This is a genomic window from Saccharopolyspora sp. NPDC002578, assembly GCF_053592695.1.
The window spans coordinates 1-54,926 of the sequence record NZ_JBSFWJ010000045.1 but is presented as its reverse complement, the minus strand read 5'-3'; the positions used below and the strand labels follow the sequence as shown (position 1 = coordinate 54,926).

At 71.1% G+C, this 54,926-nt stretch carries 47 protein-coding genes; 19 read left to right on the top strand and 28 right to left on the bottom strand.

The window, feature by feature from the left end:
* Positions 1-135: 135 nt before the first annotated feature.
* From ACWD38_RS20705 to ACWD38_RS20695, 3 genes are all read right to left on the bottom strand, one after another.
* The gene (locus ACWD38_RS20705) at positions 136-984 is read right to left on the bottom strand and encodes a VOC family protein (protein ID WP_184478272.1); all 849 of its coding nucleotides are present in this window, start codon (positions 982-984) and stop codon (positions 136-138) included.
* A 243-nt stretch (positions 985-1,227) separates the two neighbouring features.
* Complete coding sequence (locus ACWD38_RS20700; RefSeq protein WP_266093183.1) at positions 1,228-1,491, bottom strand: phosphoribosyl-ATP diphosphatase; 264 nt, start codon at positions 1,489-1,491, stop codon at positions 1,228-1,230.
* Positions 1,492-1,546: 55 nt separating this feature from the next.
* The gene (locus tag ACWD38_RS20695; protein ID WP_184478270.1) at positions 1,547-2,227 is read right to left on the bottom strand and encodes an HAD family hydrolase; all 681 of its coding nucleotides are present in this window, start codon (positions 2,225-2,227) and stop codon (positions 1,547-1,549) included.
* Positions 2,228-2,491: 264 nt separating this feature from the next.
* On the opposite strand from ACWD38_RS20695, the gene ACWD38_RS20690 reads away from it, so the two are divergent.
* Positions 2,492-3,331: a PAC2 family protein gene (locus ACWD38_RS20690; protein WP_343071700.1), complete on the top strand. Its 840-nt coding sequence runs from the start codon at positions 2,492-2,494 to the stop codon at positions 3,329-3,331.
* 74 nt (positions 3,332-3,405) lie between these two features.
* Here ACWD38_RS20690 and mshC read toward each other — a convergent pair whose 3' ends face one another.
* Complete coding sequence (mshC, locus tag ACWD38_RS20685) at positions 3,406-4,641, bottom strand: cysteine--1-D-myo-inosityl 2-amino-2-deoxy-alpha-D-glucopyranoside ligase (RefSeq protein WP_450124706.1); 1,236 nt, start codon at positions 4,639-4,641, stop codon at positions 3,406-3,408.
* Positions 4,642-5,029: 388 nt separating this feature from the next.
* Here mshC and ACWD38_RS20680 point away from each other — a divergent pair, with 388 nt between their 5' ends.
* From ACWD38_RS20680 to ACWD38_RS20660, 5 genes are all read left to right on the top strand, one after another.
* Positions 5,030-6,064: a quaternary amine ABC transporter ATP-binding protein gene (locus ACWD38_RS20680; protein ID WP_221315749.1), complete on the top strand. Its 1,035-nt coding sequence runs from the start codon at positions 5,030-5,032 to the stop codon at positions 6,062-6,064.
* Positions 6,057-6,926, top strand: coding sequence for an ABC transporter permease (locus tag ACWD38_RS20675; protein WP_184478268.1), 870 nt, complete (start codon positions 6,057-6,059; stop codon positions 6,924-6,926). The genes ACWD38_RS20680 and ACWD38_RS20675 overlap by 8 nt, the downstream gene beginning before the upstream one ends.
* Before the next feature lie 25 nt (positions 6,927-6,951).
* Positions 6,952-7,842 (top strand): glycine betaine ABC transporter substrate-binding protein, encoded by an 891-nt coding sequence (locus ACWD38_RS20670; RefSeq protein WP_184478267.1) that lies wholly within the window; start codon positions 6,952-6,954, stop codon positions 7,840-7,842.
* Between the two features lie 167 nt (positions 7,843-8,009).
* Positions 8,010-9,602 carry a DUF2637 domain-containing protein gene (locus tag ACWD38_RS20665; RefSeq protein WP_450124705.1) on the top strand — a complete coding sequence of 531 codons (1,593 nt, stop codon included), beginning with the start codon at positions 8,010-8,012 and terminating at the stop codon, positions 9,600-9,602.
* Between the two features lie 431 nt (positions 9,603-10,033).
* Positions 10,034-10,705: an HAD family hydrolase gene (locus ACWD38_RS20660; RefSeq protein WP_450124704.1), complete on the top strand. Its 672-nt coding sequence runs from the start codon at positions 10,034-10,036 to the stop codon at positions 10,703-10,705.
* A gap of 503 nt (positions 10,706-11,208) precedes the next feature.
* On the opposite strand, the gene ACWD38_RS20655 is transcribed toward ACWD38_RS20660, so the two are convergent.
* Together ACWD38_RS20655 and ACWD38_RS20650 are read right to left on the bottom strand one after the other, a co-directional pair.
* The gene (locus ACWD38_RS20655; RefSeq protein ID WP_450124703.1) at positions 11,209-13,170 is read right to left on the bottom strand and encodes a vWA domain-containing protein; all 1,962 of its coding nucleotides are present in this window, start codon (positions 13,168-13,170) and stop codon (positions 11,209-11,211) included.
* A gap of 60 nt (positions 13,171-13,230) precedes the next feature.
* The gene (locus ACWD38_RS20650) at positions 13,231-14,634 is read right to left on the bottom strand and encodes an ATP-binding protein (protein ID WP_184478263.1); all 1,404 of its coding nucleotides are present in this window, start codon (positions 14,632-14,634) and stop codon (positions 13,231-13,233) included.
* Between the two features lie 280 nt (positions 14,635-14,914).
* Between ACWD38_RS20650 and ACWD38_RS20645 the strand changes: the two genes are divergently transcribed.
* Positions 14,915-16,138 carry a serine hydrolase gene (locus ACWD38_RS20645; protein ID WP_184478262.1) on the top strand — a complete coding sequence of 408 codons (1,224 nt, stop codon included), beginning with the start codon at positions 14,915-14,917 and terminating at the stop codon, positions 16,136-16,138.
* 106 nt (positions 16,139-16,244) lie between these two features.
* Here ACWD38_RS20645 and ACWD38_RS20640 read toward each other — a convergent pair whose 3' ends face one another.
* On the bottom strand, positions 16,245-17,255 hold the full coding sequence (locus tag ACWD38_RS20640; RefSeq protein WP_450124702.1) for an aldo/keto reductase: 1,011 nt from the start codon (positions 17,253-17,255) through the stop codon (positions 16,245-16,247).
* Between the two features lie 108 nt (positions 17,256-17,363).
* On the opposite strand from ACWD38_RS20640, the gene ACWD38_RS20635 reads away from it, so the two are divergent.
* A complete protein-coding gene (locus ACWD38_RS20635) occupies positions 17,364-18,407 on the top strand; it encodes an AraC family transcriptional regulator (protein WP_450124701.1) in 1,044 nt (347 codons plus the stop codon).
* 160 nt (positions 18,408-18,567) lie between these two features.
* Here ACWD38_RS20635 and ACWD38_RS20630 read toward each other — a convergent pair whose 3' ends face one another.
* From ACWD38_RS20630 to ACWD38_RS20620, 3 genes are read right to left on the bottom strand one after another with little or no spacing between them, the layout of a single operon-like run.
* Positions 18,568-19,395 carry an SDR family oxidoreductase gene (locus ACWD38_RS20630; protein WP_450124700.1) on the bottom strand — a complete coding sequence of 276 codons (828 nt, stop codon included), beginning with the start codon at positions 19,393-19,395 and terminating at the stop codon, positions 18,568-18,570.
* Between the two features lie 60 nt (positions 19,396-19,455).
* The gene (locus ACWD38_RS20625; RefSeq protein ID WP_450124699.1) at positions 19,456-20,250 is read right to left on the bottom strand and encodes an SCO1664 family protein; all 795 of its coding nucleotides are present in this window, start codon (positions 20,248-20,250) and stop codon (positions 19,456-19,458) included.
* A 6-nt stretch (positions 20,251-20,256) separates the two neighbouring features.
* The gene (locus ACWD38_RS20620) at positions 20,257-20,823 is read right to left on the bottom strand and encodes a DUF3090 domain-containing protein (RefSeq protein ID WP_184478257.1); all 567 of its coding nucleotides are present in this window, start codon (positions 20,821-20,823) and stop codon (positions 20,257-20,259) included.
* Positions 20,824-21,087: 264 nt separating this feature from the next.
* Here ACWD38_RS20620 and ACWD38_RS20615 point away from each other — a divergent pair, with 264 nt between their 5' ends.
* Both ACWD38_RS20615 and ACWD38_RS20610 read left to right on the top strand, forming a co-directional pair.
* Positions 21,088-22,020: a S66 peptidase family protein gene (locus ACWD38_RS20615; protein WP_184478256.1), complete on the top strand. Its 933-nt coding sequence runs from the start codon at positions 21,088-21,090 to the stop codon at positions 22,018-22,020.
* 457 nt (positions 22,021-22,477) lie between these two features.
* Complete coding sequence (locus ACWD38_RS20610; RefSeq protein ID WP_184478255.1) at positions 22,478-23,107, top strand: nucleoside/nucleotide kinase family protein; 630 nt, start codon at positions 22,478-22,480, stop codon at positions 23,105-23,107.
* A gap of 81 nt (positions 23,108-23,188) precedes the next feature.
* On the opposite strand, the gene ACWD38_RS20605 is transcribed toward ACWD38_RS20610, so the two are convergent.
* The 6 genes from ACWD38_RS20605 to ACWD38_RS20580 all read right to left on the bottom strand — a co-directional run bounded on the left by ACWD38_RS20605 (position 23,189) and on the right by ACWD38_RS20580 (position 30,557).
* A complete protein-coding gene (locus tag ACWD38_RS20605; RefSeq protein ID WP_450124698.1) occupies positions 23,189-24,784 on the bottom strand; it encodes a dipeptide ABC transporter ATP-binding protein in 1,596 nt (531 codons plus the stop codon).
* A complete protein-coding gene (locus tag ACWD38_RS20600) occupies positions 24,781-25,713 on the bottom strand; it encodes an ABC transporter permease (protein ID WP_184478253.1) in 933 nt (310 codons plus the stop codon). The genes ACWD38_RS20605 and ACWD38_RS20600 overlap by 4 nt, the downstream gene beginning before the upstream one ends.
* Entirely contained in the window at positions 25,710-26,741 is a 1,032-nt protein-coding gene (locus ACWD38_RS20595) for an ABC transporter permease (RefSeq protein ID WP_184478252.1), read from the bottom strand. Before ACWD38_RS20595 ends, ACWD38_RS20600 begins: the two co-directional genes overlap by 4 nt.
* 3 nt (positions 26,742-26,744) lie before the next feature.
* A complete protein-coding gene (locus ACWD38_RS20590) occupies positions 26,745-28,526 on the bottom strand; it encodes an ABC transporter substrate-binding protein (RefSeq protein ID WP_450124697.1) in 1,782 nt (593 codons plus the stop codon).
* 425 nt (positions 28,527-28,951) lie between these two features.
* The gene (locus ACWD38_RS20585; RefSeq protein WP_184478250.1) at positions 28,952-29,665 is read right to left on the bottom strand and encodes an Imm1 family immunity protein; all 714 of its coding nucleotides are present in this window, start codon (positions 29,663-29,665) and stop codon (positions 28,952-28,954) included.
* 268 nt (positions 29,666-29,933) lie between these two features.
* On the bottom strand, positions 29,934-30,557 hold the full coding sequence (locus tag ACWD38_RS20580) for a TetR/AcrR family transcriptional regulator (RefSeq protein WP_184478249.1): 624 nt from the start codon (positions 30,555-30,557) through the stop codon (positions 29,934-29,936).
* A gap of 222 nt (positions 30,558-30,779) precedes the next feature.
* Here ACWD38_RS20580 and ACWD38_RS20575 point away from each other — a divergent pair, with 222 nt between their 5' ends.
* Positions 30,780-31,583 carry a sugar isomerase domain-containing protein gene (locus tag ACWD38_RS20575; RefSeq protein WP_184478248.1) on the top strand — a complete coding sequence of 268 codons (804 nt, stop codon included), beginning with the start codon at positions 30,780-30,782 and terminating at the stop codon, positions 31,581-31,583.
* Between the two features lie 68 nt (positions 31,584-31,651).
* On the opposite strand, the gene ACWD38_RS20570 is transcribed toward ACWD38_RS20575, so the two are convergent.
* From ACWD38_RS20570 to ACWD38_RS20555, 4 genes are all read right to left on the bottom strand, one after another.
* Positions 31,652-32,443 carry an enoyl-CoA hydratase/isomerase family protein gene (locus ACWD38_RS20570; RefSeq protein WP_246456719.1) on the bottom strand — a complete coding sequence of 264 codons (792 nt, stop codon included), beginning with the start codon at positions 32,441-32,443 and terminating at the stop codon, positions 31,652-31,654.
* Between the two features lie 114 nt (positions 32,444-32,557).
* The gene (locus ACWD38_RS20565) at positions 32,558-32,767 is read right to left on the bottom strand and encodes a helix-turn-helix domain-containing protein (RefSeq protein WP_009942935.1); all 210 of its coding nucleotides are present in this window, start codon (positions 32,765-32,767) and stop codon (positions 32,558-32,560) included.
* Positions 32,768-33,096: 329 nt separating this feature from the next.
* On the bottom strand, positions 33,097-34,725 hold the full coding sequence (locus tag ACWD38_RS20560) for an ABC-F family ATP-binding cassette domain-containing protein (protein WP_184478247.1): 1,629 nt from the start codon (positions 34,723-34,725) through the stop codon (positions 33,097-33,099).
* Positions 34,726-34,963: 238 nt separating this feature from the next.
* Positions 34,964-35,632, bottom strand: a complete 669-nt coding sequence (locus ACWD38_RS20555) for an acVLRF1 family peptidyl-tRNA hydrolase (RefSeq protein WP_184478246.1) — start codon at positions 35,630-35,632, stop codon at positions 34,964-34,966.
* 161 nt (positions 35,633-35,793) lie between these two features.
* Here ACWD38_RS20555 and ACWD38_RS20550 point away from each other — a divergent pair, with 161 nt between their 5' ends.
* On the top strand, positions 35,794-37,095 hold the full coding sequence (locus ACWD38_RS20550) for an MFS transporter (protein ID WP_450124696.1): 1,302 nt from the start codon (positions 35,794-35,796) through the stop codon (positions 37,093-37,095).
* A gap of 7 nt (positions 37,096-37,102) precedes the next feature.
* On the opposite strand, the gene ACWD38_RS20545 is transcribed toward ACWD38_RS20550, so the two are convergent.
* Positions 37,103-38,677 (bottom strand): deoxyguanosinetriphosphate triphosphohydrolase family protein, encoded by a 1,575-nt coding sequence (locus ACWD38_RS20545; RefSeq protein WP_450124695.1) that lies wholly within the window; start codon positions 38,675-38,677, stop codon positions 37,103-37,105.
* Between the two features lie 68 nt (positions 38,678-38,745).
* Here ACWD38_RS20545 and ACWD38_RS20540 point away from each other — a divergent pair, with 68 nt between their 5' ends.
* Both ACWD38_RS20540 and ACWD38_RS20535 read left to right on the top strand, forming a co-directional pair.
* A complete protein-coding gene (locus ACWD38_RS20540; protein WP_450124694.1) occupies positions 38,746-39,945 on the top strand; it encodes a lycopene cyclase family protein in 1,200 nt (399 codons plus the stop codon).
* Between the two features lie 182 nt (positions 39,946-40,127).
* Positions 40,128-42,011, top strand: coding sequence for an EAL domain-containing protein (locus ACWD38_RS20535; RefSeq protein ID WP_450124693.1), 1,884 nt, complete (start codon positions 40,128-40,130; stop codon positions 42,009-42,011).
* Between the two features lie 291 nt (positions 42,012-42,302).
* Here the strand turns inward: ACWD38_RS20535 and ACWD38_RS20530 are convergent, their stop codons facing one another.
* From ACWD38_RS20530 to ACWD38_RS20500, 7 genes are read right to left on the bottom strand one after another with little or no spacing between them, the layout of a single operon-like run.
* Positions 42,303-42,731 (bottom strand): metal-sulfur cluster assembly factor, encoded by a 429-nt coding sequence (locus ACWD38_RS20530; RefSeq protein ID WP_184478241.1) that lies wholly within the window; start codon positions 42,729-42,731, stop codon positions 42,303-42,305.
* The gene (gene sufU, locus ACWD38_RS20525) at positions 42,728-43,189 is read right to left on the bottom strand and encodes a Fe-S cluster assembly sulfur transfer protein SufU (RefSeq protein WP_184478240.1); all 462 of its coding nucleotides are present in this window, start codon (positions 43,187-43,189) and stop codon (positions 42,728-42,730) included. Before sufU ends, ACWD38_RS20530 begins: the two co-directional genes overlap by 4 nt.
* 18 nt (positions 43,190-43,207) lie before the next feature.
* Entirely contained in the window at positions 43,208-44,509 is a 1,302-nt protein-coding gene (locus ACWD38_RS20520; RefSeq protein ID WP_184478239.1) for a cysteine desulfurase, read from the bottom strand.
* On the bottom strand, positions 44,506-45,279 hold the full coding sequence (gene sufC / locus ACWD38_RS20515) for a Fe-S cluster assembly ATPase SufC (RefSeq protein WP_184478238.1): 774 nt from the start codon (positions 45,277-45,279) through the stop codon (positions 44,506-44,508). The genes ACWD38_RS20520 and sufC overlap by 4 nt, the downstream gene beginning before the upstream one ends.
* 51 nt (positions 45,280-45,330) lie before the next feature.
* Complete coding sequence (gene sufD, locus ACWD38_RS20510) at positions 45,331-46,521, bottom strand: Fe-S cluster assembly protein SufD (protein ID WP_184478237.1); 1,191 nt, start codon at positions 46,519-46,521, stop codon at positions 45,331-45,333.
* Between the two features lies 1 nt (position 46,522).
* Positions 46,523-47,986, bottom strand: a complete 1,464-nt coding sequence (gene sufB / locus ACWD38_RS20505; RefSeq protein WP_184478236.1) for a Fe-S cluster assembly protein SufB — start codon at positions 47,984-47,986, stop codon at positions 46,523-46,525.
* Positions 47,983-48,837 carry a helix-turn-helix domain-containing protein gene (locus ACWD38_RS20500; protein WP_184478235.1) on the bottom strand — a complete coding sequence of 285 codons (855 nt, stop codon included), beginning with the start codon at positions 48,835-48,837 and terminating at the stop codon, positions 47,983-47,985. The genes sufB and ACWD38_RS20500 overlap by 4 nt, the downstream gene beginning before the upstream one ends.
* A gap of 130 nt (positions 48,838-48,967) precedes the next feature.
* Here ACWD38_RS20500 and mptB point away from each other — a divergent pair, with 130 nt between their 5' ends.
* From mptB to ACWD38_RS20475, 5 genes are all read left to right on the top strand, one after another.
* On the top strand, positions 48,968-50,686 hold the full coding sequence (gene mptB, locus ACWD38_RS20495) for a polyprenol phosphomannose-dependent alpha 1,6 mannosyltransferase MptB (protein ID WP_450124692.1): 1,719 nt from the start codon (positions 48,968-48,970) through the stop codon (positions 50,684-50,686).
* Positions 50,687-50,760: 74 nt separating this feature from the next.
* On the top strand, positions 50,761-51,666 hold the full coding sequence (locus ACWD38_RS20490) for an ABC transporter ATP-binding protein (RefSeq protein WP_425503600.1): 906 nt from the start codon (positions 50,761-50,763) through the stop codon (positions 51,664-51,666).
* The gene (locus tag ACWD38_RS20485; protein ID WP_343071304.1) at positions 51,663-52,508 is read left to right on the top strand and encodes an ABC transporter permease; all 846 of its coding nucleotides are present in this window, start codon (positions 51,663-51,665) and stop codon (positions 52,506-52,508) included. The genes ACWD38_RS20490 and ACWD38_RS20485 overlap by 4 nt, the downstream gene beginning before the upstream one ends.
* Before the next feature lie 182 nt (positions 52,509-52,690).
* Positions 52,691-53,581, top strand: a complete 891-nt coding sequence (locus ACWD38_RS20480) for an SCO6745 family protein (RefSeq protein ID WP_221315745.1) — start codon at positions 52,691-52,693, stop codon at positions 53,579-53,581.
* A 55-nt stretch (positions 53,582-53,636) separates the two neighbouring features.
* Entirely contained in the window at positions 53,637-54,602 is a 966-nt protein-coding gene (locus tag ACWD38_RS20475) for a COX15/CtaA family protein (RefSeq protein WP_184478232.1), read from the top strand.
* Positions 54,603-54,926: the final 324 nt, after the last annotated feature.

Here is a 54,926-nt window from a genome sequence, read left to right as displayed (position 1 = left end):
ACCACCTGCGGGTTCTCAGTCGGTCTCTCGCGAGGACAGCTTTTTCCCTCGTGGCGGAGCCACTCGGGAAAAAGATCCCGCAGCGAGAGGCTCACTGAGGTTCCGCCACCCGACCACCCAAGCAAAACGAGCCCATCAATCATCGTAAGGATCGAAGTTCGCTGCGCTGTCGAACCAGTCTGTGGCTTGGGTGTCGTCGACGACGGCGAACCGAGCCCCCGTGGGGTCTCGCAGCACGGCGACTCGTCCGATGCTGGAGCCGTATGGGTCGACGCGGACGCGGGCGCCGAGCCCGATGGCCCGGTGGACGAGTCCGTCGATGCCTTCGTCGGCGTCGGCGCCGAGGTAGAGCAGCCAGTGCGGCCGGGTGTCGGGGGTGATGTAGTCGCGGATCATGCTGACCCTGGCGAGCACTGATTCGCCCGCGAGGTACCAGACGGCGTAGTTGGAGCGGTTCTCCGCGCCGAACTGTTCAGCGGTGTAGCCGAAGATGCCTTGGAAGAAGTTGTCGGCGGTCTGCGCTTTGATGGTGACCAGTTCGGCCCACATGAGGGTGCCGGGCAGCCCCACGTCGAACTGCCAGGATTCGGCGGGCGAGAGCAGCCCGAATTCGGCGTCGGAGGGGCCTACGAGCACGGTTTTGCGACCGAGTCCGGGCACGTCGGCGGGCGGCACGGTGATCTGGGCGCCGTCTTCGACGGCTTGGGCGCTGGCGGAGTCGACGTCCTGGGTGGCGAGGAACAGCCGCCACGAGGAGTGGTCTCCGGCGGCGCGGCGGATGCTGGCGACGGGGAATCCGTCCCGCGAGGCGACGATGTGCTCGCCGGCTTCGTCGTCCTGGTGCGTCTGGTATTCCCACCCGAACAGTTCGGCGTAGAACCCGCAGGCTTGTTCCACGTCGGTGGTCGCCAGCTCGATCCAGCACGGCATGCCGGCCAGCAGTTCCCACCGAGGAGCGGCCTCTCCCGGCTGCACGACGGCCATGTCCCTCACCCCCACCTCATCGCTTCAAGATCACTCCCATTATGACCGAGTGATCGCCGGACCCAATCCCTCCGAACGCGGATTCACCCGTCGGACCACGTCGAAAAAACGGGCAAATCACCCACAATGGACGGCGCGTGCGCAATCAGCGGACGCGTTGTGGCGATACCGGGCAACGGCGGCGATGTCGCGCCGCACGGGAACCGAAGCGGACGAGCGCGATCCTCAGGACGCCCCACGGGCTCAGAGGTAGCGGTACACGTCCTCGGGGTTCAGGCCGCGGGCGAGCATGATCACCTGGAGCCGGTACAGCAGCTGGGAGATCTCCTCGGCCAGCGCCTCGTCCGACTCGTGCTCGGCGGCCAGCCACACCTCGCCGGCCTCTTCGATGACCTTCTTGCCCTGGGCGTGCACGCCGGCGTCGAGCGCGGCCACGGTCGCGGACCCTTCGGGCCGGGTTCGGGCGCGTTCCTGGAGCTCGCTGAACAGCTCGTCGAAGGTCTTCACGGGGTTCGATCCTTGCATCCGGCGGACCGGGACCCGACGGGGGTCCCGGCGCGGTTCACGCGAGCGCTCCGGGCAGCAACGAGCCGAGCGAGCGCACGTCGAGCTCGTCGAGGCTCTCCAGCAGCACGCGCCGCTCCCCCGGTTCGAGCGGGACTTCGCAGGGGACCGCGACCACGGTGCAGCCCGCGGCGACGGCGGCGGCCACCCCGGTCGGCGAGTCCTCCACGGCGACGCACCGCCGCGGGTCGACGTCGAGCAGCCGGGCCGCCCGCAGGTACGGCTCGGGGTCGGGCTTGTTGCGGCCGTCCACCTCGTCGCCGCAGACGGTGACGTCGAAGGAATCCCGGCCGAGGGTGTCGAGCGCGATCTCGGCCAGCGACCGGATCGTCGAGGTGACCAGGGCCGCCGGGATGCCCAGCGAACGCACGCCGGCCAGCGCCTCGCGGGCGCCGGGCCGCCAGGGCAGGCCCTGCCGGAACAGTTCGGTGCTGCGCGCCTCCACCCAGTCGGCGGCTTCGGCGACGGCCCCCGCGTCCGCGACGAGGTCCAGGTCGGCCAGCAGCATCCGCATGCTGGTGCTCATGTTGGAGCCGACCATGGCTTCGCGGGTGGCGATGCTGAGCTCACCGCCGCGGTGCGTCGCGTAGTCGCTCAGCGAGATCGTCCACAGCTTTTCGGAATCGACCAGCGTGCCGTCCATGTCGAACAGGACGGCGGCAGGGCGGGCGTCAGTCATCGCGCCCCGGTCTCGGCATGTTCCTCTGTCCCACGCCTCCCAGTACAGCAAAGGGGCACGGGCCGGTCACAGCGAACGTGGCCGATCCCTCCCCTGCGGGTTCGGATCCCTTCCGGGATGTCGGGCGCTCACGTCGCCCATAGGTCGTAGGCTGACGCGGTGAACGATCGCGAACCACGCTCCGCAGACCAGGTGGACCGGACCGAGGGGAATCCGACCGAACGGACATCGACCGAAGGGAAACCCGCCGGGCCGACCGCTCCGATCGCCGTGATCGGTTTCGAAGGTTGGAACGATGCGGGTGACGCCGCAAGCTCCGCGATCGAGCACCTCGAACTCACCTGGGACGCCTCTCCGCTGGCTGAGATCGACCCGGATCCGTACTACGACTTCCAGGTCTCGCGTCCCACCGTGAAGCTGGTGGACGGCGTGACCCGCAAGGTGAGCTGGCCGACGACGCGCCTGTCGGTGTGCCGCCCGCCGGGTGCCGAGCACGACGTGGTGCTGGTGCACGGAATAGAGCCGAACATGCGGTGGAACGCGTTCTGCGCGGAACTGCTCGAACACCTGAACCAGGCCGGGGTGCGCACCGTGGTGTCGCTGGGCGCGCTGCTGGCGGACTCGCCGCACACCCGCCCGGTCCCGGTGACCGGAACGGCCTACGACGAGGACTCCGCGACCCGCTACGGGCTGGAGCGGTCCACCTACGAGGGACCGACGGGCATCGTGGGCATCTTCCAGGACTCGTGCGTGCGCTCGGGCATCCCGGCGATCTCGTTCTGGGCCGCCGTACCGCACTACGTGTCGCAGCCCCCGTCGCCGAAGGCCACGCTGGCGCTGCTGCACCGGGTGGAGGACGCGCTGGACCTGGAGGTGCCGCTGGGCAACCTGCCGGACCAGGCCGAGGAGTGGGAGACCACGGTCAGCGAGATGGCCGAGGAGGACGAGGACGTCCGCAACTACGTGCGTGCGCTGGAGGAACGCGGCGACGCCGAGGTGACGCTCACCGAGACCAGCGGTGACGCGATCGCCGCGGAGTTCGAGCGCTACCTGCGCCGCCGCGGTCCGGGCGGCAAGGGCCCGCTGGGCCCGGGGCCGGGCTGAAGAGTCCTCCCTGACGCGAGAACGCCCTCCGAGCCGAGCGCTCGGAGGGCGTTTCCACGTTCGGCCTCAGCCGGTCACAGCTGCACGCCCAGCAGCGCGTCGACGGCGGCCCGGATCTCGCCGGGAGCCGATTCGTCGGTGCCGCCCTGGCCGAGGGCCTCATCCGCCCAGGCGTCCACGGCGCGCAGGGCTCCCTGGCTGTCGAGGTCGTCGGCGAGCCGGTCGCGGAGCCCGGCGATCGCCGTCGCCGCCGCGGGGCCCGAGGTGAGGGCGGCGGCTTCGCGCCAGCGCGCCAGCCGGGCCGTTCCGGCGGTGAGCGCCTCCGCCGTCCAGGAGCGGTCGGTGCGGTAGTGCGCGTCGAGCAGCGCGAGCCGCACCGCCATCGAGTCCACCCGGTCGCCGCGCAGCCGCGACACGAACACCAGGTTTCCCTTGGACTTGGACATCTTCTCGCCGTCGAGGCCGACCATGCCCGCGTGGCAGTAGTGCCGCGCGAAGGGGGTCTCGCCGGTCAGCGCCTCGGCGTGCGCGGCGCTGTACTCGTGGTGCGGGAAGGCCAGGTCGGAGCCGCCGCCCTGCACGTCGAAGGTCATCCGCAGCCGGTTGAGCGCGATCACCGAACATTCGAGGTGCCAGCCGGGCCTGCCGGGCCCGAGCTCGGACTCCCAGGACGGTTCGCCGGGCCGGGCCACTCGCCACAGCAGCGCGTCCAGCGGGTGCTCCTTGCCCGCGCGGTCGGGGTCACCGCCGCGTTCGGCGAAGAAGTGCAGCATGTCCTCGGCGCCGTAGTTCGACTCGTAGCCGAACCGGCCGGTGGTGCCGTGCCGGTAGTAGATGTCGGGGTACTCGTCGTCGACCCGGTAGGCCGCGCCGGAGGCGAGCAGCTTGCCGACTGCCTCGACGATCTCCGGCATCGCTTCGACGGCGCCGATGAAGTCCTGCGGCGGCAGCACGCGCAGCGCGGTCATGTCCTCGCGGAACAGCGCGGTCTCGCGCATGCCCAGGACCATCCAGTCCTCGTTGTCCCGGTCGGCGCGTTCGAGCAGCGGGTCGTCGATGTCGGTGACGTTCTGCACGTAGTGCACTTCGTGCCCGTTGTCGAGCCACAGGCGGTGCACCAGGTCGAACGCCAGGTAGGTGGCGGCGTGACCGAGGTGCGTCGCGTCGTACGGGGTGATGCCGCAGACGTACATCCGCGCCACCGGACCGGGAGCGGTGGGCCGAACCTCACCGGTGGCGTTGTCGAAGAGCCGGAGGGGACGGGGTGTGCCCGGCACCTGGGGCACGGGGACCGACGACCAGGTTTGCATGCACTCGACCTTAAACGTCCCGTCCGACACGATGCCGCCCTGTTACACATCGTGAGAAGCGGCGCGGACCGGGCTGCCGGGGACACCGAGAACCGCACGGCCGCGACGCGGACGGCGGGAATTCTGATTCCGGCGATCAGCGGTGGGTTCTCGCGCATTCCTTCCGGCTTTCGCCGCATCGCGCACCGGCTTTTCCGATCGAATCGTCATCGCACGTCACAGACCGTCCGGATCGTCCGACCAGGACCTTTGACAATGGCGAGAACGGTCCGCGCCGGACGTATGCTCGGGCGCACGGGAACATTCCGCCTCGGCGTACGCCCGAGGGCCGCGCGGCTTTCCACCGACCCATCCGGACGCGCCGGGCCTGCGCACGGGGGGCGAGGCGTTGACATCGGTACGAGTGGACGGGCTCTGCAAGGTCTTCGGAGCGCACCCGGCGGACGCGCTGCGCCGGTCGCGGGCGGGCGTCGAAGGGGACCGGCTGCGCGCCGAGGGAGCCACGGTCGCCGTGCTGGACGCCTCGTTCACCGTCGAGCCCGGTGAGATCTTCGTGGTGATGGGCCTGTCCGGTTCCGGCAAGTCGACGCTGATCCGGATGCTCAACGGCCTGCTCGCCCCCACCGAGGGCCGGGTGTACGTCGACGAGGAGGACGTCACCGCGCTCACCGGCAGGGCGCTGCGCGAGCTGCGGCAGCGCACGATGAGCATGGTGTTCCAGCACTTCGCGCTGCTGCCGCACCGCACCGTGCGGGACAACGTCGAGTACGGCCCCCGCATCCAGGGCGCCGCACCGGCGCGAGCCCGGGAGCGGGCCGACGAGGCGTTGCGGATGGTGGGCCTGACCGGGTGGGAGCAGCGGTTCCCGCAGCAGCTCTCCGGCGGCATGCGCCAGCGGGTGGGCCTGGCCAGGGCGCTCGCGGCGGGCACCGACGTGCTGCTGATGGACGAGGCGTTCAGCGCGCTGGACCCGCTGATCAAGCGGGACATGCAGGACCAGCTGGTGCAGCTGCAGGCCGAGCTGGGCAAGACGATCGTGTTCATCACCCACGACCTCAACGAGGCGATGCGGCTGGGCGACCGGATCGCGGTGATGCGCGCGGGCCGCATCGTGCAGCTCGGCACCGCATCGGAGATCTTGCGCCGCCCCGCCGACTCCTACGTGGCGCGGTTCGTGCGCGACGTGGACCGCGGCCGGGTGCTGACGGCGGGAGCCATCGCCGAGCGCTCAGCGGATCCGGACCGGCAGGCCGCCGACGCCGTTCCCGCGCAGACCCCGCTGCACGAGTTGTTCGGCCGCGTCGCCGAGACCGCCGGACTGCCGGTGGTCGACGCGGAGGGACGGGTGATCGGGACGGTGGGGCCGTCGGCGGTGCTGCGCGCGCTGGGCGACGGCGGACGGACGGAGGCCGGTGATGGCTGAGTTCCCGCGCATCCCGCTCGGCGACTGGTTCCAGGCGCTGGTGAACTGGCTCAACGACACCATCGGCCCGTTCTTCGACTTCGTGGACCTGGTGGTGCGCTCGGCGGTGGACGGGCTGACGGCGGTGCTGCTGTGGCCGCCGTCGTGGGCGCTGGTGCTGGTGCTGACCGCGTTCGCCTGGTGGCTGCGGGGATGGCGCTTCGCGCTGTTCACGATCATCGGGTTCGGCCTGGTGGTGAGCATGCGGGAGTTCCCGCCCGCGATGCAGACCTTGTCGCTGGTGCTGGTGGCCAGCGTCATCGCGATCGCGGCGGCGGTCCCGCTGGGAATCCTGGCCGCCCGGAACCGCACGGTGAGCAGGGTGGTGCGCCCGGTGCTGGACCTGATGCAGACGATGCCCGCGTTCGTGTACCTGATCCCGGTCATCTTCTTCTTCAACATCGGCGCGGTGCCGGGCGTGATCGCCACGGTGATCTTCGCGCTGCCGCCGGGGGTGCGGCTCACCGAGCTCGGCATCCGCCAGGTCGACGGCGAGGTGGTGGAGGCCGGTGCCGCGTTCGGGGCGCCGCCGCGGCGCATCCTCACCGGCATCCAGCTGCCGCTGGCCCTGCCGTCGATCATGGCCGGGATCAACCAGGTGATCATGCTGTCGCTGTCCATGGTGGTCATCGCGGGCATGGTCGGCGCCGAAGGGCTGGGCACCGAGGTCTACACCGCCGTCACCCGCGTGCAGCTGGGCGCGGGCTTCGAAGCCGGGGTGGCCGTGGTGATCCTCGCCGTCTACCTGGATCGCAGCACGGCCGTGCTGGCCGACCGCTCACCCGTGTCCCGCGCGGCGCGCACGACCGCGCCCGCCGGGTGAGGTCCACGCAGGAAGGGGAAGTGCCATGCGGAGATCGCGGTGGGTCGCCTGCGTCGCGCTGCTGGCGGCGCTGGTGCTGCTCGCCGCCGGGTGCGGCGGCAGGCAACCGGAGACCGGGCAGCAGACCAAGAAGATCACCATCGGCTACATCGCGTGGGACGAGGCGATCGCGGTCAGCAACCTCTACAAGGTGCTGCTGCAACGCCAGGGCTACCAGGTCCAGCTCACGGAGCTGGAGGCCGGACCGACCTACGCCGGGCTGGCGCAGGGCAACATCGACCTGTTCATGGACGCGTGGCTGCCGCAGACCCACGCCGATTACTGGGCGCAGTACCACGATCGCCTGGAGGACCTGGGCGTCTGGTACGACCAGGCCACGTTGAACATCGCGGTGCCGACCTACTTGACCGACGTGAACTCGATCGAGGACCTGCGCGGCCGGGCGGCCGAGTTCAACGGCACCATCACCGGCATCGATCCGGGAGCGGGCCTCAGCCGGGTGACGCGCGATCAGATGATCCCGCAGTACGGCTTGACCGGTCAGTACGCGTTGCAGACGTCCTCGACCACGGCGATGCTCGCCTCGCTGGAGCGGTCGATCAACGCGCGCTCGCCGATCGTGGTGACGCTGTGGCATCCGCATTGGGCCTACGCGAAGTATCCGATCAAGGATTTGCAGGATCCGCGGGGCGCGATGGGGCAGGCCGAACAGATCCACGCGGTCGGGCGGAAAGGATTCAGCGCGGACTTCCCCGATGTGACCGGAATGGTGCACGAGTTCCGGCTCGACGATCGGCAGTTGGCGTCGTTGGAGAACGACATCAACAGCGCACCCAAGGGCCAGGAGGAGGCCGCGGCCGCCAGGTGGGCCGATGCCCATCCGGAGGTGATCGCGAGTTTCGCTCCCGGAAGGTGATCACATCGTGCACGGACCGTCGCAATTGGATGGTCGAAATTGCACAATGCATCCATACCGGGCCGGTTCCTAGCACAGAAACACCGGCCGGTCATTCGTCCAGGTGATGGTCAAGTTACTATCCGGCACTGCCGAGCGTGCTGTCACGCGAACCTGGAGGAACCCCCGTGCATGACGCCGCCAAGAGCAGCGAGCGCCCGATCAGCAGCCCGGAAATGAGCGCGGACGGGTATCCCGGCGCATCGAGCGATCGGGGCAGCCGTTCGCTGTCCATCGCCGCGCTGATCTTCGTCGCGATGGCCGCCGTGATGGGCTGGGGCGCGAGCTTCGTCGGCCTGCACGAGTACGGCATGCAATCGATGGCCGGGTTCACCTACTGGTCGGCGTGGCTGGTGCCCGCCACCTTCGACGGCGCCGCGTTCGCGTGCACGCTGATGACCTACCGCTCGTCGATCAACGGCCGCTCCGCGGTGCGCGGCCGGATCCTGATGTGGGCGTTCACCGGCGTCAGCTCCTGGATCAACTGGATCCACCAGCCGAGCCACGAGGCGCAGATCGTCGCGGCCGGGCTGCCCATCGCGGCCGTCGCGGTGTTCGACGTGGTGCTGCTGGAGCTGCGCGCGGACTACGAGGCCAAGCACGGCATGCGCGGCTTCCGGCTGCGGCCGGGCCTGCTGGTGCTGCGCTGGATGGTGGACCGCCGCAGCACGAGCGAGGCGTTCCGCAAGCAGGTCATCGACATCCCCGTCGAGGAGATCGCCGGCCTCGGCACGCTCGCCCCGCCCGGCACCCGCCGCGCCGCCGCGCTCAAGGCCGCTGCCCGCGCCGAGGAGGAGCAGCACGCCAACGAGCGCGCCAACGCGGACCTCGTCATCCCCGCCCCGGCTCGGCCGGAGGCACCGGAGGGCACCGCCGCCGCGAACGGCCCCCGCGCCGAGGACGCGGCGCCGACGGCGGCCGTGTCCCGGCCCGCCGATGGCCCTGAGGTGACCGCTTCCGCCGCCACCGCCGCGGCTCCCGCCGAGGAACCGAAGACCGAGTCCGTCCCGCGTCCCGTGCGCGAGAAGGTCGGAGCCAGCGCCGCCGCCACCGCGACCAGTACCGTGTCCGCCCGAACCGGTGCGTCCACTGAGGACACCGCTGACGCGGACCGCGACGAGACCGCGCGGACCGAGACCGAGTCCGCCGCGACGGCGTCCGAGCCGGACGAACCGGCCACCGCACCGGTCGCCGCGAAGAGCACCGCGAAGGGTTCGGGGGCGAAAGCCGCCAAGGGCGGCAAGAACGCCCGGACCACCGCGCACGGTGCGGACGAGGCGACCGTGACGCTCGAGCTGCCCAAGTTCGCCGCCGACGCGAAGTCCGCTCCGTCCGAGGACGGGACCGCCGCGAAGGCGAACACCTCGTCCGAGCCGGAGGCTCCCGCGAAGGACGAGACCGCGGCGAAGGCCGCGAACTCCCGGACCGGCGGCGAGGCGGACAAGCGCGCCGCCAAGGACGCCGTCAGCGACTCCGAGCAGACGCTGACCCTGGCACCGGTTCCCGACGGCCCGATGAGCGACCGGGAAAAGCGCTCCGCGGCCCGCGCCGACTACCGCAAGTCCGTCGAAGCCGACCAGCCGGTCAAACCCGCCGAGCTCGGCAGGCGCTACGGCCTGTCCGAGAGCTGGGGCCGCCGCCAGATCAACGCGGTCCGCAAGTCCATGGCCCAGGAACAGGCCCAGGACCCGGCCGACCTGGTCGGTGCAGCGAAGAGCTGACCCGTTTCCGCGAGGTGGCCCGGTAGCGGAACCTCTCGCCACGAGACCGATCTCCGGGTGGCTCCGCCGCCGGGCATCGCCATCCTTGCGGGGAACCGCTGAGAACTCGCCGACGGCCGCCACGCTGAGGGGTTCGCCGCGCAGCGATTTCACCGCGGGCAGGACGGTGCCGGGTCGTCGAGCACTGCCTGATTCCCGTTCGCGCGACCGGATTCCTGCCGCTCGCCGGCGTGCTGCGCACTCGCTGTGGCCGTCGGTGCTCTGCTCGGGTGATCTTCGGATCGCAGCCGGATGACACGCCTCGGTCCGAGATCATGACGAGCTCTCGACGGGCAGGGTCGGTGCTGGATCCGAACCGTTCCGCGGCAAGGCGGATGGTCGCTCCCCGCGCGGCGGCTCGGAACCGGTACGACGGTTCGAGGGGAGCGCCGATGGCGGAGTTCAGCGGGCACATCGTGTGGGACTGGAACGGCACGCTGCTCGACGACGGACAGGTCATGATCGATTCCGTCGCGGCGGCCTTCGCCGACGCCGGGCAACGGGTGACCCGCGAGGACCACCAGCGGCACTTCACCCGGCCCATCTCGGCGTTCTGCGACCGGCTCGCGGGCCGCGCCCTCTCCCCCGACGAACTGGCGGCGGTGCTGCGGAAGTTCGACGAGTGCTACGACCTCGCGCTACCGCACGTGCCGCTCGCCGAGGACGCCCGCTTCGCCCTCGCCGCGTGGACGGGCGCGGGCGGCACGCAGTCGCTGCTGTCGATGTGCCCGCACGACGTGCTGCTGCCCGCGGTGCGGAGAGCCGGGATCGAGAGCTCCTTCCGCCACGTCCAGGGACGAACCGAGGCCGCCCCCGACACCAAGGCCGCGCACATCGAACGCCACTTGGCGGCACTGGGCTCCCCCGATCCCCGCGAGGTCGTGCTCATCGGCGACACCGTCGACGACGCCGAGACCGCCGCTGCCGTCGGCGCCCAGTGCGTCATCTACCACTCCGGCCCGACGGCCCTGCACGCCCTGGACCACTTCACCGGCCGGGACGTCCCCATCACCACCACCCTGTCCGCCGCCGTGGAACGCACGAACGCACTGCTGTCCGGATGAACCGTCGTTCCGAATACGAGCGACTCGGTGGCCCAACGCAGGAAAACCTCATCGCGGACCGCTGAGGAAATCGCTCGGAGGGCGGACCGCCGCAACACCCGCACAAGAAACGACGCGACGCTACCGATACGACCCTGATTCGACCGAATGCCTCCACCGGTGGTGGCCGGTTGCTGGTCACCGGGACGCGAAGTCGCCGGTGCCCGCTGCGGGGAATTCCTGCTTCTTCGACAACGTCGCCCCGGCATCGGTTCGCGACGGCTCCGGCATCTTCTTTCAGTTCGAAGGCGCACCGGGATTCATCCACGATCTCTACTTCTCGACCGGCTTCGACAGCTCGAATTCGCCGGGGCCGGAACCGCCCGAAGCCACGGCCCAGAAACGGTGGTCACACGCCCGCGCGAACGGCGGCTGGTTCAGCCGGATCGACATGGCCCCCGGCAACGCGGACCGGATTCCGCGCCCGCCTCGATCCGTCGAAGACCTGGGCTCTCGCCCGGACGTCACCGCCGTCGCTTCGTGCGGAGGTAGTCGCCGACGACTGCGGCGCCGAGGCCGTCGGCGCTGGGGGCGACGACTCGGCCGCCGCCGCGGCGGGCGACGATGTCGACGAACGCCTCCAGGCGCGGATCGTCGCCGAGCATGAACACGCTCAGGGTGGAGCCCAGCCGGTGCAGCGAGTCCACTTCGGACAGCGTGACGCCGAGGGTGCGCGGGGTCGGCGGGTACTGGAACACCGCTTCGCCGTCGGCTTCCAGGTGCGCCGTCGGCTCGCCGTCGGTGACGACGAGCACCACCGGCTGCGCATCCGGGTGCCGCCGCACGTGGCGCCCCGCCAGCAGCAGCGCGTGGTGCAGATTGGTGCCCTGCTCCCAGGTTCCCTCCAGCGCCGCCAGCTCGCCGACGTCCACGGTGGACGCGTGGCGCCCGAAGGTGACCAGCTGCAACGCGTCCGAGCGGTAGCGGGTGGCCACCAGGTGGTGCAGCGCCAGCGCGGTGCGCTTCATCGGTACCCAGCGGCCGTCCTGCACCATCGACCAGGAGGTGTCCACGCACAGCGCCACGGCCGCGCGGGAGCGCTGCTCGGTCTCAGCGACCTCCAGGTCCTCGATGTCCAGCCGGGGCGCCGACGGGCCGCCCGCCGCTCGCCGCAGCACCGCGTTGCGCACCGTGCGGCCCGCGTCCCACGGTTCGGTGTCGCCGTACGCCCAGGGCCGGGTCGTGCCGGTCAGCTCCCCTGCGGCGCCCGCCCGGTCGGTGTCGCGTTCGCCTTTGCGAGAACGCAGCTGGGAGATCACGGACTGCAGCGCGGTCTCCCCCAGCCTGCGCATCGCCCGCGGGCTCAGCTGGAGGTTCCCGTCGGCACCGCGTTGCAGCAGGCCCTGCTGCCGCAGTTGTTTCTCGATGTCGGCGAGCCGCTGCGCGTCCACCACTGCCCGCTCGCCGAGCTGCCGCTCCAACGCCTCCAGGTCGATGTCTTGCAGGCTCGCACCCGGATATGACTGGCCCAGCTGCTCGGCGAGCTGCTCCAGCTCACCGAGCTCGGCCATCGCCTCCGTCGCCTCCGCCAGGCCCATCGGCTGATCACCGCGGAACCGGCCGCGGCCCGACCAGTCCTCGCCGGGCCGCAGCGACCGCAGCTGCTGGTCCATCCGGCTGAGCGCCTCGCCGATGCGGGGGTCGCCGAACGCCTGTTGCGAGAGCTCCGCCAGTTCGGCGCGCTGCTGCTCGCTCATCGAGTTCAGCATCCGCTGCGCGGCGGCCGACCGGGCCGCCAGCGCGTCGATCAACTCGTCGACGTCGCGCGGGTTCTCCGGGAAGAACTCGCCGTGCTCGGCCATGAACTCGTCGAACCGGCGCGGCACGTCCGCGTCGCCGCGGGCGTGCGCGGCCAGCAGCTCGGAGAGGTCGGCGAGCATCGCGCGCACCCGCTCGACGTCCTCCGGAGTGGTCTCGCGCAACGCGTCCTTCATGCCCGCGAAGCGCTGCTCCAGGAGTTCGCCGCCCAGCATCCGCTGGATCTCGTCGAACGTCTCCCGTGCCTCGCCCGACCGCCAGTCGTACTCGGCGAGCTCGCGCACCGAACCGCCCGCGTCCGGGGGCAGCGCGCTCAGCTGCAGCTCGCGGAACCGGGCGTCCTCGCCGTCCTCCGCCGCCAGCGCCTGCCGCTCCTGGTCGAGGGCGCGGTCCAGCAGCCTGCGCACCTCCTGCACCGTGCCGTCCAGGTTGTGCCTGCGCTGCAGCTCGCTGCGGCGCTGCCACAAGCGGCGGGTGAGCTCGTCGAGACCGCTGGTGCCGCGCGTGCCGGTGCGCAGCAGCTCCTCCAAGGCCGAGCGCGGCGAGGCGCCCTCCATCACGTCCCGGCCGATCTGGTCCAGCGCGGAACGCAGGTCCACCGGCGGCTCCAGCGGATCGGAGCCGCCGTGCCAGGCACCGTACTGGTAGCGGCGAGCGCGGCCGGTCATCAGCGTCCTTCCGGGATCATCTGCGCGACGGAGTGGCGGGATCGAGTCCGCAAGCGGTCATCAGCCGTACACCGATCGCTGTTCGTCGGTGTCCTTGGCGAGCTTCTTCGCCAGGTACAGGGATTCCAGCGCCAGCTCCACGGCGCTCGCGATGCGGCCCGGCGGGTCACCGGCGCGCACGTCGAGCCGCTCGGCGACCTGGTGCAGCACCGGCAGTTCCGGCAGCGCGGTGAGCACGTCGGAACCCGCGATGCGCTCGCCCGTCGCGACCTGGTGACCGCCGGTGACGGCGTCGACGAGCGAATGCAGGTCCAGCCCGGCGAACAGGCCGCGCGCCGTGTCGGCGACCGAGCGGCGCAGCAGGTAGCCGAGGACCTCGTCCTCCCTGCCCTCCTCGCCCGCCTCGAACTCCAGCTTGCCGCGCAGCACCGCGGGCACCGCGTCCAGGTCCACCGGTCGCGCCACCGCCGGGTCCTCGCCGGTCAGCGCCGCGCGGTGCACGGCCGCCGCCGACACGGTCTCCGCCGCGGCGATGGCGAACCGCGCCGAGACCCCGGAGCGCTGGTCCACCGCCGAGGACTCCCGCAGGTGCCCCACGAACCTCGCCAGCACCTCCAGCAGGTGATCGCCCACCTCGGCCTCCAGCAGGGCCTCCTGCCGGATCAACGAGATCTCGTCGTCGAGGTCGAACGGGTAGTGCGTGCGGATCTCCGCGCCGAACCGGTCCTTGAGCGGCGTGATGATCCGCCCGCGGTTGGTGTAGTCCTCCGGGTTGGCGGTGGCGACCAGCAGCACGTCCAGCGGCAGCCGCAGGCTGTAGCCGCGGACCTGGACGTCGCGCTCCTCCATCACGTTCAGCAGCGCCACCTGGATCCGCTCGGCCAGGTCGGGCAGCTCGTTGATGGTCACGATGCCGCGGTGCGCCCGCGGCACCAGTCCGAAGTGGATGGTCTCCGGGTCGCCGAGCGACCGGCCCTCGGCCACCTTCACCGGGTCGACGTCGCCGATGAGGTCGCCGACCGCGGTGTCCGGCGTCGCCAGCTTCTCCACGTAGCGGTCGTTGCGGTGCCGCCACGCGACGGGCAGCGCGTCGCCCTCCTCGGCCGCGCGGCGCAGCGAGCTCGGCGTGATCGGTTCCAGCGGGTGTTCGTCCAGTTCGGAGCCGGGGATCACCGGCGTCCACTCGTCGAGCAGCGCGGTCAACCCGCGCAGCAGGCGGGTCTTGCCCTGCCCGCGCTCGCCGAGCAGCACCACGTCGTGGCCGGCGATCAAGGCGCGCTCCAGCTGCGGCAGCACGGTGCGCTCGAAGCCGACGATGCCCGACCACAAGGGATTCCCGGAGCGCAGCGCGGTCAGCAGGTTGCGGCGCACCTCGACCTTCACGCCGTACGGCAGGTATCCGCTGACGCGCAGCTCGCCCGCCGTGCTGGGCAATCCGGGAGGTGGGGTCCGAGAGTTCGTCACCCGTTCGACGCTACTCGCTCCCCACGACCGTCGCGAACACGTCACGGAACGGAAACGCCGCCGTGCCAACGGGTTTCTCCCGGCGGCACCGAATCCCGGTGATCAGCGGCTCGCCGCCCGCGCCGAATCCGCCGAAGATCCCGGTCCACCCCGCGCGTGGCGAGCTCCGGGCCGGTCCGCGCCGCGCGGAACGGCGTTCACCGAACGTGTCGGCCGACACTGGCACACCGCCGGTACCGACGAGTAGAAAGGTGAACGGCCCCGGCAGAGGAGAGAGTCAGTGAGCGCGTCGCAGATCGAGACCGACCCCGTCCGAGCGGGCTTCGACCCGGAACGCCTCAAGCGCCTCGACCGCCACTTCGCCACCTACGTCGCCGACGGCAAGCTCCCCGGCTGGCAGGTGCTCATCGCCCGCCGCGGCCACATCGCGCACCTCAGCGGCCACGGCCACCGCGACGTGGCCACCGCCGCGCCCATCGAGGACGACACGATCTTCCGCATCTACTCGATGACGAAGCCGATCACCTCGGTCGCGGCGATGATGCTCTACGAGGAAGGCGCGTTCGAGCTCACCGACCCGGTCAGCACGCTCATCCCGTCCTTCGCCGACCAGCGCGTCTACACCGGTGGCCCGGCCCGCGCCGCGCAGACCCGGCCCGCGACCGAGCCGGTGCGGATCTGGCACCTGCTGACCCACACCGCCGGGCTCACCTACGGCTTCAACCGGCTCCACCCCGTCGACGAGCTGTACCGGCGCACCGGCTACGACTACGGCACCCCGGACCAGGACCTCGCCGCGGTCTGCGACGACTACGCGGCGATGCCGCTGCTGTTCGAGCCGGGCAGCTCGTGGAACTACGGGGTGTCCACCGACGTGCTCGGACGCGTCATCGAGGTCGCCTCCGGCATGGGCCTCGACGAGTTCTTCCGCACGCGCATCTTCGAACCGCTCGGCATGACCGACACCGCCTTCGCCGTGGCGCCGCAGGACAAAGACCGGCTGGCCTCGCTGTACCTGGCGGACGCCGCGGGCAAGGCCACCGTGCCGCGCAACTCCCCGCCGGACGCCGCGCCGCGGGCGCTGTCCGGCGGCGGCGGGCTCGTGTCCACCGCCTACGACTACCACCGCTTCACCGGCATGCTGCTCGGCGGCGGAGCGCTCGACGGGGTGCGGCTGCTCAGCGACCGCACGCTGCGCTACATGAGCCGCAACCACCTGCCCGGCGGCGCGCACCTCGACGAGATCGCAAACGGCTCGTTCTCCGAGGTCGCCAACGCCGGCAAGGGCTTCGGGCTCGGCTTCGCCGTCGTCGAGGACCCGGTCGCCTCGCACGTCGTGTCCACCCCCGGCGAGCTGTCCTGGGGCGGCATGGCCAGCACCACGTTCTGGGTGGACCCGGCCGAGGACCTGTCCGTGCAGTTCTTCACCCAGCTCATCCCGTCCGGGACCCACCCGATCCGCTCCCAGCTCCACCAGCTCGTCTACCAGGCGCTGGTGGACTGAGGGCTGCTCGCTCCGCGCAGCGGGCCGAGTCCCAGCGCTGTCTTCGTCCTCGCCCCGCGCGGGGGGCGGGAAGCGCAGCCTCAGCGGTCACTGTTCCGGCTGATCCTTACGGCTGGGCGAATCGGTTCTTCTCCACCCGTTCGTTCTCCGGCCACAATTCGTGTGGGTATCCCAGCTGCAGCGCGCTCACCTCATCAAGCCATTCGAGCCGGGGCGTCGCGAGCTCCAGATCACCGGCCGCGAGGTTCGACGTGAGCTGATCTGCGCTCCTCGGCCCGAGGACGGGTATCACCCCCTTGGACATCGCCCATTTGATCGCCACCCGCTCCGGAGTCGTGCCGAGGTCCCGGGAAGCGCTTTCGACGGCATCCAGAACGCGCGCTTTGGCGGGGTCGTCCTCCTTGTGGAGGAATCGGCTGATCGAGCTCTGCGCGCGACCTGTCCCGTCCCGCCGGTACTTTCCGGTGAGAAGACCACCGCCGAGCGGCGAGAACCCGAGGACGCCCAAGCCGAAGGCCTCTGCCATCGGCATCAACTCCCGATCAGCGCTGCGCTCGACGAGGCTGTACTCGACCTGGATCGCCACGAGAGGGGCCCAGTCCCGCTGCTGCGCCAGGGTGACTCCCGTGGCCACGCGCCATGCGGGGAAATTGGAAAGACCGGCGTACAGAATCTTTCCGGCGCGCGTCAGATCGTCGAAGGCTCGCACGATTTCTTCGATGGGCGTGGACGTGTCGGCCACATGCGCCCAGAGCACGTCCACCCGGTCGGTGCCCAGTCGACGCAGGCTCTGCTCCAGCGACTGGACCATCGCTTTCCGGCTGTTCCCGGTCATTTGGAGGCCGCTGGTCGCCGACGTCCCCATGGTGTACTTCGTCGCCAGAACCACGTCCTCGCGGTCCGAGGAGATGATGTCCGAGAGGTGCTCCTCGGCCTCCCCCGACTGGTAGTTGGAAGCCGTGTCGATGAAGTTCCCTCCCGCTTCCCGATAGATGTCGTACATCGCCCGAGCCTCGGTCGCACTCGCCCCGTGCCCCCAGCCCATCCCGAAATTGCCCGTCCCCAGCGACAGTTCCGAAACCCGCAGACCCGATCTTCCGAGAAATCGGTATCGCATACGTCCTCTTGCTCCTCGCGTCGATCCGGCATGAGCAGGCTCCTCACGCCTGACGGCTCTTACCGCCGGAAACCCATCATTCCCACCTCCGGGCGTATGGTCCATAACATGCATTCCAGCGATGTTTATCGATCGTCCAGAACTGAGGTCGCCCTCGACGCGCACGACCCCGTTCGGGAGGCTCTGGCGCTGGCACGCCCCCGGACCGTCGCCCCCGTCCCGCTGCGCGCGACGGCCCCGTGGGGAGCCCAGTTCTCCCCGTTTCCGCACATCAAGCTCGGCGTGGTGGTGGAAGGCCAGTGCTGGCTGTGCGTCGACGGTTCGGACCCCCTCTTCCTGAGCACGGGCGATTTCTACCTGCTCGGAAATCCGCCCCCGTACGGACTCGGGAGCTCGATCGGAGCAGCCCGCGCTCGCGACTCGAACGGACCGCTCCGCCAGGAGATTTCCGGGAGCAGAGCCGAGATTCCCCGCGGATCCGTCACGTACACGTGCAGCGTCGACTTCGAGTTTCAGGATTCCGACGCGTCGACCTTGTTCTCATCGCTGCCCCCGGCCGTGCTCGTCAAAGCAGCCGATGTCGGCGGGAGGTTGCTCTGGAACATCGCCACCCTGCTCGTCCACGAGATCGAGTCGCACGAGGCGGGCCGATCCCTCGTCCTCGAGCATCTGGCCCAGATCCTTCTGGTGCACATGCTGAGGTCGCACGCCGGTTCGTCCCACGAGCCGCTGGGATGGCTCGCGTCGGTCTCCGACGACGGGATCGGGGCAGCGCTACGAGCCATGCATGCTGAACCGGGCCATCGCTGGACGCTCGAAGAGCTCGCCGGAATCGCGATGATGTCGCGGTCCGCTTTCGCCGCGAACTTCAAGAGCAGAGCGGGGAGACCGCCTTTGGATTACCTCATCGAATGGCGAATGCAGCTAGCGCGTGCCGCACTGCGCACGGAGGACTCCCTCACCGCCATAGCGGGAACCATCGGATACCAGTCAGAAAGCGCTTTCAGCACCGCTTTTCGGCGCGTCGTCGGGATGTCACCACGAGAGTTCCGCGCCTCGCTGCACGCGCAGCCGAGGGACCGCGGGCCCGGTGGTCCTGCGCCGGCGGGATCGCCCGAGTTTCACGACCCGGAGTCCGGGAACGACGACTGAGCCGGATCATCTCTGGTCGTGGTGGGACGCTCCGCCAAGCGCTGCCGGGCTTGCGAGCAAGGCTTCGCCGCAAGGCAGGCTCGGATTCACCGCTTCGCCTGCCGCTCGCGGGCGCGCCATTGACGGGACCACTATGTTTCGCGCTCCGCTGCGGCGGCCCTCACCGCTGGCGGTAGCGGGCGAAGCCGCCCTCGGATTCGATCACCTGGCCGGTGATCCAGCGCGCCTCGTCGGTGCACAGCCAGGTGATCAGCCGGGCCGGGTCGTCCGGCTCGCCCCAGCGGCCGAACGGGAACATGTGGCCGATCGCCGCCCAGTCGGCCTCGGTGAGGTACCCGGTCTGCACCGGTCCCGGGTTCACCGTGTTCACCGTGATGCCCGCGTCGGCGAGCTGTTCGGCGATGGTCGCGGTGATCTCGGCGAGCGCGCCCTTCGCCGCCGCGTAGGCGATCTCGCCGGGCATCGGACCGGCGCGCTGCCCCGAGGTCAGGAACACCACCCGCCCACCGGGGGATCCGCTGTGACGAGCGGCGAACTCCTGCGCCAGCAACAACGACGAGCGGGTGTTGACCGCCCAGTGCCCGTCCAGCATCGCCGCGTCCAGTTCGCCCAGCGCACCATCGGATCCGCTGCGGGCGTGGTTGCAGACCAGCACGTCGAGCCGTCCGAACTCGGCCACCGCCCTGCGCACCAGTCGAGCCGGTTCGTCCGGGTCCGCCAAGTCCCCGGCGGCGTCGGCGATCCGCGCCGAGCCGGACAGGTGCCCGGCCACGCCCGCGCGGACCTCGTCGAGGTCATCGGCACCCCACGGCTGCTCGGCGTCGTGCGGCCGGTGGTGGTGCAGGAACACGCTCGCGCCCCAGGCCGCCATCCGGGACGCGATGGCGAACCCGATGCCCTGCCTGCGGCTCACGCCCGTCACCAGCGCGGTCCGGCCGCGCAGCGGGTACGGCTCGCGGGCCAGGGACTGCTCACCGGCTGCGGTCATGCCCGGATGATCGCGCAGCGACGTGCCCGGTGCATCCGATTTTCCGGCCGCCGGGAACGGTCAGAACGCGGGCCAGGGGATCGCGGGCCACTCGCCCGACGGGGCCGGGAACTCCGCCGCGGCCAGCAGCGCGTCGACCCGTTCGGCGACGGCCTGCACTTCCTTCGGCGTGACGTGCTCGGCCAGCCGAGCCGCGAGATCGCCCTCCAGCAGTGCGCGGAACCGGCTCAGCGCGTCGACCGCGTCCTCGGGCAGCCGCTCCCCGATCCAGCCCCACAGGACCGTGCGCAGCTTGTTCTCCGCGTTCAAGCTCACCCCGTGGTCCACGCCGAACACCTCGCCGCGCGGCGAGTGCAGCACGTGGCCGCCCTTGCGGTCCGCGTTGTTGATCACGATGTCGAGCACCGCGAGCCGCCGCAGCGCCTCGTGGTCGGAGTGCGCCAGCACCACCGGCTCGCCGTGGTGGTCGTGCGCGCGCAGCACCGCGCGCCAGCCGTCCGGAACCTCCGACGGCGCGGTCAGGTCGACCAGCTCCGAGTCTTCCTCGGTGTCCACCCACAGCTGCACCATGCCCGGCCCGAACGGTCCGTCGCGCAGCAGCGTCGGCGGAATCAGGTCCCAGCCCAGCGCCTCGGTGATCAGGAACGAGCCGACCTCGCGCCCGGCGAGCGTGCCGTCCGGGAAGTCCCACAGCGGCCGCTCCCCGCGCACCGGCTTGTACACGCACTCGGCGGCGCCGCCGTTGTGCTCGACGGAGCAGAACAACGTGGCGTTCGAGGCTTCCACGAGCCGTCCCTCGACCTCGATGCGGCCGTGTGCCAGGACCTCGCGAACGGCCGGATCATCGGGGTGCACGGGCGGCTAGTCCTCCTCTGAGCGGCGGTAACCGTTCTGCCGGGGGCAGATGTGCCCCTCCGGGTCCAGCGGTTCCCCGCACAGCGGGCAGGGCTTGCGACCGGCGTTGAGGACCCGCTCGGCGCGCTCCGCGAAGGCGCGGGCGTCGGCCGGGCTGAGGAAGACGCGGACCGCGTCCGGGCCTTCCTCGGTGTCGTCGAGCACCACCGACTCGTCGATCTCCTCCTCGGTGACCGCGAGCAGCTCGACGACGACGGCCTCGGTCTCGGCGTCCCAGCCGAGCCCCATCGTGCCGACGCGGAACTCCTCCTCCACCGGCACCGCGAGCGGGTCGGCGTCGACGAGATCCTCCGGCGGGGCCGTGGGCAGTTCCGCGTCGAAGCGCCGCTGCACCTCCTCCAGGAGGGCACCGATCCGTTCGGCGAGGACCGAGACCTGCTGTTTCTCCAGCTGCACGCTGACCGTGCGGACATCCTCGGAGGCCTGCAGGTAGAACGTGCGCTCACCGGGTTCCCCGACGGTCCCTGCTACGAACCGGTCGGGCTGGCGGAAGACGTGGATGACACGAGCCATGGCACCTTCGACAGTAAGCCACTCGGGCCGCGGCCCGCGCAGCCGTCCCCCGTTCCGCCCGGCACACCCTCTCAGCAGCACCATCGGCACCGAACAGGTGCGCGGAAAGCGGTCGAATCGAGCGTTGATCCGTTCGTGGGGCCTGTTCGCCGAACGCGAACACGCCGCGGCGCGGGCTGCGGTCCCGATCACCGGCGGACCGCTACGCTCGGCTCCTGCCGCTTCGCGGCACCCCACGATCCGGACCTCCGGACGGAGCCCTCCATGAGCACCCGTGAACGACGTCGGCCGCGACGGCTGCGGGCCGGCGACACGGTCGCCGTGGTCGCCCCCGCCGGTCCCGTTCCCGCCGACCAGCTCGACGCCGGCTTGGACCTGCTGCGCGACTGGGACCTGCGGGTCGTGCCCGGCAAGCACGTGCGCGAACGCCACCCGAGGCTGCGCTACCTCGCGGGCGGCGACGCCGAGCGCGCCGCCGACCTGCAGCAGGCCTGGTGCGACCCGGAGGTCGACGGCGTCCTGTGCGCCCGCGGCGGCTACGGCAGCATGCGGGTGCTCGACCACCTCGACTGGGCGGCGATGGGAGCCGCCGAGAGCAAGGTGTTCGCGGGATCCAGCGACGTCACGGCCCTGCACGACGCCTTCGGTTCCCGGCTCGGCGTGGCCACCGTGTTCGGCCCGATGATCGCCACCGGCGCCTTCTCCGAGGACGCGCCCGCCCGCGAGCACCTGCGCCGCACCCTGTTCGCCCCGGAATCGGTGACGATCCTGACCAGGCGCGGAGCGGAAGCGCTGGTTCCGGGGCGCGCGACCGGCGTCACCTACGGCGGCAACCTGAGCCTGCTCGCCGCCTCCCTCGGCGCGCCCGACGCGGCGGCTCCGCCCGCCCGGGGCATCGCGCTGCTGGAAGACGTCGGCGAGGACCCGTACCGCCTGGACCGGGCGCTGACCCAGCTGCTGCGCGCCGGGTGGTTCGACCGGGCCAGCGGCATCGCGCTCGGCTCGTGGAGCGAATGCGGGCCGCTGGAGGAGGTGCGGGCCGTGCTGCGCAACCTGCTCGGCGACCTCGGCATCCCGGTGCTGTGGGAGCTCGGCTTCGGCCACTGCGCCGCCCAGCGCACCGTGCCGCTCGGCGTGGCCGCCGAACTCGACACCGCGGCCCAGCGCCTGAGCATCCTCCAGCCGGCCCTGCGCTGAACCGCTCAGCTCCGCGCATCGGAACGAAGGCTGGGCAGCTCGGTGGCCCGCTCGCCGCAGAACCGATTTCCGAAGTCGCTTCGCCGCGTACCTCGCGAGAGGTGGTCAACCTGGCGACGTGGGTTGAACCGCTTCGCGCTCGAGAAGCACGGCTTACGACGGCAAGATCGACCCGGCGACCGACCAGGTGCGACATGGACAACTACTCTCGGTTCCATGTAGCCACGCACAGTGCACGCCGTAGGGGAAGCCTTGCCCGGCCACCGGAGCCGTTCGGACGCGGTCCGCGCGCACAGAGAAGCCCTGCTCGATCAGGCTGCGGCCGACGCCGCACGCCTTGAGGCGGATTCCGACGACCGAGCCGAGATGCGGGCCATCGAACGGTTCATGGGCATGCCGGAGTGATCTCGCGAAGCCGGTGGCGCGGAGCGCCGACGCCGTCCGGTAGAACGGCGGGATGCGGGTTCGGGCGATCACTCCGGAGAAGTTGACGGGCGAGCTCGCCGACGTCATCGACGGGGAGCGGCGGCGGTGGGTCCGGGTCGCGATCGACGGGGCGCCCGCGGCGGGCACGGCCGCCTTCGCCGACGAGCTGGTGCAGCCGCTGCGGGTGCGCGGCCGGGAAGTGGTGCGCGTCGGCATGGACGGCTACGTGCGCCCGGCTTCGCTGCGGTTCGAGCACGGCCGCGACGATCCGGATTCGTTCTACGAGAGCTGGTTCGACCTCGCCGGACTGCGCCGCGAGGTGCTCGATCCGCTCGCCGACGGCGGTACCGGCGAAGTGCTGCCCGCGCTGTGGGACGCGGTGACCGACCGCTCCCCCAGGCTCGACCGGGTGCGGTTGCCGGAGCGCGGCGTGGTGCTGGTGGACGGCCCGCTGCTGCTCGGCGCGGGCCTGCCGTTCGACCGCGCGGTGCACCTCTGGCTGCCAGGGGGTTCGCTCGCGCGGCACACGGCCGAGGCCGACCGGTGGACGCTGCCCGCCTTCGACCGCTACAGCTCCGAAGTCGCCCCGGAACGCCTCGCCGACCACGTCATCCGCGTCGACCGCCCCGGCCACCCGGCCGTCGTGGACGAGCTGGACTGAGCGCCTGAACTCGGTGCGCTCGCCGGGCAGGTGGCGCCTCCCCGCCGCGGGATCGACTTCTCAGGCGGACGCTCCGGCCTCTCAGCCAGCCGGTCGCCGGTCCAAGGACGGCACGGCGGCGAGCAGCGTCTTCGTGTACTCGTGCTGGGGATCGAGCAGGACCTGCTCCACCGTGCCGAGCTCCACGATCTCGCCCTGGTACATCACCGCCACCCGGTCGGCGATGTTCCACGCCAGCCCCAGATCGTGCGTGATGACCAAAGTGGACAGTCCGCGTTCGACGCGCAACCGCAGCAGCAGCGCCAAGATCTCGCCGCGCACCGTCGCGTCCAGCGACGCCACCGGCTCGTCCGCGACGAGGACCTGCGGCGCCAGCACCAGCGCCCCGGCGATCACCACGCGCTGCCGCTGACCACCGGAGAGCTCGTGCGGGAACCGCGACAGGAACTTCGACGCGGGCCGCAGCTCGGCGGCCTCCAGCGCCTCGGTCACCTTCGCGGCCTCGTCGGCGACGTCGCCGTGGATGCGCAGCCCCTCCGCCACCGCCTCGTAGACGGTGTTGCGCGGGTTGAGCGCGCCGGTCGGGTCCTGCAGCACCAGCTGCACCTGCCGCCGGTACTCGCGCAGGCCCGCGCTGGTGGCGGGCAGCACCTTCCCGTCGAAGCGGACCGAACCCGACGTGGGCTGCTGCAGGCCGAGCAGCGTGCGCGCCAGCGTCGTCTTGCCCGAGCCGGACTGACCGACGAGGGCGACGATCTCGTCCGCACCGACCTCCAGGTCCACGCCGCGCACCGCCCGCACCGGCGGTCCGGAGCGGGCCGGGAAGCTCACCGACACGTCCTGCGCCGCCAGCAACGCCTCCCCGGCGCGCTGCGACGGATCGACCAGGCGGAACTTCGGATCGCCGACGGTGGGGAACGCGTCCGCCAGCGCGCGGCTGTGCTCGTGCTCCGGCGAGCCCATGACCTGCCGCGACGGCCCCTGCTCGACGATGCGGCCGTCCTGCATCACCGCGATGCGGGAGCAGCTCGCCGCCAGCACCGACAGGTCGTGGCTGATCATCAGCAGCGCGATGCCCCGCTCCGCGACCAGCCTGCCCAGCAGCGCCAGCACCTGGGCCTGCACGACCACGTCCAGCGCGGTAGTCGGCTCGTCGGCGATGATCAACCGCGGTTCGCAGGCCAGCGCCATCGCGATCATCACGCGCTGCTTCTGACCGCCGGAGAGCTCGTGCGGGTACGCGTCGGCGCGGCTCGCGGGCAGCTCCACCGATTCCAGCAACTCCGCGACCCGGCCGGTCAGGTCACCGGAAGCCGTGCCGTGCAGCCGCATCGGCTCCGCGATCTGGGCACCGACCGTGCGCACCGGGTTCAGCGCGTGCATCGCGCCCTGGAACACCACCGACGCCGTCGCCCACCGGGCCGCGCGCAGCTGCCCGAACGACAGGCTCCGCACGTCCTTCCCGTCGAGCAGCACGTCACCGCCGAGCACCGCCGAACGCGGCAGCAGGCGCAGCACCGACATCGCCAGCGTCGTCTTGCCGCAACCGGACTCCCCGGCGAGGCCGAGGGTGTCCCCCGCCTCCAGCTCCAGGTCCACGTCGCGCACCGCGGGCACCAGCCCGTCGGCGCTGCGGTAGGAGATCGACGTCTCCCGCAAGGTCAGGATCGGGCTCATCGCTTCTCCCGCAGCCTCGGGTTGAACACCGCTTCCATCGCCCTTCCGCACAGCGTGAAGCTCAGCACCACCAGCACGATCCCGATGCCCGGCGGCAGCAGGTACCACCAGGCGCCGCCGGTGACCGCGCCCGTGTCCATGGCCGACTTCAGCATCGAGCCCCACGACACCCGGCTCGGATCGCCGAGGCCGAGGAACGACAGCGTGGACTCCATGATGATCGCGCTGGCCACCGACAACGTGGTGTTCGCGAACACCAGCGGCAGCACCGCGGGCAGCACGTGCCTGCCGATGACGTGGCGATGCCCGCCGCCGAGCACCTTCGCCCGCTCGATGTAGGGCCGCGCCTCCACCGTCAACGTCTGCGCCCGCACCAGCCGGGCCGTCGTCGGCCACGAGGTCACGCCGATCGCGAGCACGATCGTCGGCAGCCCGCGCGCGAGCACCGTGGACAGCGCGATCGCCAGCACCAGCGCGGGCAGCACCAGGAAGAAGTCCGTGAACCGCATCAGCACCGTCGAGGTCCAGCCGCCGAAGTGCGCGGCGAGCACGCCCACGACGGTGCCGATCACCACCGACAGCACCGCCGCGGCCAGCCCGACCAGCAGCGACACCCGCGCGCCCCACCAGGTCAGCAGCAGCACGGAACGTCCCGACTCGTCGGTGCCCAGCCAGTTCGCCGCGCTCGGCGGCTGCAGCCCCTCGCCGGTCACCTTCGTGACGTCCAGCCCCGTCTGGTCGGTCAGCAGCGGCGCCAGCAGCGCCAGCGCGGCGATCAGCACCAGCAGCACCAGGCCGATCGCGCCGCCGCGGTCGGCGCGGAACACCCGCCACGACTCGGCCGCGGCGGCCCGGCGCCGGGCCCGCACGAGCTGCGCCGCCGTCGGCGCGGGCGATTCCTCCGGGGTCACGGGCTCGGTGGCCGTCATGCCGCACGCACCCTGGGGTCCAGGACCCGGTAGAGCAGGTCCGCCACCACGTTCATCACGATCACACTCCCCGCCAGCACGATGAACGTGCCCTGCAGCAGCGGCAGGTCCGGCACGCGCAACGCCTCGAAGGTCAGCAGCCCCAGACCGGGCCACGAGTACACCGTCTCCACCGTGATCGCGCCGCCGACCACCAGCCCCAGGTGCAGGAAGATCAGCGTCACGGTCGGCAGCAGCGCGTTCGGCACCGCGTGCCTGCGCCGCACCAGGTCCTCCCGCAGGCCCTTCGCGCGGGCCGTGGTGAGGTAGTCGGCGCCCATCTCCTCCAGCAGCGAGGAGCGCATCACCATCAGGTACTGCGCGTAGATCACCGCGACCATCGTCAGCGACGGCAGCACCAGGTGCCGCGCCACGTCCAGCACCTGCGGGATCAGCTCCGCCGGGGTGTCCGGCGAGGACATGCCGCCGACCGGGAACAGGCCGGGGATCGGGCCGACCCCGACGCCGAACACCATGAGCACGATCAGCCCGAGCCAGAACGTCGGCACCGACCACAGGGTGAGCGCGATCGACGTCGAGGCCTTGTCGAATCCGCTGCCGTGCCGCCACGCCGCGCGCGTGCCGATCCACAACCCGAGCACGACCGCCAGCACCGTCGCCGTGCCCACCAGCAGCACCGTCGGCCAGAACCGCTCGGCGATCAGCTCCGCCACCGGCCGGCTGTAGGTGTAGGAGGTGCCGAGATCACCGCGCAGCAGTGCGCCGAGGAAGTCCACGAACTGCTTCCACAGCGGCTGGTCCAGCCCGAACCGCTGCCGCAGCTGCTCGAGCTGCTCCGCCGAGACCGGGGCGCCGCGCGTCATGGTGCGCACCGGGTCTCCGGGCAGCACCCGGAACAGGAAGAACCCGAGCACCGCCACGAGGAACACGCTCACCAGCCCGCCACCGAGCTTGCGCGCCAGGTAGCCGGGCCAGCCGCCGCCGGAGCGGACGTGCTCCGCGCGTTCCTCGACCGTCACGTCGGCCATGCGTCACTCCCGTTCGTCGACGGTGGCTCGCCTGCGCCGCACCACCAGCACGATCACCGCACCGGCGACCACGACCACCCCGACCAGCACCAGCGCGGCCGTTCCGTAGTCGGTGTCCTGCGAGTTCATCGCGGCCGGGGTGGGTTGCGCGCCGTAGTAGCCCCAGTAGCCCTGCTGCCCGGTGATGACCCCTTCGGCCGCGGGTTGGGTGGTGAACCCGCTGTAGCGATCGCTGCGGTGGGCCTCCAGCGAGTTCTGGTAGTACAGCACCGATGCGGTCGCCTGGTCGTAGAACCGCTGCTGCGCCCGCTTGACCAGGTCGATCCGCTTCGCGGGGTCGAACTCGCCGAGCTGGCGCGCGTAGAGGTCGTCGTAGACCTGGTCGCACAGGAACGAGTCGGGCGTGCCGCCGCCTTCCGGGCTGGGCCGGGAGCCGCAGGTCTGCAGCCGCAGCACGTAGTCCGGATCCGGGTTCGCCGACCAGCCGGAGATCGCCAGGTCGAAGTCCCCCGCGGTGGTGCGGTCGTTGACCTGGTTGTCGGAAACCGGTTCGAGCTCCACGGCGATGCCGACGTCGGCGAGCCAGCGCTTCACGAACTCGCCGACCTGCGCGTCGGCGGAGGTGCTCGCGTGCAGCATGAACCCGAGGTTCAGCGGTTCACCCTGCGGTGTGCGGCGGATCCCGTCGGGTCCGCGGCGATATCCGGCCTCGTCGAGCTGCGCGTTGGCCGCGGCCGGGTCGAACCGGCGCGGTTGCTGCGGCGCCCAGTGGTAGTCGTCGAAGATCGGCGGCAGGTAGCCGCCGCCGACCTGCCCGTAGCCGGTGAGCACCCGGTCCACCAGGGCCTGCTTGTCGATGGCCTGGTCGATCGCGCGGCGCACCCGCACGTCCCGCAGCGCCGGGTGACCGGTGCCGATGGGGGCGCCCGCGCTGTTGGCCGCGCCCGGGTTGATCAGCATCTCGAAGAACCGGCGCCCCTGGCCCTGGACCTGCGCGACGTCGGGCTCGCCGGCCAGCGCGTCGAACTGCGCGGGGGTGAGCTTCTGCGCGACGTCCACCTCGCCCTTGCGCAGCGCTTGCACCGAGGCGTCGGTGTTCTTGAACTGCACGAACTGCAGCTCGGAGATCTTCGCCGGTCCCCGCCAGAACCGCGGGTTCGCGCGCAGCGTGGCGTACTGCTCCGGTTCGTACTCGGTGAGCTCGAACGGCCCGGAGCCCACCACCGGCATCCGGTCGTTGGCGAATCCGGCCACGTCCTCGACCTGCGACCACACGTGCTCGGGCACGATCGGCGCGTCGATCGCCAGCATCGTCGCCTGCGGCGTCTTGGTGCGGATCACCAAGGTGCTCTCGTCGGGCGCGGCGACCGACTCGAAGTTCTCCACGAAGTTGCCGTTCGCGGTGGCCGCGGCGGGGTCGTGCATCATCCGGTCGTAGGTGTAGGCCGCGTCCCGCGCCGTCACCGGCCGGCCGTCGGTCCACTGCACGCCGGGACGGATGTGGAAGGTCCAGGTCAGCTTGTCCGGCGAGGTCTCCCAGCTCTCGGCCAGCTCCGGGGTGACCGAGAAGTCCTGCGGGCTGTAGGTCGTCAGCGTCGGGTAGATCAGCCGGAACAGGTCGGTGGACGCCTGCAAGTAACCGAGGAACGGGTTGAGCGAGTCGATCTGCTGCGGCACCGCGACGCGCAGCTTCGCCGCACCACCCGTCGCGGGCTGCGCGACGGCGGCGTTCGGCACGAGCAACCCGGCCACGACGACCAGCGCAACGAGGATTCTCCGTCCCACGAAGCACCCACCCTTCTCCAGAAGTGAGGAGAAAGAACCATCCCCGGGTGCGTTTCGTCAATGCTCCACCGGCCGCGCCGCAGGACCGCTCACGGAGTGTGTACCCAACCGTTACGCAACACCGCCCCCAACGGCGCCCACCTGCACGATCAACGCAGTCCTTGATCTTGCCCGACCCCGGTACCGAAACCCACGAAGGGCAAGCGAAGCAAAGCCAGCCTCGCGGCCGAAGGCCGTGCCTGTATGTGCGAAGCACATAGCCCACGTCGAAAAAACGACCACCGGCGGGTTCTCAGGTGGCTTCTCGCGAGGACAGCTTTTTCCCTCGTGGCGGAGCCACTCGGGAAAAAGATCCCGCAGCGAGAAGACAGCTGAGGTTCCGCCACCCGACCACCAAAGCAAAAAGAGCCCAACGACGAGAAACGTCAGTGCTCGCCCCAGCGGGCCTGCTGCCACTGCAGCGCCTCCGGGCGGGCACCGTCGACGACGTACTCCATCAGCCCGGCGCGCAAGGCGCGGAACGGCAGCACGGAGTCCTTCGGGAACAGCAGCGCGCTGCCCGTGTCGAATCGCAGCTTCGGCGCGTCCGGCAGCGGCTCGGCGTTGCGGGTGTGCCAGGAGGTGAGGTCGCCCTCCTCGGACTCCTCGGTGTAGTTGAGCACCCCGGCCTCGGCCTCCGGATCGGTCACGACCCGCAGCTGCTGGTACGGCCCGGCGATCTCGTCGCTCTCGTACGGCCGGTCCCACACGTAGAGGTGCGCGGCCGCGCCCGCTGTCGGCGGCCGCAGCACCTTCTCCACCAGGGCGGCCTTGTCGTCGGAGGTCGTCGCGTAGTGGCGCTCGCCGTCGACGACCGCGGTGGCGACGGTGACGCCGAGCTCGGTGTTGCGCGCCCCCACGGCCTCCGAACGCAGCGCGTCCAGGCATTCCCGCGCTTCGCGCAAGGCCTTGATCGCGGCGCCCTGGTGCAGCACCAGCTCACCCCAGTACGGATGGCCGTGGATCTTGTTGAGCTCGCCGTAGACGGCGTTGGTGGACTCGATCAGCTTGTCCACCTGGTCCAGCGGAACGTCGGTGAGGCGGGCGAACACGACCGCCAGAGGTTCGACCGGGCCGTCTTGCAGAGGCGGATTCGACATGCCTTCGTTGCACCCCACGGGAGTCGATTCTGCTGTTCTCGCATGGACACGCCGCCGGTCATGATGCCAACCCGCTCGGCGCGCGCGGACAGCGGTACCGGGAGAACGAAGACTACCTGTCGTGATCTTGTGATCTCACAGCGCGGCCACTTCCCCGCCGCCGACCGCGAAACCGCAGCTCAGCGCACTCCCGCGAACAGCGGCGCGAGCACGAACGGACCGGCCGTCCCAGTGGGACGAGCGGTCCGTTCACCTGCTCGGCGGAAGGTCAGCTGGCCTGTCCGCGCAACAACCCGTCCGCGGGTTCCGCTTCGGCGGCCATGCCCAGCAACGACCGGCCCAGCGACTCCGGGTCGCCGAAACCGATCCGGCCCACCACGTCGTCGGGCAGGCTCAGCATCGACATCGCGACGCCCATCATCCCCGCCTCCAGCAGCCCGCCGCCGCGAGCCGAGATCGGCTCGCCCACCGCGGCGTGCAAGGTCACCGCCGAGTCCACCCCGGCCAAGGTCATCTCGCCGAGTGCGGCGCGGACCTGCGGGTTGCGCACCCCTTCCAGCTGCAGCTCGAACAGCGCCAGGAACTGCGAGCGGGCCGAGGTCGACATCCGGTGCAGCATCGCCACGTACAGCGTGCGCACGTCCGCGGCGGACACCCCGTCCGGCATCCCCTCGCGCAACCGGCGCATCGCCGCGGTGTGCTGATCGGCCATCCGCCGTGCGACCGCGACGTACAGGGAGTCGCGGCTGGCGTGGTAGTTCTTGGTGGTCCCCTCGGGGAAACCGGCTTCGCGGTCCACCGCCCGATGGGTGAGGCCACGACCCCCTTCCCGCGCCAGCACCTCGATCGCGGCGTCGGCGAGCTGGACCCGACGATTCCTACGCTGCGGCATGCAACCCCTGTGATCCTGCGTCGACACGTCTCTCCCCTGGTGCCGGTCCCGAGCGGCAGCCGCCCTCCAGACTGACACCACAGAGTAATCATTGTAGCGCGAGAGTGATCACCGCCTCGCGATCAACACGACGACGAGCCGCGCGGAAATCGTCGGTTGCCGCCGCACCCGCAACTGGTATAGACCTGCAGAGTTCCGCAGTTCGCACCCAGGAGTCCACGCATGCCCGACAATCCCGACACCGGCCGAACCGACACCGCGGCGCCCGCTGCACCGGCCGCGGCGCCGACACCGGCCGTGACCGGACCGCACCACGCCGAACCGACCCTCGCCCACCTGCGCAAGATCGGCGAGCACAACGCGGCCGCGCTGCGCGACGCCGCGCGAGCGCTGCTCGGCTGCGTGCGCGAGGACGGCCTGGTGTTCACCGCCGGTGCCGGGCACTCGCTCGCCGGGGTCATGGAGTCCTTCTACCGGGCCGGCGGCCTCGCCGCGGTGCGCCCGCTCTACCACCCGGACCTGCTGCCGCTGCACGGAGCGGTGGCCTCGACCGCCACCGAACGCACCAGCGGACTGGCCGCACGAGTGCTCGACGAGGCCGCGTTCCGCGGCGGCCGGGACGCGCTGGTCGTGTTCTCCAACTCCGGGGTGAACCCGTACCCCGTCGAGCTCGCCGCCACCGCCTCGGCCACGGGCTCCGCGGTCATCGCGATCACCTCCCCGCTGGCCAGCGCGGACGCCCCGCTGCGGGCGGGCACCACGCTCGCGGCGCAGGCCGGGATCGTGCTGGACACGCTGGTCCCCGGCGGCGACGCCAGCTATCCGCCCGCCGCGCCCGTCACCGCGCCGCTGTCCTCGCTGGCCAACGCCTACCTGTGGAACATGCTGCTGGTGGAGCTGCACGACGCGGCGAAGCGGGAGGGCGTGGAGCTCCCGGTGTGGCGCAGCGCCAACACCATCGGCGGCGACGAGGCGAACAAGGCCAACCTCGCGCACTACGGAGCCCGCGTTCCGGGCCTGACCTGATCCGACACAGCGAAGCCGGTCCCGCGACCAGCGGGACCGGCTTCGAGTTGAAGATCGAGCGCGGCGGCTCAGCCGCCGAGAAGTCCTGCGAGCTCCGCGATCCGGCGGATCTGCGCGGCGCGTTCCGCGGCGAGCTGCTGCTCCGGATCCACGACCTCGTCGGCCTGGGCCAGCAGCGCCAGCGTTTCCCGCACCGCGCCCTCCGGCGGCGCGCTCACCGCTTCCACGAAGCGGTCCACCGCGGAGTCCAGTTCGTCGGCGGCGACCACCGAGTTCGCCAGGCCGATGCGCTGCGCCTCCTCGGCCGTCACGTCCCTGCCTGTCACGCAGATCTCCACCGCGCGCGAGTAGCCGACGGCGCGCACCAGCGGCAGCGTGCCGCCGAGGTCCGGGACCAGGCCCAGCCCGGTCTCGGCCATCCGCAGCTTCGCGTCCTCGGTGAGCACGCGCAGGTCGCAGGCCAGTGCGAGCTGGAACCCCGCGCCGATGGCATGTCCCTGCACGGCCGCGATGGTGACCCGATCCGGCTCGCGCAACCAGCTGAACCCCTGCTGGAAGGTGGCGATGTCGGCGTCGGCCTCTTCGGTGGGACGCTGCACCAGCGACATCAGGCCGGGCGCACCGTCGACGTCATCGACCCCGAACAACCTCTTGTCCAGTCCGGCGGAGAACGCGCGCCCCCGCCCGCGCACCACCACGACCCGCACTTCCGGGTCCAGGGACTGGCCGATCTCGCGCAGCGCCGCCCACGTCACCGGCGTCTGCGCGTTGAGCTTGTCCGGGCGATCGAGTGTGATGGTGGCGCGCCGACCCTGGACCGTGAGCCCCACACCGCCACGGTCCAGAAGGTCGGCGTCCATCCTCGACTGCTCCAAGCGGGCCTCCATCAGTTCTGCGTTGACCGGACGGGAATCGCGCAAGACGTTACCCGCCGGTCGAAAACGGACCGCATCGAACCGATCATGCCCGCCGAGTCACTTCTTCTTGGTACGCGTCGCACCCCCACGGCCGCGCAGCTGCACGCCCGACTCGCTCAGCACCCGGTGCACGAACCCGTAGGAACGCCCGGTCGCCTCGGCAAGGGCGCGAATGCTCGCTCCCTTCTCGTATTTCTTCTTCAGGTCACTGGCAAGCTTGTCCCGGGCGCTCCCTGTAATTCGCGCACCCTTCTTCAGGTCAGCCACAGTGTCCCCGCCTTCCCTCCGAACAGGTCGGGCCGCTCGCGACCCCTGTCGTCGCAATGATCGAACAGGACGGCCGTAAACGCCAGGCGATCATGCAAAAAGATCGCCCAACGGTTGAGATCGAGAGGCTGCGATCACCGGAATGCGCTCGACCGATCGGTCTAGCCGTCTCGCGACATCCGGCGGTGAAGACCGCCATCCCACAGCATTTTCGCTGTTCAGAGCGTTGTTACGGAGAGAGATCAGCTGCCGGTCGCCGACGGTGACGACCGCCCGTCGCAGCAGGTCATGATCCGTTACATGAGCCGCGGGGTGGGAAAAACCACTCGTCAGGCGAGTTGCACTAGCTCCAAGTAATCAGCCGACCAGTGGTCCTCGGTCCCGTCGGGCAACAGGATCACCCGTTCCGGCTCCAACGCCTCCACGGCACCGGGATCGTGCGTGACGAGGACGACCGCTCCGCTGAAACTGCGCAGCGCATCGAGGACCTGTTCGCGGCTGGCGGGGTCGAGGTTGTTCGTCGGTTCGTCCAGCAGCAGCACGTTCGCCGCGCTGGAAACCAGGCCCGCGAGCGCCAGCCGGGTCTTCTCGCCGCCGGAGAGCGTGCCGGCGGGCTGGTCGAGCTGCTCACCTCGGAACAGGAAGGTGCCGAGCAGGGTGCGCAGCTGCTGCTCGGGGGTGTCGGGGGCGGCGCTGCGGATGTTCGACCACACGCTGGCGTCGTGGTCGAGGGTCTCGTGCTCCTGCGCGTAGTAGCCCACGCGCAGGCCGTGACCGGGGACCATGGCGCCCGCGTCGGCTTCTTCCATGCCGCCGAGCAGCCGCAGCAGTGTCGTCTTGCCCGCGCCGTTGAGGCCGAGCACCACGACCTTGGCGCCCCGGTCGATCGCCAGGTCGACGCCGCTGAAGATCTCCAGCGAGCCGTAGGACTTCGACAGCCCGCTCGCGGTCAGCGGGGTCCGCCCGCAAGGCGCGGGGTCGGGGAAGCGGATCTTCGCGACCTTGTCGTCGACCTGCTCGTCCTCCAGGTCGTTGACGAGCTTCTCCGCGCGGCGGGCCATGTTCTGCGCGGCGACGGCCTTGGTGGCCTTGGCGCGCATCTTGTCGGCCTGCGCCATGAGCACGGAGGCCTTCTTCTCCGCGTTGGCGCGTTCCCGGCGGCGGCGCTTCTCGTCGGAGGCCCGCGCTTCCTGGTAGCGCTTCCAGTCCATGTTGTAGACGTCGGCCTCGCCCCGGACCGCGTCCAGGAACCAGACCTTGTTCACCACGTCGGCCAGCAGTTCCACGTCGTGGCTGATGACCACGAGCCCGCCGTCGTGGGAGCGCAGGAACTCGCGCAGCCAGTTGATGGAGTCGGCGTCGAGGTGGTTCGTCGGCTCGTCGAGCAGCAGCGTCGTCGCCGACCTGCCGCCGGGGCCCGCTTCGGAGGCGGCGAACAGGATGCGGGCGAGCTCGACGCGCCTGCGCTGACCACCGGAGAGCGTCTGCAGCGGCTGTTCGAGGATGCGATCGGCCAACCCGAGGTTGGAGCAGATCCGGCCCGCTTCGCTCTCGGCCGCGTAGCCGCCGCGAGCGGAGAACCGCTCCTCCAGCTTGCCGTAGCGGTTGATGGCCTTGTCCCGCTGGCGGTCGTCGGCCAGCTCGGCCATCTCGGTCTGCGCCTTCTCCATGTCGCGCAGCAGCTTGTCGAGGCCGCGGGCGGAGAGCACCCGCTCCTTCGCGGAGACCGACAGGTCCCCTTCGCGCGGGTCCTGCGGCAGGTAGCCGAGTTCGCCGCGGCGGATGAGCTCACCGGCGTAGGGCTCGCCTTCCCCGGCGAGCACGCGCAGCGTCGTCGTCTTGCCCGCACCGTTGCGGCCGACGAGGCCGACGCGGTCACCGGGCTGCACGCGCAGCGTGGCGCCGGAGAGCAGGATGCGCGAACCCGCGCGCAGTTCAAGGCCCGTGGCAGAGATCAAGGAAGGCTCCGAAGACGTAGTGGTCGAGCGAGTTCACGAAAAAGCCCACCGCTGGCCGGTGACGGCCGGAATCGGATGGGCCGAGAACGTCGCCGCTAATCAGCGGAGACGGTTGTGCGCGGCCCTCGCAGGCGGAGTTTCGCCGCGCACTTCTTCGTTGCGCGCTTGCTCACCACGTCCCCAGTGTAGCGGTCGGTCCCTCGTCACCGGCGTGCACTCCGCCACGAGCGACCGGTCGTCACGCTTCGTGGATGCGGACCTCGACGGCGATCGCGCGTTCGGCGGCGTCGTCGAGGATCGATCGGCGGGGCTCGGGCACGTCGAGCACGCGGGGTTCGGCACCGGCCAGCAGGTCGCGCAGCTTCGGTTCGGCGCGCAACGCCTCCAGCGCCCGGCGGTCGCCGCCGAGCACCACGGCGTCGAGCCGGTCGCGTTCGGGCAGCAGCACGCGCGCGACGTCGGCGGCGGCGGATTCCAGCGAGCGCCGCGCCTGGCCTTCGCGGCGCCGGGCGAACCGCTGCTGGGACTGCCCGCCCGCCTTGTTCCGGCCGTGCACGAGGTGCCGGTCGGTGGAGGAGACCTCGACGGTGCCCGCGCGGGCGATCCCGACGCTGTGCGCGCCGAGGCGCACCAGCACCAGTCCGATCCGCCGCGGCACGCGCACGTGCTCGACCAGCGGGCCGACCGCGAGACCGGGGTGCTCACCGTGCGGGCCGGGCAGCTGCTCGAACGGCACCTCCACGACCGCGGTGGCGCCGTCGGTGGCGGTGACCGCCACGCGGCGCGCGGCGAGTTCGGTGCGCGCGATGCCGCCGTGGCGGGTGCCGAACCGCTCGAACCAGCCCGCCAGCCGCTCCGGTGGCACCGGGACCGCGCGTCCACCGCCGGCCAGTTCCCTGCCTCGCATGCCCCCATCCCAGCACGCGGGTGCGCTCGCGGCGGCGGGCATTCGGCGCAGTGCCGGATTTTTTCCGTTCGCACCCTTGCCCCGGCGGTCGCCGCCTCATTAACGTGCTCGGACTTACAGCGTTAGTTATCTGGGACACACCACCCGAAGGGCGCGTCGCGATGGCTCCTCCTCCCTCCAGCGCCCGCCGGGTCGCTGCGGCCGGCCTGATCGGCACGACCATCGAGTGGTTCGATTTCTTCATCTACGGAACCGCCGCCGCGCTCGTGTTCAACCGGTTGTTCTTCCCCGAGTTCGAACCGGTCGCGGGCACCGTGGCCTCCTTCGCGACGTTCGCGGTCGGGTTCATCGCCCGGCCGCTGGGCGGCGTCCTGTTCGCGCACCTCGGTGATCGCCACGGCCGCAAACCCGTGCTGGTCGCCTCCCTGCTGCTGATGGGGCTGGCGACCGTCCTGATGGGCGTGCTGCCGACCTACGACACGATCGGCGTGGCCGCTCCGCTGCTGCTCACGGTGCTGCGGTTCGCCCAAGGGATCGGCGTCGGCGGCGAATGGGGCGGCGCGGCGCTGATGGCCGTGGAACACGCCCCGGAGCACCGGCGCGGCTTCTACGGCAGCTGGCCGCAGATCGGCGTGCCCGCCGGGTTGTTGCTGGGCAACCTCACGTTCTCCGCGCTGTCGGCGGGCCTGACCGAGGCCGAATTCCTCGCCTGGGGCTGGCGGGTGCCGTTCCTGTGCAGCGCGCTGCTCATCATCGTCGGGTTCGTCATCCGGCTGCGGATCAGCGAGAGCCCCGTGTTCCAGCGGGCCGCGCAGCGGCAGCACCACACCCGCACCCCGGTGCTCGACGTGCTGCGCGAACACCCGCGCGTCGTGGCGCTGGCCGCCGGGTCCTTCCTCGCCACGAACGCGACCTTCTACGTGGGCACCACCTGGATCGTCGCCTACACGACGAACACCCTCGGCTACGAGCGGACCTCGATCCTGAACGCGAACGCACTGCTGAGCTTCGTCGACATCCCGCTGATGCTGGCGTTCGGCCTGCTGTCGGACCGCATCGGGCGCCGCGGCATGTCGATGGCGGGCATGGCCGGGCTGGCGGTGTTCGCGGTGCCGTACTTCCTGCTGGTCGACAGCGGTTCGATCATGCTGTTCCTGCTCGGCGGGATCGTCGTGCAGGTGTGCCGGACCGCGGTGTACGGGCCGCAGTCGGCGTACTTCTCCGAACTGTTCAGCACCCGCTTCCGCTACAGCGGCGCTTCGCTGGCCTACCAGCTCGCGGCGATCCTCGGCGGCGGGCTGGCGCCGATGATCTGCACCGCCCTCTACGGCTGGACCGGGTCGTCGATGGCCATCGCCGGGTACGTGGTGGTGCTGTGCCTGATCTCGTTCGGCTCCAGCTACCTGCTGGCCGAGACGTTCCGCAAGGGCCTCACCGACGATCCCGCCCCCGCCCGGACGTGACCGGACCTCAGATGGAGATCTCCGAGAACAGCCGCGTGGTCCGGCCGGAAAGGGCTTCCAGCAAGGAGGCGGCCTGGTCATCGGTGAGCGAGGCGACGAAGTCGATCACCGCCCGGCCGCGGGCGCGGCGCTCCAGGTCTTCACCGCTGATCTCGTCGCCGTCGGGCGCGAGCGCGACGGGATCCGTCGAGCGCAGCCTGCCGAACTCCTCGCGCGCCCGGTCGAACAGGTCGCGGAGCCGGTGCGGCAGCCGCGCCGCCTCGCTGCGGTCGATCAGCCACGAGTCCAGCGCCGTGACCAGCTTCGTCAGCAGGCGGTCCTGGCCGCGCTGATGCAGCGCCAGGTCCGGCCGCTGCAGCACGAAGCGGCGGTGCACGAACTTCAGCACCTGCACCTCGTGCCACTGCTCGGGCCCCAGCGACACGTGACCCGAGCGCACCGTCGGCCGCCGCTCGACGCGCACCCCTTCGACCAGCCTGCGGGTCCACTCGCCGGAGAACACCGCCACCGCCTGCTCGGCCTGCTTCGAGCGGTCGAACGGAGCTCGCAGCAGCTTCGTCACCAGCTCGTCGAGGACCTTCCGCACCGCCTGGGTGAAGGCCTCGTCGGAGGCGATCCAGGAGTCCTTCGCGTGCAGCCTGCGCCGCAGCCGCTCCAGCGACCGGCCCGCCAGGTGCTCGGTGCGGGCGAGCTCGGCGTCGCCCAGCGCGGCCAGCTGCACCTGGTGGGCGAGCCACTCGACGAGCTCGTTCGACACGGTGGTGTGCTGCAGGATGCCGACCCGGTGGAAGTCCTCCAGGTCGTGGATGGCGTAGGCGATGTCGTCGGCGGTGTCCATCACGGACGCCTCGACGGTCTGCTGCCAGCTCTCCACCAGGCCGCGGAACGCCGAACGGCAGTCGCGCATGTCGTCGAGCTCGGTGACGTAGCAGGAGAACTTCGCCGACCCGGTGCCCGGCGCCTCGTCCGGCTCCGACGCCCCGCGCGGCGGCACCCGCAGGTCGCGCGGGTGCGGGGACGGGCGGTGCAGCCGCGTCCAGGGGTACTTCAGCAGCGCCCCGCGCACCGCCGCGGTGAGGTCGAGCCCGTCGCCGGATCCGCCGGGGTCGCCGCGCACGTCGATCGAGCTGACGATGCGGAACGACTGGGCGTTGCCCTCGAAGCCGTCCCGCAAGCCGTAGTCGACGCGCGCGATCCGGTCCAGCACGGTCTCGCCGAGGTGCCCGAACGGCGGATGCCCGAGGTCGTGAGCCAGCCCGGCGGCCTCCACGACGTCCAGGTCGCACCCGCCGAGCTCGTCCATCGCGGCCGCCGCGTCGGGTTCCGCGCGCAGCCGCTCGCCGATGGCCCGCGCCACCTGCGCCACCTTCAAGCTGTGCGTGAGCCGGTTGTGCAGCAGCATTCCGGAGCCGCTGGGGCTCACGACCTGCGTCACGCCGCCGAGGCGCGCGAAGAACGCCGAGCTCGACACCCGGTCCCGATCCGCCCGGAACGGGCTCGTCGCCAGATCCGACGCCGGGCGACCGTTGCGGAGGGGGTCGCTGCGGCGGGAGGTTCGCTCGACCGGCGGATCGGTTCGCATGTCCGGCACGTTAGCGCCGCCCGGCCGTGCGGCGGCACCCGCACCCGCCGTGATCTGATGCTCGCGTGGTGGACGTGCTCATCGTGGGGGCGGGGCCCGCGGGCCGGGCGGTGGCGGCGGCGTGCGCCGACACCGGACTGGCCACGACCGTGGTGGATCCGGCGCCGCGCCGGGGCTGGCCGCACACCTACGGCTCGTGGCTCGACGAGCTGCCCGCGGCGGTGCCGCACTCGGCGCTGGGGTCCGTGACGGCCAGCATGCGCACCTTCGGTACCTCCCCGCACGAGCTGGCCAGGCCGTACGCGGTGCTGGACAACTCCGCGCTGTGGAAGCACCTGTGGCGCCCCGACGTGCAGGACGTCACCGGCCGCGTCGTGGGCGCCGAGCACGGTCCCACCGGTTCGACGGTGCACCTCAAGGACGGCCGGAGGCTCGCGGCGGCCACCGTCATCGACGCCACCGGTGCCGCGCGGGTGCTCTCCGGGGGCCGCCCGTCCCGGACTGCGGCGCAGCAGTCCGCGGTGGGCGTCGTGCTGGATTCGGCGGCGGTGCAACCGCTGTGCCCGGAGGGGTCCGGGGTGTTCATGGACTGGCGTTCCGCGCCCGACACCCGCGGCGGCTGGCCGACGTTCCTGTACTGCGTCCGGTTCGGTTCCGGGCAGGTGCTGCTGGAGGAGACCTCGCTGGCCCGGCGGCCCGCGATGCCGCTGACGCTGCTGCGCAGGCGGTTGCACGGGCGGCTCGCCGCGGCCGGGATCACCGTGCCCGACGACGCCGCCGAGGAGCGGGTGCGGTTCCCGGTGGACGACCCGATCCCGCTGCCCGGCCGGGTGGTGCCGTTCGGCGCCTCGGGCGGGCTGGTGCACCCGGCCAGCGGTTTCAGCGTGGCGTCCGCGCTGCGGCAGGCCCCTTGGGTGGCGGGAGCGCTGAGCGCGGGGCTGACCTCCGGCCCGGCCAAGGCCGCGAAGGCCGCCTGGTCGATCTTGTGGCCCCCGCGCGCGATGGCGACGCACGCCCTGCGCAGGCGTGCGCTGCGCGCGCTGCTCACGTTCCCGCCGTCGCTGGTGCCGGACTTCTTCGAGGTGTTCTTCTCCCTCCCGGAGGCCGACCAGGCCGCGTTCCTCGCGGCCGATCACGACCCCGCCCGGACGGCGGCGGTGATGACGGCGCTGTTCCGCCGAGCCCCTTGGCCCGTCCGGCGCAGGCTGGTCGCGGGCGGTTTCGGTCCCGGTGGCGGCGAGGCGCAGCACGGCTTCGGCGGCCTCTGACCCGCCGGACGCGGACGAGCAGCACGTCAGGACGTTGTGTGAGTTCCCACAACGGGTGGGCGAGTTGTGTGCTCCGGCCCCGGTGGGCGCGCTAGGTTGGCGGTCGGCAATGCCCGTCGTCCCCAGGCGAGGAGCAGCTGAGATGTCGGTGAACAGGTCGTGAACCCGCTCGATGGAGAGCCATGAGTGCAGGCAGCATCGACCCCGTGCTCGCGCTGGTCAACGAAGTGCGCTTCGCGTTCCAGCCCCTGATCAACGTGAAGACCGGTGCCATCGTCGCGGTGGAAGCGCTCGCCCGGCCCACCGGTGGGGACGTCCATGACCTGTTCCGGGAGGCCGCACGGCACCGCAAGCTCACCGAGCTCGACATCGAACTGGCTCGGGCCGCGATCACCGCGGCCGCGGATCACGAGACGCTGTTACCCCTGCACCTGAACATCTTCGGCGGCACCGTCACCCACGACCTGCCCCGGCTCCAACTGGTGCTGGACCGGTTGCGCGAAGTGGGCCGCCGCGAGCAGGAAGTGACCTTGGAGATCGGTCCGCCGTTCGCGCGGCTGGACCCCGTCCAGCTGGTCGAAGGCGTGCAGTCCCTCAAGTCGGACGGGTTCCAGATCGCCGTGGACGGCGTCGGTGACGGCGACGTGCCGCTGACGCTGATCGCGGACATGGAACCCGGCATGGTCAAGCTGGACCGCGGCGTGGTCAGCGGTCTGCCGGATTCGGCGCCGCGGCGCGCGGTGCTCGAATCGGTGCGGCACCTGTGCGAGGCCGCGAACGCGGACCTCGTCGCCGAAGGCGTGGAGAACGACCGGCAGCTCTCGGCGCTGCGGCGCACCGGGGTGCGGCTGGTGCAGGGCAACCTGCTGGCCCCGGCCGCGCGCCGGCCACCGACGACGATCACCGTTCCGGGAGTGGCCGCCGAGGTCACCGACCCGTCCGGGCAGCCGGTGAACACGCTCGCGGCCGGGCCGCGCGTCACCGAGTTCCTCTCCCCCGCCACCCTGCTGTCGGTCGACGCGACCGCGGACAAGGTGCGCGGCGTCCTCGCCGACCACCCCGAGATCAGCGGCGTGGTGCTGGTCGACGAGCACAACCGCCCGCAGTTCACCATCGACCGCAACCGGTTCCTGCTCGCCGTCACCGGCCCGTACGGGCACGCGCTGCACGCGAAGCGGCCCGCCTCGCGGCTCGCGGACGAACCGCGGATGGTCACCACCGCGACCACCGCCATGGAGGCGTTGAGCCTGGTCACCCGCTCCGACCAGTACCGGATGTACGACGACGCGATCGTCGTCGACGAGGCCGGCCGCTGCTTGGGCGCGGTGCGCGCCGGGCACCTCATCCGCGGCATGGCGGACCTGAAGGTGGAGGAGGCCGCGGCGCTGAACCCGCTGACGCGGCTGCCCGGCAGCGACGCCATCGCCAGGGACGTCGGCAGGCGCATCGCCGCCGGTGACGTGTTCGCGGTGAGCTGGCTGGACATCGACGGCTTCAAGTCCGTCAACGACAGCGTCGGGTTCTCCGCGGGCGACGACCTCATCCGCACGATCGGGCGGGTGCTGACCGATGCGGCCACCTCGCTGACCTCGGTGACCGTGGGGCACGTCGGCGGGGACGACTTCCTGCTGGTGGCCGACCTGGACGATCTGGTGCCGCTGTCGGAACTGCTGCTCGATCCGGAGCGGGAGGCCGGTGGGGTGCGGGTGACGCTGTCGCTGGCGACGCTGGTGTGCACGCAGAGCACCGTGAGCACCTACGACGAGGTGTCGCGGATGCTGGCGCCGCTCAAGCAGGACGCGAAGGCGCTGACCGGATCGAGCTGGGTGATGTCCCGCCCCGGTTCGGAGCACGTCGACGTGCTGCGCGGCAAACCGCAGTCCCAGCAGCCCCCGCCGTCGTTCCCCGGACCGGCGACGATGCCGCCACCCGGCTTCGCACCCGGCTCCGGCCCACCGCCGCCCGCCGGACCAGGAGGCTCCGCCGACCCGTCGGCGATGCACTTCCCCACCGAGGACCCGGACCCGGACCTGCCCCAGGCCCGATCCCAAGCCCCACGCCGCTGAGCAGGGAGCCCGGAAACCCGACCGGAAAACACTGATCGCCCTTGGCACAAGCCAGGGGCGATCGGCGACTACACGTCGACAAGAAAGATTTTCATCGTTTGTCCTGTCAGCGGCGAAGCCGCTGAGCCGCGACCCCGCACGCAACCGGCACCGCGGCGGGTTCTCAGCGGCCTTCTCGCGAGGACAGCCATTTCGCTGAGTAGAGGGCTACTTGAGAAATGGATCCCGCAGCGAGAAGGCCGCTGAGGTTCCGCTACCCGACCCGCTAAGCACAGCGAGCCGAAATCAAGATCAGACCGTGAAGCCGAGGGCCCGCAGTTGTTCGCGGCCTTCCTCGGTGATCTTCTCCGGTCCCCACGGCGGCATCCACACCCAGTTGATGCGGAAGTCGCTGACCAGGCCGCCGCCGGGACCGCCGGTGAGCGCGGAGCGGGCCTGCTCCTCGATCACGTCGGTCAGCGGGCAGGCCGCGGAGGTCAGCGTCATGTCCACCGTGGCGCTGTTGTCCTGCTCGACGCGGACGTCGTAGACGAGACCGAGGTCGACGACGTTGATCCCGAGCTCGGGGTCGACGACGTCGCGCAGCGCCTCCTCCACGTCTTCCAGCGCGGCGAGTTCCGCCGCCGGGGCCGGGGGCTCCGGCAGGTTCTCGGCGCCGCGCGCCACGTCGGTGGCCGCGCCCGCGGCGGCCTCGTCCTGCACGTCGGTCTGCTCTGTCATGACGCTCCCACCTCGTCGACGACGCGCGAAACGGCGTCCTTGAAAGCCATCCACCCCAGCAGCGCGCACTTCACGCGCGCCGGGTACTTCGCCACACCGGCGAACGCGATGCCGTCCTCCAGGACGTCCTCGTCGGGCTCGACCTTGCCGCGGCCCTGCATGAGCTCGCTGAAGGCGGCCTGCCGCTGCATGGCCTCCTTCACCGGCTTGCCGACCACGAGGTCGGTGAGCACCGAGATCGAGGCCTGGCTGATCGAACAGCCCTGCCCCTCGTAGGAGACGTCCTCGACGATCGCGTCGAGGCCGCTGCCCGCCAACCGGACGCGCAACGTCACCTCGTCCCCGCACACCGGGTTGACCTGCGAGGACTCCGCGTCGAACGGGTCCCGCAGGCCGTGCCCGTGCGGGTTGCGGTAGTGGTCCAGGATGATCTCCTGGTACATCTGTTCGAGCTGCATCACACGTCCTTCAGCCGTTCACCCGACACCGAAGAAACGCTGGGCCTCCCGCACAGCTTCCCCGAGCGCCCGGACCTCGTCCAGATCGTTGTAGAGGTAGAAACTCGCGCGGACCGTCGCGGGCACCCCGCACGCCCGGTGCAGCGGCCACGCGCAGTGGTGGCCGACGCGCACCTCGACGCCCAGGCTGTCCAGCACCTGGCCGGCGTCGTGCGGGTGCACGCCGTCGACCACGAACGACACCGTGGCACCACGGCTGTCGGTGTTCGCCGGGCCGATAATGCGGACCCCGTCGATCGCCGACAGCTCCTCCAGAGCAGCGGCGGCGAGCTTCTTCTCATGCGCCGCGATGCGTTCCATGCCGACCACCGACAGGTAGTCCACGGCCGCACCGAGCCCGACGACCTGCGAGGTCATCGGCACGCCCGCCTCGAACCGCTGCGGCGGCTCGGCGAACGTCGAGTGGTCGATGTGCACCATCTCGATCATCGAACCGCCGGTGATGAACGGCGGCATCGCGCGCAGCAGCTCGTTGCGCCCGTAGAGCACCCCGACCCCGGAGGGGCCGAGCATCTTGTGCCCCGAGAACACCGCGAAGTCCACGTCGAGCTCGGCGAAGTCCACCGGCGCGTGCGGCACGGACTGGCACGCGTCGAGCACCACCAGCGCGCCGACCTGGTGCGCCCGCGCCACGATCTCGTCGAGCGGGTTGACCGTGCCGAGCACGTTGGACTGGTGCGCGACGGCGACGACCTTGGCGCGCTCGCTGATCACGCCGGACACGTCGGACAGGTCGAGCCGACCGTCCTCGGTGACGCCGAACCAGCGCAGCGTCGCCCCGGTGCGCCTGCACAGCTCCTGCCACGGCACGAGGTTCGCGTGGTGCTCCATCTCGGTCACCACGACCTCGTCGCCCGGCCCGATGCGGAAGCGCTCCGCTTCCGGGCCGGACGTCGCGGCGTTGCTCATCGCGTACGCGACGAGGTTGACGCCCTCGGTGGCGTTCTTGGTGAACACCACTTCGTCCACGCTCGCTCCGACGAAGCGGGCGATCTTGGCGCGGGCGTCCTCGTACGCGTCCGTGGCCTCCTCCGCGAGCTGGTGCGCACCGCGGTGCACCGCCGCGTTGGAGGTCTCCAAGAACGACCGCTCCGCGTCGAGCACCTGGCGCGGACGCTGCGAAGTCGCCCCCGAGTCCAGATACACCAGGCGCCGATCATCGCGGATCGTGCGGCCCAGGATCCGGAAGTCGGAGCGGATCGCCGCGACGTCCAGCGGCCCCGCGGCCGCACCTGCACTGGTGAGAGGCTGAGCGGTCATGACTGGGCGACGGCCTCCTTCTTGCTGGTGAACCGCACGTACCCGTTCTTCTCGAGCTCGTCGGCCAGCTCCGGCCCGCCGGACTCGACGACCTTGCCGCCGGAGAACACGTGCACGTGGTCCGGGGTGATGTGGTTGAGGATGCGGGTGTAGTGCGTGATCAGCAGCACGCCCTTGTCACCCTTCTCCTTGTAGCGGTTCACGCCCTCGGACACGACGCGCAGCGCGTCGACGTCCAGACCGGAGTCTGTCTCGTCGAGGATCGCGAACTTCGGGTCGAGCAGGTCGAGCTGCAGGATCTCGTGGCGCTTCTTCTCGCCGCCGGAGAAACCCTCGTTGACGCTGCGCTCGGCGAAGGAGGGGTCGATGTCGAGGTCGGTCATCGACTTCTTGACCTCCTTGACCCAGTGCCGGATCTGCGGGGCCTCGCCGCGGACCGCACCGGCGGCGCTGCGCAGGAAGTTCGACATCGACACGCCCGGCACCTCCACCGGGTACTGCATGGCGAGGAACAGGCCCGCGCGGGCGCGCTCGTCCACGCTCATCTCCAGCACGTCCTCGCCGTCGAGCAGGACCGAACCGGAGTCGATCTGGTACTTGGGGTGCCCGGCGATGGCGTAGGCCAGGGTGGACTTGCCGGAGCCGTTCGGGCCCATGATCGCGTGGATCTCACCGGAGTCGATCTTGAGATTCACACCGTTGAGGATCGGCTTGGCGCCCTCTTCGGTGAGGACGGAACCGTGCAGGTCCTTGATCTCCAGGGTGGCCATTGTGCTGTGTTCTCCTGGTACTTGGGGAAAGAAGGCGAGTGGGGGGCGGCGTCAGGCGCCGACGACGGCCAGTTCGGCCTCGATCGCGGCCTCCAGCCGCTCCCGGACCGACGGCACGGTGATCTTCTGCAGGATCTCGCCGAAGAAACCGCGCACCACCAGTCGGCGGGCCTGCTCCTTCGGGATACCGCGAGCCTGCAGGTAGAACAGCTGCTCGTCGTCGAACCGGCCGGTGGCGCTGGCGTGGCCGGCGCCTTCGATCTCACCGGTCTCGATCTCCAGGTTCGGCACCGAGTCGGCGCGAGCGCCCTCGGTGAGCACCAGGTTCCGGTTGAGCTCGAAGGTCTCGGTGCCCTCGGCCGCGGCCCGGATCAGCACGTCGCCGATCCACACCGAGTGCGCCCCGTCGCCCTGCAGCGCGCCCTTGTAGAGCACGTTGCTGCGGCAGTTCGGCTGCGCGTGGTCGACCAGCATCCGGTGTTCCAGGTGCTGACCGGCGTCGGCGAAGTACAGCCCGAGCAGCTCGGCGTCGCCGCCCTTGTCGCCGTAGGTGATCGTCGTGTTGACCCGCACCAGGTCGCCCCCGAGGGTCACGGCCAAGTGCCGGAACACCGCGTCCCGGCCCAGGTAGGCGTGCTCGGAGCTGACCTGGGTGGCGTCGTCGGCCCAGTCGTGCACGGACACGACCGACAGCCGGGCGGAGTCGTCGGTGACGAACTCGACGTTCTCGCCCAGCACGCCGGAGCCGCGGTAGTCGAGCACGACGACCGCTTCGGCGAACCGCTCGGCGCGGATCTGGATGTGCCCGAACGCCGTCTCGCCCGCACCGGGGCCGTGCACGACGACGCTGATCGGCTCGGCCGGCTGCACGTCCTTCGGGATGGTGATGACGGTGGCCTGCTCGAAGGAGCTCCAGGCCTGCGCCGCGACCCGGTCGGCGGGCACGCCGCCCTTGCCGAGGCGCTCGTCGTCGCGGCCGACGGTCTCGACGGTGACGTCGGAACCGGCCTCGACCTCGACGTTCAGCGAGGCCGTGGCCTTGGCGGTGCCGTCGTGCAAGCCCTTGAGCCGCTTCGTCGGCGTGAAGCGCCAGTCCTCCTCGCGACCGCCGGGCACCTCGAAGGCGTCGACGTCGTAGGAGGTGAAGCGCTGCCCGCGGGACGACTGCGGCACGACCGCGCCCCCGTGGGAGTGCTCGCTCAGGCCGTGCTGGGCGTCGGCGGTGTCAGTGGTGCTCGTCATGTCAGCCGACGGCCCCTTCCATCTGCAGCTCGATCAGGCGGTTCAGTTCCAGCGCGTACTCCATGGGCAGCTCGCGCGCGATGGGCTCCACGAAGCCGCGCACGATCATCGCCATGGCCTCGTCCTCGGTCAGACCGCGCTGCATCAGGTAGAACAGCTGGTCGTCGCTGACCTTGGAGACGGTGGCCTCGTGGCCCATGGACACGTCGTCGACGCGCACGTCGACGTAGGGGTAGGTGTCCGAGCGGCTGATGGTGTCCACCAGCAGCGCGTCGCACTTGACCGTGGAGGCCGAGTGGTTGGCGCGCTTGGCGACCTTCACCAGACCCCGGTAGGAGGTGCGGCCACCACCGCGGGCGATCGACTTGGAGACGATCGTCGAGGAGGTGTGCGGAGCCATGTGCTCCATCTTCGCGCCCGCGTCCTGGTGCTGGCCCTCACCGGCGAACGCCACCGAGAGCACCTCGCCCTTGGCGTGCTCGCCCATCAGGAACACCGACGGGTACTTCATGGTGACCTTGGAGCCGAGGTTGCCGTCGACCCACTCCATGGTCGCGCCCTCTTCGGCCTTGGCCCGCTTGGTGACCAGGTTGTAGACGTTGTTCGACCAGTTCTGGATGGTCGTGTAGCGGCAGCGAGCGCCCTTCTTGACCACGATCTCCACGACCGCCGAGTGCAGCGAGTCGCTGGAGTAGATCGGGGCGGTGCAGCCCTCGACGTAGTGGACGTAGGCGTCCTCGTCCACGACGATCAGCGTCCGCTCGAACTGGCCCATGTTCTCGGTGTTGATCCGGAAGTAGGCCTGCAGCGGGATGTCGACGTGCACGCCCTTCGGCACGTAGATGAACGAGCCGCCGGACCACACCGCGGTGTTCAGCGCGGAGAACTTGTTGTCCCCGGCCGGGATGACCGAGCCGAAGTACTCCTTGAAGGTCTCCGGGTGCTCGCGCAGCGCGGTGTCGGTGTCCAGGAACTGGACACCCTTCTCCTCAAGGTCCTCGCGGATCTTGTGGTAGACCACCTCGGACTCGTACTGGGCGGCGACACCGGCGACGAGCCGCTGCTTCTCCGCTTCCGGGATGCCCAGCCGGTCGTAGGTGTTCTTGATGTCCTCGGGCAGGTCCTCCCAGCTCTGGGCCTGCTCCTCGGTCGAGCGCACGAAGTACTTGATGTTGTCGAAGTCGATGCCCGAGAGGTCGGCGCCCCAGTTCGGCATCGGCTTGCGCTCGAACAGCCGCAGCGCCTTCAGCCGCGCTTCGAGCATCCACTCCGGCTCGTTCTTCTTGCCCGAGATCTCCCGGACCACGTCCTCGTTGAGCCCACGACGCGCGCCTTCGCCCGCGACGTCCTTGTCGGCCCAGCCGTATTCGTAGTTGCCCAGGGTCGCCAGGGTCTCCTCTTGGCTGAGCTGGCCAGAGTTGTTCGGCACCGTGGTGGGTGTGCGCTGCTCGGCAGCGGCAGTCATACGGACTCCCCTCCGTCAGGAATCGGGGCGGTCTGCTGCCCACCGGTCTGGGACCGGGCGGGGGCAGCCGGATCGGTTGCGGCCGGAGCCGACGCCGGAAGGACCTGCTCGGTCTCCGGGCCGTTCGCGGCATGTCGCGCGGACCGCGTGAGCGGTACGTGCGTGGTGCAGGCCGCATCGCCGTTGGCGATGGTGGCCAACCGCTGCACGTGGATGCCGAGGACCTCGGCGAACGCCTCGGTCTCGGCTTCGCACAGCTGCGGGAAGTCCGCAGCGACGTGCGCCACCGGGCAGTGGTGCTGGCAGAGCTGCTCACCGGAGGCCACGCTGCGCGTCGAGGCAGCGTAGCCCTCGCGAGTCAGCGCACCGGCGAGGACCTCGGCCCGTTCGGCCGTGGTCCGCGCGGCGGCCAGCGCCTCCCGGTGGTGAGCGACCAGCGCGGAGATCCGCTTGCGCGCGAACTCCCGCACCGCCTGCTCACCGTCGGTTTCGGCGATGAACCGCAGCGCCGCCACGGCCAGGTCGTCGTAGGCGTGCCCGAACCTGGCCCTGCCGACCTCGGTCAGCAGGAACAGCTTCGCGGGCCTGCCCCGTCCCCTGCGCTGCCGCGCCGAGGACTCCCTGGTGTAGGCCTCGCCCTCGGTGACCAGCGCGTCGAGGTGCCTGCGCACCGCGACGGAGCTGAGCCCGAGTTCCTCGGCCACCGCCGCGGCGGTGATCGGCCCGCGCTCCAGCAGGAGGCGGGCGACCGAATGCCGGGTGCGCCCGTCCCCGGACGGGACGCCCGCACCCGGTGCCGCGGCACCCGGGTCGGCGGCCGCGGCCGGTGAGGAGGTTCCGGCGTTTTTCACAACACTGATGTTACCTATTTAGGTCGAGCACGCCAGAGCGCAGGTCCGACAACGTGACTCGGCTCACCCCGGACGGCGGTTGTGCGACGGCGACGCGGGGCGATCACCGTCTGGCCTAAGCTTCGGCGTCGTGGGTGCAGGCGAGACGAACAAGCGGCACGGAGCCGGACGGGACGTTCCCGCGCGATCCGGTGCGCGGCCCGAGGACGCCGGACCCGGCGACGACGGTGAACGGGGCGAGGCCACGACGGCGGCCGAAGGCGCCGCGGTCCGGACCGCGGAGGCCGCGGGACCGAGCACCGACACCGCGTACGCGGGCGCCGCGCCGACCGACCGGCAACCCGCGCCGCTGGACCCGCCGGAACGCCGCCAGCTCGACCTCGTCCGCCGCTTCGGCACCACCGGCTCGCTCGTGCTGGCCTTCGGCGCGATCGGCGCCGGCGCCGCCCCCGTCGACAACCCGCTGATCGGGGTGCGGCTGCTCGGACTGCCCGCGCGCATCCCCACCGTCGCGATGGCCTGCGCCTGGCTCGGCATGCTCATGGTCGTCACCGCGTGGCTGTGGCTGGGCAAGCTCTCCTGGCCCGGTCGGGACCGCATGGTCAGCCGCACCCAGATGGACCGCACCGTCGTGATGTGGGGCCTGCCGCTGGCCATCGCCCCGCCGCTGTTCAGCACCGACATGTACACGTACCTGGCGCAGAACGCGGTGGCCGCGCTCGGCATCAACCCGTACTCGCTGGGGCCCGGCACCGCACTCGGGGTGGACAACCCGCTGGTCGCGAACGTGCCGAACATCTGGCGCGACACGCCCTCCCCGTACGGCCCGCTGTTCCTCATGTTCGGCCAGCACATCGCCCGCGTCATCGGCGACGACGTGGTGTTCGGCGTGCTGCTGTGGCGAGTCGTGATGATCATCGGACTGGTGCTGGCGATCTGGGCCATCCCGCGGCTCGCCGCGCGCTGCGGCGTGCACCCGGTGGCGGCGCTGTGGCTCTCCGCCGCCAACCCGATCACGCTGTTCCACGTGGTCAGCGGTGCGCACAACGAGGCGCTGCTGGTCGGCATCATGCTCGCCGCCATCGAGCTCGGACTGCGCTGGCGCACCCCGCTCGGCGTGATCGCCGCCGGCGTGCTGCTGAGCATCGGCGGCGCGATCAAACCTCCCGGCTTCGTCGCGCTCGGCTTCTTCGGCATCTACGTCGCCCGCAGGCGCGGCGGCCGGATGCGCGACCTGGTCGGCGTGGCCGCGCTGCTCGGCGTGGTGCTGCTCGTCACGATGACGATCATCACGGTGGCCAGCGGCTGGGGGCTCGGTTGGATCGAGACCTACGACGTGCCGAACCGGATCAAGACCTGGCTGGCGCCGATGACCGCGTTCGGCATGACCGGCGGCGGCCTCGGGATGCTGCTCGGGCTCGGCAACCACACCAACTCGATGCTGGTCATCACCAAGATCTTCGGCTACGCCATCACCGGCGGGGTCTGCCTGCGGCTGCTGTGGCTGTCGTTCAAGGGGCGCATCGAACCGCTGGCCGCGCTCGGCATCACCCTCGGCACGCTCGCCGTGTTCGGGCCGGTGCTGCACCCCTGGTACCTGCTGTGGATGGTGGTGCCGCTGTCGCTGTCCACCAACGACCACCGGTTCCGGCTGGGCGCGGCGGCGATCTGCTCGATCGTCGCGCTGGTCGTGCCGCCGACGGGTGCCGCCTTCCTGCTGCGCGCCTACCAGATCCCGTTCGCCGTGATCGCCTCGCTGATCGCCTTCGGCGTCCTGCTGTGGCTCATGCGCGGCAAGGTTCCACCGCTGCTGCCCACCCGCAAGGGCCGGCGGCCCGTCACGTCATAGGCTTGGACGTCGTGAACGAAGCCGCGAGCACACCCCCGGTCGACGCCTCGGCCACGGACGGCACCGCACTCGACGTGCGCGGGCTGACCAAGCGCTTCGGCGACACCGTGGCCGTCGCCGGGCTGGACCTGCGCATGTCCCGCGGCAGCGTGCTCGCCCTGCTCGGCCCCAACGGGGCGGGCAAGACGACCACCGTCGAGATCTGCGAGGGCTTCCAACGGCCCGACGGCGGATCCGTGCGGGTGCTCGGACTCGACCCCGCCACCCAAGGTGAGCGGCTGCGCCCCCGCATCGGCGTCATGCCCCAGGGCGGCGGCGCGTACCCGGGAGTGCGCGCGGCCGAGATGCTGGACCTCGTCGCGGCGTGCTCCGCCGATCCGATCGACCCGCGCTGGCTGCTGGACACGCTCGGGCTCGGTTCCGCCGGGCGCACCCCGTACAAGCGGCTCTCCGGTGGGCAGCAGCAGCGGTTGTCGCTGGCGTGCGCGCTGGTCGGCCGCCCGGAACTGGTGTTCCTCGACGAGCCCACCGCCGGGCTCGATCCGCAGGCCCGGCACCTGGTGTGGGACCTGGTCGCCGCGCTGCGCCGCGACGGCGTCGGCGTGCTGCTGACCACGCACCTGATGGACGAGGCGGAGGCGCTCGCCGACCGGGTCGTCGTCGTCGACCACGGCCGCGCCGTCGCCGACGGCACCACCGCCGAGCTCACCGCCGACCCGCAGGGCAAGCAGGAGCTGAAGTTCCACTCCGAACCAGCGCTCGACCTCGACCTGCTGCTGGCCGTGCTCCCGGAGGGCTACGAGGCCACCGAGCAGCGCCGCGGGCAGTACGTGGTGCGCGGCACCATCGACCCGCAGGTCGTCTCCGCCGTCACCGCGTGGTGCGCGCGGCACGGCGTGCTGGCCAACGAACTCCGGGTGAGCAGGCGCAGCCTGGAGGACGTGTTCCTGGACCTGACCGGACGGGAGTTGCGCTCGTGAACCGTGGCGCGGAGACAGGCGAGGCCGGCGCGGACCTCGCACGCCAGGACCGGCCGAGCTCGGGCGCCGGGCGGTTCCCGGCGGGCACGTTCGCGCCCGCTCCCGGACGCGGCCGCGCGCTGCGGATGCTGGCCGCGCACACCCGGATCGAGGCGCTGCTGATCATCCGCCACGGCGAGCAGGCGCTGCTCACGCTGATCATCCCGCTGGCGCTGCTGATCGGGCTGAGCACGCTGCACATCGGCACGGTGCCGGAGCCGCGGGTCGACTCGGTCGCGCCGCGGATCCTCGCGCTCGCGGTGATGTCCACGGCGTTCACCGGCCAGGCGATCGCGCTCGGCTTCGACCGGCGCTACGGCGTGCTCAAGCGGCTGTCGGCGACGGCGCTGCCGCGGTGGACGCTGATCAGCGGCAGGGTGCTGGCGACGCTGCTGGTGGTGGCGTTGCAGGCCGTGCTGCTGGGGATCACGGCGGTGCTGCTGGGCTGGACGCCGAGTCCGCTCGGGGTGCTGGCGGCGCTGCCGGTGCTGGTGCTGGGCACCTTCGCGTTCGGCGCGGCCGGTGTGCTGGTCGGCGGCGCGTTCCGGGCGGAGATCGTGCTGGCGGTGGCGAACGCGATCTGGTTCGTGCTGCTGCTGGCGGGCGGGCTCGCGCTCCCCGCCGGTGATCTGCCCGGGCCGGTCGGCGTGACCGCCGGGCTGCTGCCTTCGGGGGCGCTGGCCACCGCGCTGGAGACGACCTTGGAGCACGCCGCGCTGCCCGGGTGGCAGCCGGTGCTGGTGCTGCTGGTCTGGGCGGGCGCGGCCGGTGCGCTCGCCGTGCGCACGACCCGCCTCACCTGATCCGGACGCGGCGTCGAGGACGTCCACGAGCGGCGACGTCGCTGAGCAGCGGCCAGTGGGACGGCCCCGGCGGCGGACCGCGACTTCGCCGGGTGGAGGGCGACACGAGATGTCGAGCCCCGACCGGCCCGGCAGGAGCGCGAGATATCGAGCCCGCCTGTTACCGGAAGTAGGGTGGCGGCATGACTGAGCCGCACACCGACGTGACGCCCGGCGCCGAACTGGCCCGCCCCTGCCACAAAGCCCTCGAAGCGCTGCACGCGCTGATCTACTTCAGCCCCGACGCGGACGAGGCGTTCACCGCACTGGGACTCGACACGCGCACGATGCGCTACTTCGCCGGTCGCGCCGCCCCGATGGGCGCCGTCGGCGCCGGAGTCGTGGCCGCCACCTTCTACAACTTCAACCCGCGGATCATCGCCGAGGTGATCCCGCACGCGTGGTCCATCGCGTCCCCGGCCACGGTCGTCGAAACCCGCTTCCGCGCCGCCGACACCACGCTGCGCAAGCTGCTCGGCGAGGACGTCATCGCCTCCGACGAGCTCGCCGAGGCCGCCGCGCTGGCCCGCCGCGCCACCGAGGCCTGCCGCCCCGAGGCCCGCCCGCTCTACGCCGGGCACGCCGACCTGGAGTGGCCGAGCGAGCCGCACCTGGTGCTCTGGCACGCGATCTCGCTGCTGCGCGAGCACCGCGGTGACGGCCACCTGATGGCGCTGCAGCAGGCAGAACTGTCCGGCCTGCACGCGCTCGTCCTGCAGATCACCAGCGGGGAGGGGTTGTCGCGCAAGTTCGCCCAGCTCAGCCGCGGCTGGTCCGACGAGGAATGGGCGCAGGCCCAGGACGAGCTGCGCGAGCGCGGCCTGCTCGACGCCGACGGCGCGATCACCGACGAGGGCGCCGCGCTGCGGGAACGCATCGAGCAGCGGACCGACGTCCTGGCCGCCGCCCCGTGGGCGCACCTGGGCGCCGAGAACGCGCAGCGCCTCGCCGCGCACGGCAAGCAGCTGAGCAGGAAGGTCGCGAAGGCTGGCGCCTTCCCGGGTCAGGCCTTCGCCCACGGCGAGCGCCAGTAACCGCCGCACCCGACCTGGCGGCCGGTCGATCCGGGGCGGCACCTACCATCGAGACGTGCCGATGTCCTCGTTGTCGTCCCGGATTCCGGCGTCCAGCCACCGCTTGGTGCGCTGGCTCGCGCTCGCCGTTCTCATCACCCAGGCCCTGATCTCGGTGACCGGCTCCGTCGTCCGGGTGACCGGCTCGGGACTCGGCTGCCCCACCTGGCCGCAGTGCTTCCCCGGCAGCATGGTGCCCATCGAGCACCCCGAGGTCGCACAGCTGCACCAGGTGATCGAGTTCGGCAACCGCACGCTGACCGGGCTGGTCGGCTTCGTCGCGCTGGCCTGCCTGATCGCCGCGTGGCAGGTGCGTCCGCGCCGTCCGCGCCTGGTGCGGCTGGCGCTGATCATGCCGGTCGGCGTGGTCGTGCAGGCGATCATCGGCGGCATCACCGTGCTAGTGGACCTGAGCTGGTGGAGCGTGTCGATCCACTTCATGGCCTCGGCGGTGCTGATCTGGCTGGCGGCCTGCCTGTTCAAGGCCGCGGGCGAAGGCGACGAGGAGCCCACGCCGGTGGTCCCCGGCAACATGCGGCGGCTGCTGGTGGCGCTGACCGCGGTGACGGCCGCGATGCTGATCGCGGGCACGCTGGTCACGGCGGCGGGCCCGCACGCGGGCGACGCCGACACGCCCCGCCTCGTCGTGGCGGTGCCGACCTTGGTGCAGGCGCACGGCCTGCTGGTGATGGCGTACGTGTGCCTGCTGGCGGTGTTCGGCGTGTGGCTGCGCAGCGCGCGGCCCACCAAGGCGCTGCTGCGCGCGTACACCGCGGCGTGCGTCCTGGTGCTGGCGCAGGGCGCGCTGGGTTCGGCGCAGTACCTGCTCGGCGTGCCCGAAGCGATGGTCGTGCTGCACGTGCTCGGCTCCACGTTGGTGATCACCGTGACGGCCCTCCTGTGGGGCGAATCCCGCTACCGCGGCAAGCTCCCCGAGCCGTCCACCCCCACCGAAGCATCGCCCACCCCCACAGCGGCCTAGAACCCCCAGAGCAAACAACCCGCTGGCGAATCACGTCCTACCAGCGGCGAAGCCGTGCAGTAAGCGGTGAAGCCGTGCCTCGGGCAGCGAAGCACGCCTGCTTGGCGGCCGTAGGCCGTGCTTTGCGGCGTAGCCGTGCAGTTGGGCTGCGAAGCCAGCCTGCCTTGCGGCGAAGCCGTGCCTGTATGTGCGAAGCACATAGCCCACGTCCAAAAGCCCTCACCGGCGCGTTCTCAGCGTTCTTCTCGCGAGGACAGCTTTTTCCCTCGTGGCGGAGCCACTTGGGAAAAAGATCCCGCAGCGAGAAGAACGCTGAGGTTCCGC

Excerpts from the sequence above, each read along its gene's own strand:
- ACWD38_RS20545 (WP_450124695.1), bottom strand. The coding sequence starts at position 38,677 with ATGCGAACCGATCCGCCGGTCGAGCGAACCTCCCGCCGCAGCGACCCC.
- mshC (WP_450124706.1), bottom strand. The coding sequence starts at position 4,641 with ATGCAAACCTGGTCGTCGGTCCCCGTGCCCCAGGTGCCGGGCACACCC.
- ACWD38_RS20600 (WP_184478253.1), bottom strand. The coding sequence starts at position 25,713 with ATGACGGCCACCGAGCCCGTGACCCCGGAGGAATCGCCCGCGCCGACG.
- sufC (WP_184478238.1), bottom strand. The coding sequence starts at position 45,279 with ATGGCCACCCTGGAGATCAAGGACCTGCACGGTTCCGTCCTCACCGAA.
- ACWD38_RS20585 (WP_184478250.1), bottom strand. The coding sequence starts at position 29,665 with ATGTCGAATCCGCCTCTGCAAGACGGCCCGGTCGAACCTCTGGCGGTC.
- ACWD38_RS20605 (WP_450124698.1), bottom strand. The coding sequence starts at position 24,784 with ATGAGCCCGATCCTGACCTTGCGGGAGACGTCGATCTCCTACCGCAGC.
- ACWD38_RS20660 (WP_450124704.1), top strand. The coding sequence starts at position 10,034 with ATGGCGGAGTTCAGCGGGCACATCGTGTGGGACTGGAACGGCACGCTG.
- ACWD38_RS20675 (WP_184478268.1), top strand. The coding sequence starts at position 6,057 with ATGGCTGAGTTCCCGCGCATCCCGCTCGGCGACTGGTTCCAGGCGCTG.
- ACWD38_RS20640 (WP_450124702.1), bottom strand. The coding sequence starts at position 17,255 with ATGCGATACCGATTTCTCGGAAGATCGGGTCTGCGGGTTTCGGAACTG.
- ACWD38_RS20655 (WP_450124703.1), bottom strand. The coding sequence starts at position 13,170 with ATGACCGGCCGCGCTCGCCGCTACCAGTACGGTGCCTGGCACGGCGGC.
- ACWD38_RS20535 (WP_450124693.1), top strand. The coding sequence starts at position 40,128 with ATGAGTGCAGGCAGCATCGACCCCGTGCTCGCGCTGGTCAACGAAGTG.
- sufD (WP_184478237.1), bottom strand. The coding sequence starts at position 46,521 with ATGACGAGCACCACTGACACCGCCGACGCCCAGCACGGCCTGAGCGAG.
- ACWD38_RS20480 (WP_221315745.1), top strand. The coding sequence starts at position 52,691 with ATGACTGAGCCGCACACCGACGTGACGCCCGGCGCCGAACTGGCCCGC.
- ACWD38_RS20520 (WP_184478239.1), bottom strand. The coding sequence starts at position 44,509 with ATGACCGCTCAGCCTCTCACCAGTGCAGGTGCGGCCGCGGGGCCGCTG.
- ACWD38_RS20610 (WP_184478255.1), top strand. The coding sequence starts at position 22,478 with ATGCGGGTTCGGGCGATCACTCCGGAGAAGTTGACGGGCGAGCTCGCC.
- ACWD38_RS20695 (WP_184478270.1), bottom strand. The coding sequence starts at position 2,227 with ATGACTGACGCCCGCCCTGCCGCCGTCCTGTTCGACATGGACGGCACG.
- ACWD38_RS20555 (WP_184478246.1), bottom strand. The coding sequence starts at position 35,632 with ATGCGAGGCAGGGAACTGGCCGGCGGTGGACGCGCGGTCCCGGTGCCA.
- ACWD38_RS20595 (WP_184478252.1), bottom strand. The coding sequence starts at position 26,741 with ATGGCCGACGTGACGGTCGAGGAACGCGCGGAGCACGTCCGCTCCGGC.
- ACWD38_RS20530 (WP_184478241.1), bottom strand. The coding sequence starts at position 42,731 with ATGACAGAGCAGACCGACGTGCAGGACGAGGCCGCCGCGGGCGCGGCC.
- sufU (WP_184478240.1), bottom strand. The coding sequence starts at position 43,189 with ATGCAGCTCGAACAGATGTACCAGGAGATCATCCTGGACCACTACCGC.
- ACWD38_RS20705 (WP_184478272.1), bottom strand. The coding sequence starts at position 984 with ATGGCCGTCGTGCAGCCGGGAGAGGCCGCTCCTCGGTGGGAACTGCTG.
- ACWD38_RS20575 (WP_184478248.1), top strand. The coding sequence starts at position 30,780 with ATGCCCGACAATCCCGACACCGGCCGAACCGACACCGCGGCGCCCGCT.
- ACWD38_RS20570 (WP_246456719.1), bottom strand. The coding sequence starts at position 32,443 with ATGGACGCCGACCTTCTGGACCGTGGCGGTGTGGGGCTCACGGTCCAG.
- sufB (WP_184478236.1), bottom strand. The coding sequence starts at position 47,986 with ATGACTGCCGCTGCCGAGCAGCGCACACCCACCACGGTGCCGAACAAC.
- ACWD38_RS20580 (WP_184478249.1), bottom strand. The coding sequence starts at position 30,557 with ATGCCGCAGCGTAGGAATCGTCGGGTCCAGCTCGCCGACGCCGCGATC.
- ACWD38_RS20630 (WP_450124700.1), bottom strand. The coding sequence starts at position 19,395 with ATGACCGCAGCCGGTGAGCAGTCCCTGGCCCGCGAGCCGTACCCGCTG.
- ACWD38_RS20635 (WP_450124701.1), top strand. The coding sequence starts at position 17,364 with ATGCATTCCAGCGATGTTTATCGATCGTCCAGAACTGAGGTCGCCCTC.
- ACWD38_RS20620 (WP_184478257.1), bottom strand. The coding sequence starts at position 20,823 with ATGGCTCGTGTCATCCACGTCTTCCGCCAGCCCGACCGGTTCGTAGCA.
- ACWD38_RS20615 (WP_184478256.1), top strand. The coding sequence starts at position 21,088 with ATGAGCACCCGTGAACGACGTCGGCCGCGACGGCTGCGGGCCGGCGAC.
- ACWD38_RS20670 (WP_184478267.1), top strand. The coding sequence starts at position 6,952 with ATGCGGAGATCGCGGTGGGTCGCCTGCGTCGCGCTGCTGGCGGCGCTG.
- ACWD38_RS20550 (WP_450124696.1), top strand. The coding sequence starts at position 35,794 with ATGGCTCCTCCTCCCTCCAGCGCCCGCCGGGTCGCTGCGGCCGGCCTG.